The 57671-nt window shown below is 60.4% G+C and carries 26 protein-coding genes, 2 tRNA genes, 3 rRNA genes and 5 pseudogenes (2 of these 36 only partly in view); 26 read left to right on the forward strand and 10 right to left on the reverse strand.

All coding sequences use genetic code 11. The features are described from left to right. The 11 genes and pseudogenes from PCOSP_RS03335 to yfiB all read left to right on the forward strand — a co-directional run. Nucleotides 1-134: ribosomal RNA gene (locus PCOSP_RS03335) — 16S ribosomal RNA — on the forward strand (it extends 1402 nt beyond the left edge of the window). Nucleotides 135-199: 65 nt separating this feature from the next. Next, nucleotides 200-276: transfer RNA gene (locus tag PCOSP_RS03340), tRNA-Ile, on the forward strand. A 26-nt stretch (nucleotides 277-302) separates the two neighbouring features. Then, nucleotides 303-378: transfer RNA gene (locus PCOSP_RS03345), tRNA-Ala, on the forward strand. Nucleotides 379-630: 252 nt separating this feature from the next. Further along, nucleotides 631-3522: ribosomal RNA gene (locus PCOSP_RS03350) — 23S ribosomal RNA — on the forward strand. 159 nt (nucleotides 3523-3681) lie between these two features. Next, nucleotides 3682-3797: ribosomal RNA gene (gene rrf, locus PCOSP_RS03355) — 5S ribosomal RNA — on the forward strand. Together the 16S, 23S and 5S rRNA genes with 2 tRNA genes alongside form the textbook arrangement of a ribosomal RNA operon. 155 nt (nucleotides 3798-3952) lie before the next feature. Further along, a pseudogene (gene recC / locus PCOSP_RS03360) lies at nucleotides 3953-7398 on the forward strand (exodeoxyribonuclease V subunit gamma). A gap of 2 nt (nucleotides 7399-7400) precedes the next feature. After that, nucleotides 7401-11090 (forward strand): exodeoxyribonuclease V subunit beta, encoded by a 3690-nt coding sequence (recB, locus tag PCOSP_RS03365; protein WP_464710307.1) that lies wholly within the window; start codon nucleotides 7401-7403, stop codon nucleotides 11088-11090. Further along, nucleotides 11087-13182 (forward strand): annotated as a pseudogene (gene recD, locus PCOSP_RS03370) (exodeoxyribonuclease V subunit alpha). Before recB ends, recD begins: the two are co-directional and overlap by 4 nt. A 135-nt stretch (nucleotides 13183-13317) precedes the next feature. Beyond that, entirely contained in the window at nucleotides 13318-13893 is a 576-nt protein-coding gene (yfiR, locus tag PCOSP_RS03375; protein ID WP_139648041.1) for a regulatory sequestration protein YfiR, read from the forward strand. Further along, nucleotides 13890-15139, forward strand: a pseudogene (gene dgcN / locus PCOSP_RS03380) (diguanylate cyclase DgcN/YfiN). The gene yfiR and the pseudogene dgcN overlap by 4 nt, the downstream one beginning before the upstream one ends. Nucleotides 15140-15161: 22 nt before the next feature. Further along, nucleotides 15162-15665 (forward strand): outer membrane lipoprotein YfiB, encoded by a 504-nt coding sequence (gene yfiB / locus PCOSP_RS03385; RefSeq protein WP_464710308.1) that lies wholly within the window; start codon nucleotides 15162-15164, stop codon nucleotides 15663-15665. On the opposite strand, the gene PCOSP_RS03390 is transcribed toward yfiB, so the two are convergent. Continuing rightward, entirely contained in the window at nucleotides 15662-16609 is a 948-nt protein-coding gene (locus PCOSP_RS03390) for a LysR family transcriptional regulator (RefSeq protein ID WP_139648045.1), read from the reverse strand. The genes yfiB and PCOSP_RS03390 overlap by 4 nt on opposite strands. 139 nt (nucleotides 16610-16748) lie before the next feature. Between PCOSP_RS03390 and PCOSP_RS03395 the strand changes: the two genes are divergently transcribed. Together PCOSP_RS03395 and mmsB are read left to right on the forward strand one after the other, a co-directional pair. Continuing rightward, entirely contained in the window at nucleotides 16749-18275 is a 1527-nt protein-coding gene (locus PCOSP_RS03395; RefSeq protein ID WP_175386760.1) for a CoA-acylating methylmalonate-semialdehyde dehydrogenase, read from the forward strand. Nucleotides 18276-18285: 10 nt separating this feature from the next. Next, on the forward strand, nucleotides 18286-19173 hold the full coding sequence (gene mmsB / locus PCOSP_RS03400) for a 3-hydroxyisobutyrate dehydrogenase (protein ID WP_258630684.1): 888 nt from the start codon (nucleotides 18286-18288) through the stop codon (nucleotides 19171-19173). A 74-nt stretch (nucleotides 19174-19247) separates the two neighbouring features. Here the strand turns inward: mmsB and PCOSP_RS03405 are convergent, their stop codons facing one another. Together PCOSP_RS03405 and PCOSP_RS03410 are read right to left on the reverse strand one after the other, a co-directional pair. Continuing rightward, the gene (locus tag PCOSP_RS03405) at nucleotides 19248-19592 is read right to left on the reverse strand and encodes a cupin domain-containing protein (protein ID WP_139648051.1); all 345 of its coding nucleotides are present in this window, start codon (nucleotides 19590-19592) and stop codon (nucleotides 19248-19250) included. Nucleotides 19593-19692: 100 nt separating this feature from the next. Continuing rightward, complete coding sequence (locus PCOSP_RS03410) at nucleotides 19693-20577, reverse strand: LysR family transcriptional regulator (protein ID WP_139648053.1); 885 nt, start codon at nucleotides 20575-20577, stop codon at nucleotides 19693-19695. A 228-nt stretch (nucleotides 20578-20805) separates the two neighbouring features. On the opposite strand from PCOSP_RS03410, the pseudogene PCOSP_RS03415 reads away from it, so the two are divergent. Continuing rightward, a pseudogene (locus tag PCOSP_RS03415) lies at nucleotides 20806-21569 on the forward strand (sulfite exporter TauE/SafE family protein). Here PCOSP_RS03415 and PCOSP_RS03420 read toward each other — a convergent pair. Then, the gene (locus PCOSP_RS03420; RefSeq protein WP_139648057.1) at nucleotides 21559-21870 is read right to left on the reverse strand and encodes a putative quinol monooxygenase; all 312 of its coding nucleotides are present in this window, start codon (nucleotides 21868-21870) and stop codon (nucleotides 21559-21561) included. The pseudogene PCOSP_RS03415 and the gene PCOSP_RS03420 sit on opposite strands and share 11 nt — an antisense overlap. Nucleotides 21871-22068: 198 nt before the next feature. Here PCOSP_RS03420 and mdaB point away from each other — a divergent pair, with 198 nt between their 5' ends. From mdaB to PCOSP_RS03435, 3 genes are all read left to right on the forward strand, one after another. Beyond that, complete coding sequence (gene mdaB, locus PCOSP_RS03425; RefSeq protein ID WP_139648059.1) at nucleotides 22069-22659, forward strand: NADPH:quinone oxidoreductase MdaB; 591 nt, start codon at nucleotides 22069-22071, stop codon at nucleotides 22657-22659. 48 nt (nucleotides 22660-22707) lie between these two features. Then, nucleotides 22708-23625, forward strand: coding sequence for a LysR family transcriptional regulator (locus PCOSP_RS03430; RefSeq protein ID WP_139648060.1), 918 nt, complete (start codon nucleotides 22708-22710; stop codon nucleotides 23623-23625). Nucleotides 23626-23721: 96 nt separating this feature from the next. Beyond that, nucleotides 23722-24615 (forward strand): NAD-dependent epimerase/dehydratase family protein, encoded by an 894-nt coding sequence (locus PCOSP_RS03435; protein WP_464710310.1) that lies wholly within the window; start codon nucleotides 23722-23724, stop codon nucleotides 24613-24615. Between the two features lie 647 nt (nucleotides 24616-25262). On the opposite strand, the gene PCOSP_RS03440 is transcribed toward PCOSP_RS03435, so the two are convergent. Beyond that, on the reverse strand, nucleotides 25263-26708 hold the full coding sequence (locus PCOSP_RS03440) for a SulP family inorganic anion transporter (protein WP_464710311.1): 1446 nt from the start codon (nucleotides 26706-26708) through the stop codon (nucleotides 25263-25265). 360 nt (nucleotides 26709-27068) lie between these two features. On the opposite strand from PCOSP_RS03440, the gene PCOSP_RS03445 reads away from it, so the two are divergent. From PCOSP_RS03445 to PCOSP_RS03460, 4 genes are all read left to right on the forward strand, one after another. Beyond that, complete coding sequence (locus PCOSP_RS03445; RefSeq protein WP_464710312.1) at nucleotides 27069-28418, forward strand: GntT/GntP/DsdX family permease; 1350 nt, start codon at nucleotides 27069-27071, stop codon at nucleotides 28416-28418. Between the two features lie 27 nt (nucleotides 28419-28445). Further along, on the forward strand, nucleotides 28446-29306 hold the full coding sequence (locus tag PCOSP_RS03450) for a MurR/RpiR family transcriptional regulator (protein WP_464710313.1): 861 nt from the start codon (nucleotides 28446-28448) through the stop codon (nucleotides 29304-29306). A gap of 1 nt (nucleotide 29307) precedes the next feature. Further along, entirely contained in the window at nucleotides 29308-30756 is a 1449-nt protein-coding gene (locus PCOSP_RS03455) for an N-acyl-D-amino-acid deacylase family protein (RefSeq protein WP_464710314.1), read from the forward strand. A 145-nt stretch (nucleotides 30757-30901) separates the two neighbouring features. Beyond that, complete coding sequence (locus PCOSP_RS03460; RefSeq protein ID WP_139648069.1) at nucleotides 30902-31270, forward strand: glyoxalase superfamily protein; 369 nt, start codon at nucleotides 30902-30904, stop codon at nucleotides 31268-31270. 19 nt (nucleotides 31271-31289) lie between these two features. Here PCOSP_RS03460 and PCOSP_RS03465 read toward each other — a convergent pair whose 3' ends face one another. Genes PCOSP_RS03465 through PCOSP_RS03480 form a run of 4 tightly spaced genes read right to left on the reverse strand, consistent with a single transcriptional unit; the run spans nucleotide 31290 to nucleotide 45681 of the window. Further along, the gene (locus tag PCOSP_RS03465) at nucleotides 31290-34061 is read right to left on the reverse strand and encodes an RHS repeat-associated core domain-containing protein (protein WP_464710315.1); all 2772 of its coding nucleotides are present in this window, start codon (nucleotides 34059-34061) and stop codon (nucleotides 31290-31292) included. Then, complete coding sequence (locus PCOSP_RS03470; protein WP_464710317.1) at nucleotides 34058-38533, reverse strand: SpvB/TcaC N-terminal domain-containing protein; 4476 nt, start codon at nucleotides 38531-38533, stop codon at nucleotides 34058-34060. Before PCOSP_RS03470 ends, PCOSP_RS03465 begins: the two co-directional genes overlap by 4 nt. Continuing rightward, nucleotides 38530-43095 carry a Tc toxin subunit A-related protein gene (locus tag PCOSP_RS03475; protein WP_464710318.1) on the reverse strand — a complete coding sequence of 1522 codons (4566 nt, stop codon included), beginning with the start codon at nucleotides 43093-43095 and terminating at the stop codon, nucleotides 38530-38532. The genes PCOSP_RS03470 and PCOSP_RS03475 overlap by 4 nt, the downstream gene beginning before the upstream one ends. 33 nt (nucleotides 43096-43128) lie before the next feature. Then, nucleotides 43129-45681, reverse strand: coding sequence for a Tc toxin subunit A (locus PCOSP_RS03480; protein ID WP_464710320.1), 2553 nt, complete (start codon nucleotides 45679-45681; stop codon nucleotides 43129-43131). 165 nt (nucleotides 45682-45846) lie between these two features. Between PCOSP_RS03480 and PCOSP_RS03485 the strand changes: the two are divergent. Next, nucleotides 45847-46179 (forward strand): annotated as a pseudogene (locus PCOSP_RS03485) (PIN domain-containing protein); the annotation flags it as partial. A gap of 53 nt (nucleotides 46180-46232) precedes the next feature. Here the strand turns inward: PCOSP_RS03485 and PCOSP_RS03490 are convergent. Beyond that, nucleotides 46233-48152, reverse strand: a complete 1920-nt coding sequence (locus tag PCOSP_RS03490; protein ID WP_464710321.1) for a methyl-accepting chemotaxis protein — start codon at nucleotides 48150-48152, stop codon at nucleotides 46233-46235. Nucleotides 48153-48415: 263 nt separating this feature from the next. On the opposite strand from PCOSP_RS03490, the gene pmrG reads away from it, so the two are divergent. The 4 genes from pmrG to PCOSP_RS03510 form a co-directional block, all read left to right on the forward strand. After that, the gene (gene pmrG, locus PCOSP_RS03495; RefSeq protein WP_464710322.1) at nucleotides 48416-49087 is read left to right on the forward strand and encodes a lipopolysaccharide core heptose(II)-phosphate phosphatase PmrG; all 672 of its coding nucleotides are present in this window, start codon (nucleotides 48416-48418) and stop codon (nucleotides 49085-49087) included. 24 nt (nucleotides 49088-49111) lie between these two features. Next, the gene (locus tag PCOSP_RS03500; RefSeq protein ID WP_464710324.1) at nucleotides 49112-49960 is read left to right on the forward strand and encodes a phosphatase PAP2 family protein; all 849 of its coding nucleotides are present in this window, start codon (nucleotides 49112-49114) and stop codon (nucleotides 49958-49960) included. Between the two features lie 1262 nt (nucleotides 49961-51222). After that, a complete protein-coding gene (locus tag PCOSP_RS03505; protein ID WP_464710325.1) occupies nucleotides 51223-52929 on the forward strand; it encodes a ShlB/FhaC/HecB family hemolysin secretion/activation protein in 1707 nt (568 codons plus the stop codon). Nucleotides 52930-52968: 39 nt separating this feature from the next. After that, on the forward strand, nucleotides 52969-57671 hold the 5' portion of the coding sequence (locus tag PCOSP_RS03510) for a two-partner secretion domain-containing protein (protein WP_464710326.1). Its footprint extends 715 nt past the window's final position; 4703 of the gene's 5418 nt are visible here — the first part of the coding sequence; its start codon is at nucleotides 52969-52971; the stop codon falls past the right edge of the window.

Consider the following 57671-nt stretch of genomic DNA (forward strand, 5'->3'; position numbering starts at 1 on the left):
ACACCATGGGAGTGGGTTGCACCAGAAGTAGCTAGTCTAACCTTCGGGGGACGGTTACCACGGTGTGATTCATGACTGGGGTGAAGTCGTAACAAGGTAGCCGTAGGGGAACCTGCGGCTGGATCACCTCCTTAATCGACGACGGCAGCTGCTCCATGAGCTCCCACACGAATTGCTTGATTCATTGAAGAAGACGATTGGGTCTGTAGCTCAGTTGGTTAGAGCGCACCCCTGATAAGGGTGAGGTCGGCAGTTCGAATCTGCCCAGACCCACCAATTACTGGTGCACCCTGTAGCGATACGGGGCCATAGCTCAGCTGGGAGAGCGCCTGCCTTGCACGCAGGAGGTCAGCGGTTCGATCCCGCTTGGCTCCACCATTTACCGATTGGTGACCCTCGTTTAAAGCTTAGAAATGAGCATTCCATCAAGACGATGATGAATGTTGATTTCTAGTCTTTTGATTAGATCGTTCTTTAAAAATTTGGGTATGTGATAGAAAGATAGACTGAATGGCACTTTCACTGGTGTTGTTCAGGCTAAGGTAAAATTTGTGAGTTGCTCGCATGAGCAAGATCGAATTTTCGGCGAATGTCGTCTTCACAGTATAACCAGATTGCTTGGGGTTATATGGTCAAGTGAAGAAGCGCATACGGTGGATGCCTTGGCAGTCAGAGGCGATGAAAGACGTGGTAGCCTGCGAAAAGCTTCGGGGAGTCGGCAAACAGACTTTGATCCGGAGATGTCTGAATGGGGGAACCCAGCCATCACAAGATGGTTATCTTGCACTGAATACATAGGTGCAAGAGGCGAACCAGGGGAACTGAAACATCTAAGTACCCTGAGGAAAAGAAATCAACCGAGATTCCCTTAGTAGTGGCGAGCGAACGGGGACTAGCCCTTAAGCTTCTTTGATTTTAGCGGAACGCTCTGGAAAGTGCGGCCATAGTGGGTGATAGCCCTGTACGCGAAAGGATCTTAGAAGTGAAATCGAGTAGGACGGAGCACGAGAAACTTTGTCTGAATATGGGGGGACCATCCTCCAAGGCTAAATACTACTGACTGACCGATAGTGAACTAGTACCGTGAGGGAAAGGCGAAAAGAACCCCGGAGAGGGGAGTGAAATAGATCCTGAAACCGTATGCGTACAAGCAGTGGGAGCAGACTTTGTTCTGTGACTGCGTACCTTTTGTATAATGGGTCAGCGACTTATTTTCAGTGGCGAGCTTAACCGAATAGGGGAGGCGTAGCGAAAGCGAGTCTTAATAGGGCGTCTAGTCGCTGGGAATAGACCCGAAACCGGGCGATCTATCCATGGGCAGGTTGAAGGTTAGGTAACACTGACTGGAGGACCGAACCGACTACCGTTGAAAAGTTAGCGGATGACCTGTGGATCGGAGTGAAAGGCTAATCAAGCTCGGAGATAGCTGGTTCTCCTCGAAAGCTATTTAGGTAGCGCCTCATGTATCACTGTAGGGGGTAGAGCACTGTTTCGGCTAGGGGGTCATCCCGACTTACCAAACCGATGCAAACTCCGAATACCTACAAGTGCCGAGCATGGGAGACACACGGCGGGTGCTAACGTCCGTCGTGAAAAGGGAAACAACCCAGACCGTCAGCTAAGGTCCCAAAGTTATGGTTAAGTGGGAAACGATGTGGGAAGGCTTAGACAGCTAGGAGGTTGGCTTAGAAGCAGCCACCCTTTAAAGAAAGCGTAATAGCTCACTAGTCGAGTCGGCCTGCGCGGAAGATGTAACGGGGCTCAAACCATACACCGAAGCTACGGGTATCACGTAAGTGATGCGGTAGAGGAGCGTTCTGTAAGCCTGTGAAGGTGAGTTGAGAAGCTTGCTGGAGGTATCAGAAGTGCGAATGCTGACATGAGTAACGACAATGGGTGTGAAAAACACCCACGCCGAAAGACCAAGGTTTCCTGCGCAACGTTAATCGACGCAGGGTTAGTCGGTCCCTAAGGCGAGGCTGAAAAGCGTAGTCGATGGAAAACAGGTTAATATTCCTGTACTTCTGGTTATTGCGATGGAGGGACGGAGAAGGCTAGGCCAGCTTGGCGTTGGTTGTCCAAGTTTAAGGTGGTAGGCTGAGATCTTAGGTAAATCCGGGATCTTAAGGCCGAGAGCTGATGACGAGTTACCCTTTGGGTGACGAAGTGGTTGATGCCATGCTTCCAAGAAAAGCTTCTAAGCTTCAGATAACCAGGAACCGTACCCCAAACCGACACAGGTGGTTGGGTAGAGAATACCAAGGCGCTTGAGAGAACTCGGGTGAAGGAACTAGGCAAAATGGCACCGTAACTTCGGGAGAAGGTGCGCCGGTGAGGGTGAAGCACTTGCTGCGTAAGCCCACGCCGGTCGAAGATACCAGGCCGCTGCGACTGTTTATTAAAAACACAGCACTCTGCAAACACGAAAGTGGACGTATAGGGTGTGACGCCTGCCCGGTGCCGGAAGGTTAATTGATGGGGTTAGCTAACGCGAAGCTCTTGATCGAAGCCCCGGTAAACGGCGGCCGTAACTATAACGGTCCTAAGGTAGCGAAATTCCTTGTCGGGTAAGTTCCGACCTGCACGAATGGCGTAACGATGGCGGCGCTGTCTCCACCCGAGACTCAGTGAAATTGAAATCGCTGTGAAGATGCAGTGTATCCGCGGCTAGACGGAAAGACCCCGTGAACCTTTACTATAGCTTTGCACTGGACTTTGAATTTGCTTGTGTAGGATAGGTGGGAGGCTTTGAAGCGTGGACGCCAGTCTGCGTGGAGCCATCCTTGAAATACCACCCTGGCAACTTTGAGGTTCTAACTCAGGTCCGTTATCCGGATCGAGGACAGTGTATGGTGGGTAGTTTGACTGGGGCGGTCTCCTCCTAAAGAGTAACGGAGGAGTACGAAGGTGCGCTCAGACCGGTCGGAAATCGGTCGTAGAGTATAAAGGCAAAAGCGCGCTTGACTGCGAGACAGACACGTCGAGCAGGTACGAAAGTAGGTCTTAGTGATCCGGTGGTTCTGTATGGAAGGGCCATCGCTCAACGGATAAAAGGTACTCCGGGGATAACAGGCTGATACCGCCCAAGAGTTCATATCGACGGCGGTGTTTGGCACCTCGATGTCGGCTCATCACATCCTGGGGCTGAAGCCGGTCCCAAGGGTATGGCTGTTCGCCATTTAAAGTGGTACGCGAGCTGGGTTTAGAACGTCGTGAGACAGTTCGGTCCCTATCTGCCGTGGACGTTTGAGATTTGAGAGGGGCTGCTCCTAGTACGAGAGGACCGGAGTGGACGAACCTCTGGTGTTCCGGTTGTCACGCCAGTGGCATTGCCGGGTAGCTATGTTCGGAAAAGATAACCGCTGAAAGCATCTAAGCGGGAAACTTGCCTCAAGATGAGATCTCACTGGAGCCTTGAGCTCCCTGAAGGGCCGTCGAAGACTACGACGTTGATAGGCAGGGTGTGTAAGCGCTGTGAGGCGTTGAGCTAACCTGTACTAATTGCCCGTGAGGCTTGACCATATAACACCCAAGCAATTTGTTGACCTGAAAGGGCACCAGATTGCGGTGTGTGAAGACGAAACGAACCGAAAGTTCGGACTGACTCAGCAGCAACACACAAACTATCGCATACCCATTCGCTGGAACGTGACCGCAAGGCACGCGCTGGCTACCGAATTTCTTGACGACCATAGAGCGTTGGAACCACCTGATCCCATCCCGAACTCAGAAGTGAAACGATGCATCGCCGATGGTAGTGTGGGGTTTCCCCATGTGAGAGTAGGTCATCGTCAAGATTAAATTCCGAAACCCCTATCTGCTGACGCAGGTAGGGGTTTTGTTTTGCCCGCAGGAAAGTTCTTACGACAAGCGCGGACCGTTCCCGGCTGCTACAACCCCCCGACAGTGCTAAGGTTCGGCCCTAGCTTTTTGCATTTTCAAGGATGCCTTTATGCCGGACGCAACGTCCCTCAGCCCAGCCTTCATGGTGATTCATGGCAATCGCCTTGATGAGCTGCGCAGCCTGGTAATCAGCTTGATGCGACGTTATCCGCTGGCTCCGCTTGAGAATGAAATTGCACTGGTGCAGAGCAACGGTATTGCCCAATGGCTCAAGCTGGCACTGGCAGAGGATCCGGAAGACGACGATACCGGCGGCTGCGGCATTGCGGCAGCCATTGATGTACAACTGCCCGGCAGCTTCATGTGGCAGCTCTATCGAACGGTTTTGGGACGCGATGAGATTCCGGCCAAGTCCCTGCTGGATAAAGCCCCCTCACCTGGCGACTGATGCGCCTTTTGCCACAGTTGATCGAGCAGCCTCATTTCGAGCCCCTGCGTCGGTTCCTCACCCACGACACTGATCTGCGCAAGCGCTATCAGTTATCCGAACGTCTTGCCGATCTGTTCGACCAGTATCAGGTGTACCGGGCCGACTGGCTCGAAGACTGGGCAGAGGGCCGGCACCAGACGAGAAATGTCCGAGGCGAAATCAAGGCGCTTGCGCCCGCTAATTGCTGGCAAGCCGAACTGTGGCGAGCCTTGCTGGTGGATGTGGGAGAAGAGGGCATGGCTCAAAGCCGTGCGGGCGTCCATCAACGGTACATTGAACGTATCAACAGCCTGGAAGCCGCTCCGAAAGGACTTCCTGCACGGGTGATAGTGTTTGGTATTTCCTCGCTACCGGCCCAGGCCCTGGAGGCGCTGGCCGGTCTGTCGCGGTTCAGCCAGGTTCTACTGTGTGTCCATAACCCTTGTCGTCATCATTGGGCGGACATCGTGGCCGACAAGGACCTGCTGCGCCATCAGTACAAACGTCAGGCACGCAAGGCCGGTATGCCCGCTATCCTCGATCCGCAGTCCCTGCATCAACATGCTCATCCGTTACTCGCGGCATGGGGCAAGCAGGGGCGCGACTATATCAACCTGCTCGACAGCTATGACGACCCCAATCGCTATCGCTCGGTGTTTCGCGACGGCCGAATCGACCTGTTCAGTGACGGCAATCCCACGACCCTGCTCAGCCAGTTGCAGGATGACATCCTTGAGCTGCGCCCCCTGGCTGAAACCCGGGAACGCTGGCCTGCCGTCGATACGGAGCGAGACGGATCGATCCGTTTCCACGTCGCCCACAGCGCCCAGCGTGAAGTCGAAATTCTGCATGACCAGTTATTGGCCCATTTCAGCGCGGACTCGACGCTACGTCCTCGGGACATCATCGTCATGGTTCCGGACATCGACAGTTATGCTCCGCATATCCGTGCCGTGTTCGGTCAGCTCGACAGGACGGATCCGCGCTTCATTCCCTTCACCCTCACCGACCAGGGACAGCGTGGACGCGATCCATTGCTGATTGCCGTCGAGCATTTGCTGAAGCTGCCCGATAGCCGCTTTCCCGTCAGCGAAATCCTCGACTTGTTGGATGTCCCGGCCCTGCGCAAGCGATTCGGCCTTGATGAGGTCGACTTGCCAACACTGCACCGTTGGATCGAGGGTGCCGGTATTCGTTGGGGCATGAACGCCGAACACCGCGCCGGGCTCGGTCTGCCCGCCGAGCTTGAGCAGAACAGCTGGCGGTTTGGTTTACGGCGGATGCTGTTGGGGTATGCCGTCGGCAGTTCGGACGCCTATGAAGGCATTGAACCCTATGACGAAATCGGTGGCCTTGACGCAGCGTTGATCGGGCCCCTGGCCGCATTACTGGATGCGCTGGACGTCGCCCATCAGTCGCTCACCGAGTCCGCATCTCCACAGGTGTGGGGATCGCGTCTGCGTGACTTGATGCAATTGTTTTTCCAGGCGAGCAGTGAGCATGACGACTATCTGCTGGCCCAGCTCGAAGACCTACGCGAAACCTGGCTGGAAACCTGCGAGTCGGTGGGGCTGCAGGATGAGTTGCCGCTGACGGTGGTACGGGAGGCTTGGCTGGCAGGTCTGGATCAAGGTCGGCTGTCCCAACGCTTTCTCGCCGGCGCGGTCAACTTCTGCACCTTGATGCCGATGCGTGCAATTCCCTTCAATCTGGTGTGCTTGCTGGGAATGAACGACGGCGATTATCCGAGAGCTCAGCCGCCGTTGGACTTCGATCTCATGGGCAGTGACTATCGGCCCGGTGATCGCTCCCGGCGTGAGGACGATCGTTATCTGCTATTGGAGGCGCTGCTGTCGGCCCGGGAAAAACTCTACATCAGCTGGGTAGGACGCAGTATCCGCGATAACAGCGAGCGACCCGCATCGGTATTGATCGGTCAGTTGCGGGATCATCTGTCCAGTGGATGGCGACTGGTCGACGACAGCAAGGACCTTCTCGAGGCGCTGACCCAGGAGCATCCCCTGCAACCGTTCAGCGCTCGTTATTTCCTTCAGGGTAATGAACTGTTCAGCTATGCCAGCGAGTGGCGGATGCTTCACGACAACCACGACCATGGGAGCGGTGTCCAGGTGCTGGATCCCTATGTTCAGGAAGAGCCCCTGAGCCTTGGGCAATTGCAGGACTTCCTGCGCAACCCCGTCCGCCATTTTTTCAGCCAGCGACTCAAGGTGTTCTTCGAAGCCATCGAAGCCCCGCTGGCCGATGACGAGCCCTTCGTGCTCGATGCCCTTCAACGCTACAGTCTGAGCGACAGCTTGCTGGAAGCCGCCTTGGTGCGCCTGGACCAGCCGGATCTTGCCCTGGAGGCCCATGCCAAGCGTCTGCAGAACAGCGGCCTGTTACCGATGGCGGGTTTCGGTGAGTGCATGCAACGCGAACTGATCGAGCCTCTGCCGGATCTGCTCCAGCGTTATCAGCAACTTCTGGCGTTATGGCCCACTCCGTTGACCAGCGCAGTGCCTGTCAGTCTCCAATTGCATGGCGTCAGTGTCGAAGGATGGCTCAGCGGCCTGCACCAGCGTTCCGACGGGGCGGTCCTTGCTATCACTGCCATACCCAACAGCATCGGCTCCGTCAGGACCCGGAAGTGGCACCGCCTGATACGTCCCTGGGTCAACCACCTCGTGGCGTGCGCCAGCGGACTGTCGATGACCACCGCATTGGTGGCCAGTGATGACAGCTTGCTGTTGGCACCTTTTGAAGAACCTGTGGCGCGAAGACTGCTCGGTGACCTGTTGCAGGCTTGGCAGTCGGGCATGCGCCAGCCGCTTCCGATTGCGGTGAAAACCGCCTTCGCCTGGCTTGGCCAGACGGATCCGGATAAAGCCGAGGCGGCGGCCCGAAAAGCCTACGAAGGCGATGGGCTGACCTCTGAAGGCGAGCGACGGGAGAGTCCGGCCCTGGCCCGGCAGTTTGCCGACTTCGATGCCCTGACGGCAGACGAGACATTTCCTGACTGGTGCGATGCGCTTTATCGGCCGCTGTTCGAGGCTCCATGGCGTTCCGCAATCGGCGAGGAGGCGTAATCATGAGTCGGCAGACACCTCTGGCTTTGGCGTTTCCCCTGCGCGGCAGCCAATTGATCGAAGCCAGTGCGGGCACTGGCAAGACCTTCACCATTTCAGCGCTGTACCTGCGACTGGTATTGGGCCATGGCGGCTCGGCGACCGGGTTCGGTCGTGAACTGCTTCCTCCACAAATCCTGGTCGTGACTTTTACGGACGCCGCCACCAAAGAGTTGCGCGAACGTATCCGCACGCGCCTGGCCGAAGCCGCGCGTTTCTTTCGGGATGAGATTCCGCCCCCCGATTCACTGATTGCCCAGTTGCGTGACGAGTTCGACGAAACGCAGTGGCCCGGTTGCGCCAATCGGCTGGACATCGCCGCGCAATGGATGGATGAAGCAGCGGTTTCGACCATTCATAGCTGGTGCCAGCGGATGTTGCGTGAACACGCCTTCGACAGCGGGAGCCTGTTCACCCAAACCCTGGAAACCGATCACAGCGAATTACTCGGCGAAGTGCTGCGCGATTATTGGCGGCTGTTCTGCTACTCGATGCAAGGTGAAGCGCTGAACTGGGTGCGCACCCATTGGGGAGGGCCTGCTGCCCTGCTGCCGCGGGTAAGGGGGCTGTTTTCCAGCGAGCGTGACAACGGTGAGGGGCTTGAGCCTGCCGAGCTCATCCTGGCATCGCTTCAGGAGCGCAGCGCCGCCTTGCTCGACCTCAAGGCGCCCTGGCGGCAATGGGCGGCGGAGCTGCTGGAGATCTGCCAGCAAGGCGTAGCCAACAAGAGCGTCGACGGGCGCAAGATGCAGGCTCGCTATTTCGAACCGTGGTTTCAGAAAATCTTCGCCTGGGTGGATGACGAGAGCCTCGAACTCCTGGATATCGGTACCGGGTTTACGCGGCTGACCCCCGAAGGCATGGCAGAGGCCTGGAAAGGCGAAGTGCCCAGACATCCCGGGCTGGAGGCCATGGCCAGTCTCAAGGCCAGCCTGGAGGCGTTGCCCACCCCGGATGCAGCGGTGTTGCAGCATGCCGCCCAGTGGGTGGGGGCGCGCTTTGAGGCAGAGAAGCGCCGACGCGCGGAGATGGGCTTCGACGACATGCTGCTGAGGCTGGACGCAGCCCTGCTGGCCGAGGGTGGAGAGCGTCTGGCGAGCCTGATACGCGAGCAGTTTCCGGTCGCGTTGATCGATGAGTTCCAGGATACCGATCCGGTTCAATACCGGATCTTCGAAAGCATCTACCGCATTGAAGACAATAACCCTGAGACGGGGCTGTTCCTGATCGGTGACCCGAAACAGGCCATCTATGCCTTTCGTGGCGCCGATATCCATACCTACCTGCGTGCCCGTGAGGCGACCGCAGGCAGGCTCCATACCCTGGGCACCAACTTCCGTTCCAGCCACGCCATGGTGGGCGCGGTAAACCATATTTTCCAGAACGCCGAATCCCGTCCGAACGGACGCGGTGCGTTCCTGTTTCGCGAAGCACCGGACCGGAACCCGGTGCCGTTCCTGCCCGTTGATGCCCAGGGCCGCAAGGAGTCCTTGCAGGTCGCGGGGCAGCCCCTTGCAGCGATGAACCTCTGGCACTTGCCGTCGGACAAGCCGCTCTCTGGTGCGGTCTATCGGCAGCAAATGGCGGCTGCCTGCGCCAGTGAGATCACGGCGCTTCTCAATGGCGGCCAGGCGGGGCACGACGGCTTCATCGAGGATGGAAAGGCACTGCGCGGGCTGTTGCCAGCGGATATCGCGATCCTGGTGCGGGACGGTAAAGAGGCGCAGGCGGTGCGGGATGAGTTGTCTGCCCGGGGCGTACGCAGTGTCTATCTGTCCGATAAGGATTCGGTGTTTGCCTCGCAGGAAGCGCGCGACCTGCTGATCTGGCTCAGGGCCTGTGCCGAGCCGGATGTCGAGCGGCCATTGCGGGCTGCGCTGGCGAGCATCACGTTGAACCTGCCGCTCACGGAGCTGGAGCGACTCAACCGGGATGAGCTGGCCTGGGAAGCGCGGGTCATGCAGTTCCGTGGCTACCGTACGGTCTGGCGCACCCAGGGGGTGCTGCCCATGTTGCGGCGCCTGCTGCATGATTTCGAACTGCCCCAGGCCTTGATGGCGCGCAATGAGGGTGAGCGGGTGCTGACCAACCTGCTGCACCTCAGCGAGCTTCTGCAACAGGCAGCCGGTGAGCTGGACGGTGAACAGGCTCTGATCCGGCATCTGTCGGAGCACCTGGCCTTGTCCGGTCAGGCCGGAGAGGAGCAGATCCTGCGCCTGGAAAGCGATGAGCAGTTGGTCAAGGTGGTGACGATCCACAAGTCCAAGGGGCTGGAGTATCCGTTGGTGTTCCTGCCGTTCATCTGCTCGACGAAGCCAGTAGATGGCAGCCGGTTGCCCTTGCATTACCACGATGAGGCCGGCAGGGCACAAATCAGCCTGAAGCCATCAGCCGAACTGATAGCCAAAGCTGACGACGAACGTCTGGCCGAGGACCTGCGCCTGCTCTACGTGGCGCTTACCCGCGCCCAACATGCCTGCTGGTTGGGGGTTGCCGATCTCAAGCGGGGGAATAACAGCAGCTCGATCCTGCATCTGTCTGCGCTGGGGTATCTATTGGGTGGCGGTGCGCCGCTGTCCGATTCGGTGCAATTGCGGCGCTGGTTGGAAGACCTGCAACAAGGCAGTGCTGCGGTGAGTTGCCAGGAGATGCCCCAGGCCACCGACGAACGCTACCGTCCCCCGCGCAACGAAGCCGTGCTGCTCGCCCCCTTGAGGCCGGTACGCAAAGCCAGTGAAAACTGGTGGATTGCCTCGTATAGCGCCTTGCGCATCGGCGAGACCCTGAGTGCGGGTAGCGACACGGCGCCGGAAGATCCCCAGGCCCAGAAACTGTTCGACGATGAGCGGCTTGATCCGGATGCGCCCAGGGAAGTTGTCGCCATCGGGGGGGACATTCATCGCTTCCCCCGCGGCCCCAATCCCGGCACTTTCCTCCACGGCCTCCTTGAGTGGGTCGCCGGCGAAGGGTTTGCCGTCGCGCCAACGGCCATCGAGGACGCCATTGCCCGACGTTGCAATCGTCGAGGCTGGAAAGGCTGGATCACGACGCTCAGCGATTGGCTGCAGCACTTGATGGCAACGCCTATGCGGATCGGCAATGATCAGCCGCCGGTGGTGCTTGAGCGTTTGACCCGGTTCCAGGTCGAGATGGAGTTCTGGTTCGCCAGCCATAAGGTCGATGTGCTCAAGCTTGATGAGCTGGTTTGCCGATTCACCCATGGCGGTGTGGCCCGCGTCGCCGCGGAACCTGTGCTGCTCAACGGCATGTTCAAGGGATTCATCGACCTCACGTTCGAGCATGAAGGGCGATATTACGTGGCGGACTACAAATCCAATTGGCTGGGGAGCGATGACGCGGCTTATACCCCTCAAGCCATGGAGCAATCGATCCTCGACAATCGCTACGATCTGCAATATGTGCTGTACCTGTTGGCGCTGCATCGTCAGCTCAAGGCGCGCCTGCCCGACTATGACTACGACCGACATGTCGGCGGTGCGCTGTACCTGTTTCTCCGTGGCACCCGTGCGGCCAGTCAAGGGGTCTATTTCACCAAGCCGGCGCGAGCACTGATCGAACAACTGGATCGCCTTTTCCAAGGGGCGCCCGAGCCCAAGACTGAGCCAGCATGGGTGCAGGGAGAATTGCTATGAGTCGGACGTTTGTCGATCTGCTGCCCAAATCGTCGGACGACGAAAGCCTGGTCGAACTGGCGCCTTTGGACCGTGCAAATGATCTGCTGCTGTTGTTGACGCGCTGGGTCGAGCGCGGTTGGTTGCGCGCCCTGGACAAAGCCTTTGTTGCATTCCTTCATGAGCTGGCGCCCGACGACGATCCATTGGTGTTGCTCGCCGCGGCGCTTGCCAGTCATCAGCTGGGCCATGGACATGTCTGCCTGGACCTGTTCGAAACGCTCAAGGAGCCGGATTTTGCCTTGTCGCTTCCCCCGAGGGTGATCCGCAAACGGGTGCGATGCTGTTGCCATCGCAAATACTGCGGACCCTGGAGGGAGCTCATTGGTGCAAGACCCTGGCGTCCAGCCGTCTGGTGGCCTTGGCTGCCGATGAGCGCGAGCAGGCGCTGCAATGCCCGTTGGTGCTGTCCGGTAAACGTCTTTATCTGCGGCGATACTGGACCTATGAGCGGCAGATCGATGAGGCGTTGCGTCAACGGCTGGCCGAACAGGAAGCCGCCCCCGTCGATCTGGGCGAGCGCCTGAACGGGCTGTTCGGGCCGGCCGCTGCCGCAGGTCCGATCGACTGGCAGAAACTGGCCTGTGCCCTGGCGACCCGGGGCGCCTTCAGCATCGTGACCGGCGGTCCTGGCACCGGCAAGACCACCACCGTCGTGCGTTTGCTGGCGCTGCTTCAGGCTCCCGCCGTCGAGGCCGGAAAGCCGCTGCGGATTCGCCTGGCAGCACCTACCGGCAAGGCGGCGGCGCGCCTGACCGAATCCATCAGCCAACAGGTCCGGACCCTGGACGTCCCCGATGCCGTGCGCGAGCGGATTCCTTGTGACGTCACCACTGTCCATCGTTTGTTGGGCAGCCGGCCGGGAACCCGGCATTTTCGGCACCATGGGGGGAATCGGTTGCCACTGGACGTACTGGTGATCGATGAGGCGTCCATGATCGATCTGGAGATGATGGCCAATCTACTGGATGCGTTGCCGCCCCATGCGCGGTTGGTGCTGCTCGGGGACAAGGATCAGTTGGCCTCGGTGGAGGCCGGAGCGGTGCTGGCGGATTTGTGTCGGGATGCCGAGGAGGGCTGGTACGACGCCAGAACCCGGGCCTGGCTTGAATCGGTCAGCGGCGAAGACCTGGCGGCCAGTGACCTGCAGCAAGACATCGATGGCACTCATCCGTTGGCACAGCAGGTCGTCATGCTCCGGCACTCCCGCCGTTTCGGCGAGGGCAGCGGTATCGGCCAACTGGCTCGATGGGTCAACCAACAGCAGCCCGAAAAGGCGCGTCAGTTGCTGGTGGGCAAGCAACATGCCGATCTGTTTTCCCTGGCCTTGAAAGGTGAGCATGACGGAGCGCTGGAGCACTTGCTGCTTGAAGGCCAGGCAGAAGGTCCCCAGGGTTATCGGCATTACCTGAGCCTGCTGCGGCAACGACGTCCGGCAGCTACCCGTCCACTGGCGGATGCCTGCTGGGTCGATTGGGCTCGGGAGGTCCTTTCTGCATTCGACGCTTTCCAACTGCTCTGTGCCGTGCGTAGAGGCCCGTGGGGTGTGGAAGGGTTGAACCAGAGAGTGACTACTGCGCTGCTCAAGGCCCGTCTTATCGACAGCGATCATCAGTGGTACGAGGGCCGTCCGGTCTTGATGACCCGCAACGACTATGGTCTGGGGTTGATGAACGGCGACATCGGGATTGCCCTCAAATTGCCCGAGCATGATGGACCGGACGCGGGCAAGCAGGTCCTGCGTGTGGCGTTCCCTCGCAACGACGGACAGGGCGGTGTGCGCTTCGTCCTGCCCAGCCGCTTGAATGATGTGGAAACGGTGTATGCCATGACCGTGCATAAATCCCAGGGCTCGGAATTCACCCATACGGCGCTGATTCTTCCGGATGCGTTGAACCCCGTATTGACCAAGGAGCTGGTGTACACAGCCATTACCCGGGCCAAGCAGTGGTTCAGCCTGATCGAGCCACGGCCAGGGATATTCGAGGAAGCGGTTCGGCGTAGGGTCAAGCGCCTGAGCGGGCTGATGCTGGATCTGGAGTCTCGGAGCTGAATGAACAGACGTTCATGACAATGGATTTAATGACGTCGATTTTTTGTCGGAAATCGCCGTAAAGGCGTTGTCTCGCTGGCTTTTTGGCACTGTGCTATCGTTCCGACATTTACTGGATCGATCAAGAGATTTTCCATGGGTGGGGCTGTTCGGCAAGCACTGCGCGCCAAGGACTGGAGGCATTATCTGCTCGCCAGTTTTTTGTGTTTGCTGTCGCCTGTCCTGGTGGCTGAAAACCAAGAGCCCGTGACTCACGCGCAAGTGCGGGCCGAGGCGGTGACCCAGGTCGTATTGGGCATTCTCAGCTACGCCCGTTGGCCTGTGGAGCCAACCCAACTGCAGCTCTGCATTGTCGGGCCGACCCAATACACCGACGATCTGGTCAAAGGCACAATCCAAGCCACTGGTCGAACGGTGAACGTGCAGCGCTTGCTGGCAGATCACCCCGGCATCGCCGATGAATGCAACGCGGTCTATGTCGGCAGGCTGACCGCCGATGAGCACGCTCAACTGTTCGCTTCCTTGTCCGGCAAACCGGTATTGAGCATCAGCGAAGGCGGTGACCAGTGCACCGTGGGCAGCCTGTTCTGTCTGCGGGTGGGTGATGAACAAGTGGCGTTCGAGGTCAACCTCGATTCGGTCGCGCGCAGTGGCGTACGCATCCACCCGAGTGTCTTGCAACTTTCACGTCGCAGGTCAGCGGCGCCATGAACCTGCCAGCCTCGCGTATCCGTCCCACCCTGGGCTCGGTCATCGGTCGCGGCCATCTGATCGTTGCGCTGGTGGCGGTGGCCATGGCCAGTGTCTCCCTGACGTTGCTGGGGGTACTGGCGTTACGGGTTTACGCTGATCACAACCTGCACCTGATTGCTCGGTCGATCAACTACACCGTGGAGGCGGCCGTTGTATTCGATGACTCGGTGGCAGCCACCGAGGCGCTGGCATTGATTGCCACCACCGAAGAGGTCGCCGATGCCCGGGTATTCAATGAGCATGGCCGTCTGTTGGCGCATTGGCAGCGACCGGAAACCGGTCTGCTGTCGGAACTGGAGATGCACATCGCCAAGGCATTCCTGGAAAAACCCATCAGCATGCCGATCCTTCATCAAGGGCAGGCCGTTGGCAGTGTCCACCTGGCGGGGCATGGCGGCAGCCTGTTGCGCTTTTTGCTCAGCGGTCTGGCGGGGATCATCGTGTGCACGGCGGTGAGTGCCTGGGTGGCGTTGTACTTGGCCCGGCGCCAGTTGCAGGCGATCACCGGCCCCCTGCGCAGCCTGGCGGATGTGGCCCACGCGGCACGCAGCGAGCGAGCCCTGGATCGACGGGTGCCGCCGGCTGCCATTGCTGAACTGGATAATCTGGGTAACGACTTCAACGCGTTGCTCGCCGAACTTGAATCCTGGCAGACCCACCTGCAGAGCGAGAACGAAACCCTGGCCCATCAGGCCAGCCACGACAGCCTGACCGGACTGCCGAACCGGGCGTTTTTCGAAGGCCGGCTGATTCGTGCCTTGCGCAATGCCAGCAAGCTCGATGAGCAGGTGGCGGTGTTGTACCTGGACAGTGATCGGTTCAAGGGCATCAATGACAATTTCGGTCACGCTGCCGGTGATGCCGTGCTGACGGCGGTGGCGACCCGGGTCCGTGCCCAGCTTCGTGAGGATGACCTGGTGGCGCGCCTTGGGGGGACGAGTTCGCGGTGCTGCTTGCACCGTTGCACAAGCTCGAGGACGCCGAACGGATCGCTGAGAAGATCATCGCCAGCATGGATGTACCGATTCAATTGCCCGGTAACGCTTCGGTGCTGACCTCGCTCAGCGTCGGCATTGCGGTTTATCCCGATCATGGCGCCACTCCAGGCGCCTTGCTGCATGCCGCCGACGCAGCGATGTACCAGGCCAAGCGCCTTGCCCGAGGCGGCCAACATTCGATGGGGACGGAGCACCCCGTTGCCTAACTTCAAAACCAGGAGCTGACGCGTGCGTTCATACCCTCAATCTGTCCTGCAAATATTCATTTCATTTGTGTTCATGGCCGTCCTGGCCCTGAGCGGTTGCCAGACGGCACCGCCAAAAGGCCTTACACCTGCGCAGATTGCCGTGCTCAAGCAGCAAGGGTTCAAACTGACCGACGAGGGTTGGGCGTTCGGTCTGTCGGGCAAGGTACTGTTTGGCAGCGACGTGGAAAGCCTGAATGAAGCCAGCACAGAAATCGTCGAGCGAATCGGCAAGGCGCTGCTGGAGGCTGGAATCGAACGGGTACGCGTCGATGGTCATACCGATGCATCGGGTTCCCAGGCCTATAACGATCAACTGTCGATACGTCGGGCCAATAGCGTGAGCAAGGTGCTGATTGGCGTTGGCATGCGCGAAGAAAACATTCAGTCCCGCGGCCTGGGCAGCAGCAAACCGGTCGCATCCAACGACACAGTCGAAGGCCGGACGGAGAACCGTCGTGTGGCCATTGTGGTCATTGCCGATTAATCGGCAAATACCATTTCCCGGGTCTCGCCCATCAGCAGGGCCCGATTCTGTTCGGTCACCTCTCTGATGTAATCCCACAACAACGTAATCCGCTTGAGCTTGCGCAGATCCTCCCGGCAGTACATCCAGAACTGCCGGGTGATAGTGATGTCCTCCGGCAATACCGGCAGCAACCGTGGATCCTGGGCGGCGAGGAAGCACGGCAGAATCGCCAGCGAACGTCCTTGCTGCGCCGCCACGAACTGCGCAATCACGCTGGTACTGCGCAGATGGGCGCTGGCGTCGGGTAGCACGTTTGCCAGGTAGAGCAGCTCTGAACTGAACGCCAGGTCATCCACGTAGCTGATGAACGAGTGCTTGCTCAGGTCGGACGGACGGTGGATGGGCGGATGGCTGTCCAGATAGGGCTGGGTGGCATAGAGCTGCAACCGGTAGTCACACAGTTTGCAGCATACGTAGGGGCCATGTTCGGGGCGTTCCAGAGCGATGACAATGTCGGCCTCGCGCTTGGAGAGGCTGATGAAGTGCGGCAGCGGCAGAATGTCCACCGAGATGGCGGGATAGGCGTCGACGAAGTGGCTCAGTTGCGGGGTGATGAAGTAGCTGCCAAAGCCTTCCGTGCAGCCCATGCGCACATGACCGGACAGCGCGACGCCCGAGCCGGACACCTGTTCGCAGGCCATGTGCAGGGTGCTTTCAATCGATTCGGCGTAGCTCAGCAGGCGTTGCCCTTCGGCGGTCAGCACGAAGCCGTTGGTCCGGGATTTTTCGAACAGCAGCGTTCCCAATGAAGCTTCCAGCGAGCTGATGCGTCGCGACACCGTGGTGTAGTCGACGCCGAGGCGCTTGGCTGCCGTGCTGGCTTTGCGGGTGCGGGCCACTTCGAGGAAAAACTTGAGGTCGTCCCAGTTCAGCGAACCGAGGGAGGTGATGTTTTTTTGCATGATGGACCGGTTTTTATGTGCGTTCTTATTAGAAGTTTGCACATCTATACTCCAAAAATCGTCTCATCACCAAGGTGTCTTTTGCGCCTTGGTCTCTGCTGAATCAACGCTCTCTATAAGAACAATCCCGGAGGCCAGCATGAACGTTTCCCTCACGCCCAGTGACACCACCCTGCAGACCGTCAAGCTGTTGATCGACGGCGAGTGGGTTGAATCCCGTTCCAGCGAATGGCACGACATCGTCAACCCGGCCACCCAGCAAGTGTTGGCGAAGGTCCCGTTTGCCACCGCATCGGAAGTCGATTCTGCCATTGCCGCTGCCCAGCGTGCCTTCCAGACCTGGAAGCTGACGCCCATCGGTGCGCGCATGCGCATCATGCTCAAGCTCCAGGCGTTGATTCGCGAACATTCCAAACGCATTGCCGCCGTGCTCAGCGCGGAGCAGGGCAAGACCCTCGCGGACGCCGAAGGCGATATTTTCCGTGGCCTGGAAGTGGTCGAGCACGCCTGCTCCATCGGCACCCTGCAGATGGGCGAGTTTGCCGAGAACGTCGCCGGTGGCGTAGACACCTACACGCTGCGCCAGCCGATCGGTGTCTGCGCGGGCATCACGCCGTTCAACTTCCCGGCGATGATTCCGCTGTGGATGTTCCCGATGGCCATCGCCTGCGGCAACACCTTTGTCCTCAAGCCATCGGAACAGGATCCGCTGTCGACCATGTTGCTGGTCGAACTGGCGGTCGAAGCCGGTGTGCCGGCGGGTGTGCTCAACGTGGTGCATGGCGGCAAGGACGTGGTGGATGCGCTTTGCACTCACAAGGACATCAAAGCCGTTTCGTTTGTCGGCTCGACGGCGGTCGGCACCCATGTGTATGACCTGGCGGGACGTCATGGCAAGCGCGTGCAGTCGATGATGGGGGCGAAGAACCACGCGGTGGTGCTGCCGGATGCCAATCGCGAACAAACCCTCAATGCCCTGGTGGGGGCCGGTTTCGGCGCGGCGGGCCAGCGTTGCATGGCGACCTCCGTGGTGGTGATGGTGGGCGCGGCCAGGCAATGGCTGCCGGACCTGAAAACGCTGGCGCAGAAACTCAAGGTCAACGCCGGGAGTGAGCCGGGCACCGACATCGGCCCGGTGATTTCCAAGCGGGCCAAGGCGCGGATCCTCGAATTGATCGAGAGCGGCGTGCAGCAGGGCGCGAAGCTGGAACTCGATGGCCGGGGCGTCAGCGTGCCGGGCTTCGAACAGGGCAACTTCGTCGGGCCAACGCTGTTTTCCGGCGTGACCACCGACATGCGTATCTACACCGAAGAGATTTTCGGGCCGGTGCTGGTGGTGCTGGAAGTCGACACCCTCGACGAGGCGATTGCCCTGGTCAACGCCAACCCGTTTGGCAATGGCACAGGCCTGTTCACCCAAAGCGGCGCGGCGGCGCGCAAGTTCCAGAGTGAAATCGACGTCGGTCAGGTAGGGATCAATATCCCGATTCCGGTGCCGGTGCCGTTTTTCAGCTTCACCGGCTCCCGCGGTTCGAAACTCGGTGACCTTGGTCCGTACGGCAAACAGGTGGTGCAGTTCTACACTCAGACCAAGACCGTTACCGCGCGCTGGTTCGATGATGACAGCGTCAATGACGGCGTGAACACCACCATCAACCTGCGCTAAGGAGTCGGACATGAACATCGCATTTATCGGCCTGGGCAACATGGGCGCGCCCATGGCGCGCAACCTGCTCAAGGCCGGCCATTCGCTGAACCTGTTCGACCTGAACCAGACCGTGCTGGCCGAACTCGCGGCATTGGGCGGCACGGTCAGTGCCTCGCCTCGCGATGCGGCCCAAGGCGCGGCGCTGGTGATTACCATGCTGCCGGCCGCCGCTCATGTGCGCAGCGTCTGGTTGGGTGAAGACGGCGTGCTGGCCGGCATTGCCGCCGGTACGCCAGCGGTTGATTGCAGCACGATCGATCCGCAGACCGCTCGCGACGTCGCCGCTGCTGCCGCCAAGCAAGGCGTGGCGATGGCCGATGCGCCGGTCTCGGGTGGCACCGGTGGTGCGGCGGCTGGCACGTTGACCTTCATGGTCGGGGCCACCGCCGAGTTGTTCGCCACCTTGCAACCGGTGTTGGCGCAGATGGGCCGTAACATCGTCCATTGCGGCGAAGTCGGCACCGGCCAGATCGCCAAGATTTGTAACAACCTGCTGTTGGGCATCTCGATGGTGGGCGTCAGCGAGGCCATGGCCCTGGGCGATGCCTTGGGAATCGACACCCAGGTGCTGGCCGGCATCATCAACAGTTCCACGGGGCGTTGCTGGAGTTCGGATACCTACAACCCATGGCCGGGCGTGATCGAAACGGCACCCGCCTCCCGTGGCTACACCGGTGGTTTCGGTGCCGACCTGATGCTCAAGGATCTGGGCCTGGCCACCGAAGCCGCGAGGCAGGTTCATCAGCCGGTGGTGCTGGGTGCAGTGGCGCAGCAGCTATATCAAGCGATGAGCCAGAGAGGCGAGGGCGGCAAGGATTTTTCGGCCATCGTTAACAGCTATCGCAAGCCTCAATAAACGCGAGGCGGAACGTGGCGAGGGGCGTGAGTGCAGTGTCCTCGCCACACGTGCCGCAGATATATCGAACCGCGTCAGGCAAAGACGAAGTATTTGCGCACGGTTTCAACCACTTCCCAGGTGCCTTTCATCCCAGGCTCGATGACAAAGATGTCACCGGCCCGCAGATGGATGGGTTCCATGCCTTCCGGGGTGATGATGCAGTAGCCTTCCTGGAAGTGGCAGTATTCCCACTTTACGTATTCCACGTACCATTTGCCCGGCGTGCAGATCCAGGTGCCCATGATTTTGCTGCCATCTTCGCTGGTGTAGGCGTTGAGGTTGACGGTATGCGGGTCGCCTGCGAGCTTCTCCCATTTGCAGGCATCGAGTACGGGCAGCGGATGGGTATCGCGCAGGACGGTGATAGGTGCGGTCATGTGGACTCCGGGCAATGGACGTAAGCTGAAGAGGCACCCTATAGGCGTCTGCGTTCCTCCAGTTGTCTGTACTCGACATCGGGCTACCCAGAAACGCAAATCAATGCTCGGACAGATGCACGGCGAGAGCCTTGGCATAGGCCGGCAACGCCTCGAAATTACGAGCCGCCAACAACAGGGCCCGTTGTGCCCAGGCCTCGTGCAGCGGCACGCACCGATACGATGGCCCGGCAGATCGACGGTCGATGGCGGCCCTCGGCACGATGGCGATACCTGCGCCATGGGCCACCATGCGAATCATCCCATCGAAACTGTCGGCGCGAATGCGGATCCGCATGCGCAGCCCGGTGTGCAGGGCCTGCTCCTCGAGGTACACCGCCAGGGCGTTGGAGGCGTTCAGGCCCACGTAATCATGATGGAGGGTTTCGCTGAAGCTCACCGCGCGACCGTCGGCCAATGGATGTTCGGACGGTAGGATCAATACCAGTGGATCGTTGCGAAAAGGCCGGGTCTGAAGGTCATCGGTGTCGACTGCGTCGGATACCACACCCAGGTCTGCCGCACCCTGGCGCAAGGCATGGGTGATGCGTGAGCTGGGCAGTTCCTGCAGGTCGATGTCGAGATTGGGATGGTCCTTGAGGAAAGTGGCCAGCAACTCGGGCAGGTATTCGCTCATGGCGCTGGTGTTGCACAGCAGCCGTACCCGGCCCTTGACCCCCTTGGCGTACTCCGCCAAATCCTGCTGCAAGTGCTCCGCGTGTTGCAGCAACACCCGGGCATGCTGCGCCAGGGCCTTGCCGGCCGGCGTGGGCGTCACGCCACGCCGCCCGCGTTCGAGCAATTCGGTGCCCAGGGACGCTTCCATGGCACGGACCCGCGCACTCGCCGCCGCCAGGGACAGGTGACTGCGGGTTGCACCGGCGGTGATGTTGCCGGTATCGAGGATGTTCAGGTAGAGGCGCAGGTCGGTGAGGTCGAAGTGCATGGGGGGATCCTGTGCCGGGTTTTTTGGTATCTGATGGATTGCCATCGCAAGCAGGCTCGCTCCCACAGTGATCGGTGTGAGCACAAGATTTGTGTTCACCCTGTGGGAGCGAGCCTGCTCGCGAAGGGGCCAGTAGCACCACCAAAGTCTTCAGCCTCTTGTTGAGCAAGAGGCAGGCTCAGTATATGGCAGATTTCAAAACAATCCGCTTGGGCCCAGGATAGCCCCATGGACACCTTCATCGCTTTCTATCAGAACCTCGGGCCGGCGCTATCGCTGTTGGTCATCGCCACGTTCCTGCTGGCCGGTACGATCAAGGGGGTGATCGGCCTCGGCCTGCCGACCATTTCCATGGGGTTACTCGGGCTGGCTATGGCTCCGGTGCAGGCTGCCGCATTGCTCATCATCCCGGCCACTTTGACCAACCTCTGGCAACTGGCCTTCGGCGGTCACTTGCGTACCTTGATCCGGCGCTTGTGGCCGCTGTTGCTGGCGATTTTCCTCGGCACCGGCCTTGGAACCTTGTGGATTGGCATGGCGGGCGGTCCCTGGGTGGTGCGGGCCTTGGGCGGCGCGTTATTGGTATACGCCCTGAGTGGACTGGCGCTGCCGACGCTCCGGGTCGGCGGCCACGTTGAACCCTGGCTCGCCCCGCTCTGCGGGCTGCTGACCGGTGTCATCACGTCCGCCACGGGTGTATTTGTCATTCCGGCGGTGCCTTATCTGCAAGCACTGGGCTTGAGCAAGGACGAGTTGGTGCAGGCCCTGGGTCTGTCCTTCACCGTATCGACATTGGCCCTGGCGGCCGGCCTGTTGTGGCGCGGCGCCTTGGGCGGGGGGAACTGAGCGCGTCGATGCTGGCGTTGGCACCGGCGCTGCTGGGGATGTGGCTGGGGCAGTGGTTGCGCCAACGGATCAGCGCCATGTTATTTCGGCGGGTGTTTTTCATTGGCCTTGGCGGCCTTGGCACTCATTTGCTGATCAGCGGCTAGACGAGGCACTCAGCATCTCGACGCGGCGGATCTCGAAGTCGCGCTCCAGGTAATCCATGCGGTGTTCAAAGAACTGCTTCATGTGTGGCAGATTCGAATGCACGTCCAGGTGGGCCTGGGATTGCCAGATTTCATAGAAGATAAACAGCGTCGGATCCTGTTGGTCCCGCAGCATGTGATATTCGATGCAGCCCGGTTCGGCGCGACTCGGTTCGACGTAGGCGCGAAACAGGGCTTCGAAGGCTTCGGCTTTTTCCGGGCGGGTTTTGGCGTGGAGGATGAAACCATGCAGTTCGCTCATCGCGTGTCTCCTGAGTGAAAGTGAGTTGAATCCTACGGCAACAATCGGCTGTTGATTCGTGCATGTAGGTCAAAACAGTTTTGCCTCGGTTGCGCTTACTCCGCGTGACGCTCATCGGTAGTCTGCCCCCCATCTTTTCCAACCCTTTCCATTCGGCAGCCCTGCGTGGCGCTCGCCATGGACCCGATGAGGCTCCCCATGAAAAAAGTCCTGCTGCTCAACGGTGGTAAACAATTCGCTCACTCCGACGGCCGCTACAACGCGACCCTCCACGACACGGCCCTGAGTGTGTTGGACCGTGGTGGCCTGGACGTGAAAAGCACGTTCATTGACGGTGGCTACGACATCAAGGAAGAGGTCGCCAAGTTTCTCTGGGCCGATGTCGTCATCTATCAGATGCCGGGCTGGTGGATGGGCGCGCCATGGACCGTGAAGAAGTACATCGACGAAGTGTTCACCGAAGGTCATGGCAGTCTCTACGCCAGCGACGGCCGCACCCGCTCCGACGCCTCGCAGAAGTACGGCAGCGGTGGCCTGGTGCATGGCAAGCAATACATGTTGTCGCTGACCTGGAACGCCCCGCAGCAGGCCTTCGATGATCCGACCGACTTCTTCGAAGGCAAGGGTGTGGACGCGGTGTATTTCCCGTTCCACAAGGCCAACCAGTTCCTGGGCATGACCGGCTTGCCGACCTTCCTGTGCGTCGACGTGATGAAGCGTCCGAACATAGAGGCTGATGTGGCGCGGTATGAACAGCATTTGATCGAGGTATTCGGCCTTTCGCGGTAATCCGGCTACTCTCGCCACATTGACTGTGCATCCGATGAGAGGACATTTGTGAAAGCCAGATCCGACGAGTTGCAGATCTTCGTCTGCGTGATCGAGTGCGGGTCGATTTCCGCCGCCGCCGAGCAGGTCGGGCAGACGCCGTCGGCGGTCAGTCGCACGTTGTCCCGACTGGAAGCCAAGCTCGACACCACGCTGATCAACCGCACCACTCGACGCATGGACCTGACCGAGGAGGGCCGGTATTTCTTCGAACAGGCCAAAAGCATTCTCGACCAACTGGAAGCGTTGGAGGAACGCTTGTCCTCCCGCCAGCAGAAGCCTTCAGGACGGTTGCGGATCAACGCTGCGTCGCCGTTCATGCTGCATGCCATCGTGCCGCACATCGATGAGTTCCGCAGGCTCTACCCGGACATCCAGCTCGAGCTCAACACCAATGACCTGATCATTGATTTGCTGGAGCAGAGCACCGACGTCGCCATCCGCATCGGCGCCCTCACCGATTCGACGTTGCATGCCCGTCCCCTGGGTTGCAGTCCGTTGCACATCCTGGCCAGCCCTGCCTATCTGGAGCGGCACGGCACGCCTTCAACCGTCGCTGAACTGACGGAGCATGCATTGCTGGGGTTTGCCCAGAACGATGGCCTCAACCAATGGCCTCTGCGCCATCTTCACGGCGACCGTTGGCCCATCCAGGCGGCCATCAGCGCGTCCAGTGGCGAAACGGTGCGCCACCTGGCGCTGCAAGGGCAGGGCATCGCCTGTCTGTCGGATTTCATGACCCGCGACGACATCCGTGCCGGTCGATTGAAGGTGCTGCTGGCCGAGACCAATAGCGGGTACCGCCAGCCCATTAACGCCGTCTACTACCGCAACTCTCAGTTGGCGTTGCGCATTCAGTGCTTTCTGGACTTCATCCAGGACAAACTCGCCGAATACGCCTCGCGGGATTTTGAGACTGATTCGTGACTTCAAGGCAAGAGTGATTTGGGCAATGTGGACTGTTTCGCCAAGGATCGGTCCTCGATACTCGTTCCATCACTGATCCTGCCAAGGAGTTTTTCCATGAACGTATTCGTCACTGGTGCTGCCGGTTTTATTGGCGGCTCCATTGCCACCGGTCTGGTTCGGGCCGGGTATCAAGTCATCGGCCTGGTACGCAGCGCCGAGCAGGCGAGAGAGCTCACTGCCCTGGGTATCCAGCCGGTGATCGGTACCCTGGAAGACAGCGCGTTGCTGACCGCACAGGCCCGCGCCGCCGATGCGGTGATCAACGCCGCCAGCAGCGACCATCGCGGCGCGGTCGAAGCGCTGCTCGAGGGTCTGAGGGGCTCGAGCAAGGTCCTGCTGCACACCAGCGGTTCGAGCATTGTCGGCGATGCTTCGGGTGGTCTTGCCAGCGCTGACATCTACCAGGAGAACAACCTGCCGGAGCCTACCGTCGACAAGGCTGATCGTGTCGCGATCGACAACCTCGTCCTTGACGCGGCGAAGGACGGCGTGAACTCGGCGGTGATCTGCAACACCTTGATCTACGGCCACAGCCTGGGTGTCAAACGCGACAGCGTGCAACTGCCGCGCCTGCTCAAGCAGGCTCGTAAAAGCGGGGTGGTGCGGCATGTCGGACCGGGGCGGAATATCTGGTCCAACGTGCACATCGAGGACGTGGTCGAGTTGTACCGGCTCGCCCTGACCCGCAACCTGCCTGGCACGTTCTACTTCGTCGAAAGCGGCGAGGCCTCGTTCCTCGACATGACCACGGCCATGGCCCGGGCGCTGAACCTTGGCGAACCCCAGGACTGGCCGCTGGCCGATGCCGAGGCCGAGTGGGGCTATGAAATGGCCAACTACGGCCTGGGCTCCAACAGCCGCGTGCGAGGACTGCATGCCCGCGAACTGCTGGGCTGGGCACCGAAGCGGACGTCGGTGGTGGAGTGGATTCTCAACGAAATGGTGTAAGACGCAGCACTTCCCCCTGTGGGAGCGGGCTTGCTCGCGAAGGCGTCAGACCGGTCAATCATGAGTTGGCTGATGCACCGCCATCGCGAGCAGGCTCGCTCCCACAGTTGTTCCGCGACGACCATAAAATCCCGATCCAACCCGGTTCCCCTGTGGGAGCGAGCCCGCTCGCGATGGCGTCAGATCGGTCAATCCTGGGTTGGCTGATGCATCGCCATCGCGAGCAGGCTCGCTCCCACAGTTGTTCAGCGACGACCACAAAATCCCGATCCAGCCCGGTCCCCCTGTGGGAGCGGGCTTGCTCGGGAAGGCGTCAGACCGGCCAATCCTGAGTTGGCTGATGCACCGCTATCGCGAGCAGGCTCGCTCCCACAGTTGTTCAGCGACGACCACAAAATCCCGATCCAACCCGGTTCCCCTGTGGGAGCGAGCCCGCTCGCGATGGCGTCAGATCGGTCAATCCTGGGTTGGCTGATGCATCGCCATCGCGAGCAGGCTCGCTCCCACAGTTGTTCAGCGACGACCATAAATCCCGATCCAACCCGGTTCCCCTGTGGGAGCGAGCCCGCTCGCGATGGCGTCAGGCCGGTCAATCTTGAGTCGGCTGATAGACCGCTTTCGCGAGCAAGCCCGCTCCCACAGTTGCATCAGTCGTGGTGCACGCCGGCACGCTTGAGCATCTGCTTGCAGCGCTCTGAGAGGTGGAACACCCGCAGGTGTTTGCCGGCCTTGCTGTAGCGTTCACGCAGGGTCTTCAGCGCGGCGATGGCCGAGTAGTCGACGAAGCGCAGGTGACGGCAGTCCAGGGTCACGTGGGTTGGATCGTTCGTCGGGTCGAATTGGTTGAGGAACGGCGTGGTCGAGGCGAAGAACAGCGTGCCGTGCAGGCGATAGAGTTTGCTGCCGTCAGCCTCCAGATGGGTATCGGCGTAGAGTTCCCGGGCCTGTACCCAGGCGAAGTTGAGCGCTGCGACGATGATCCCGCACAGTACCGCCACGGCCAGGTCGGTGAACACGGTGATGAGGGTCACGGCCATGATGACCAGCACATCATTCACCGGCACCTTGTTGATCACCCGCAGCGAGGCCCAGGCAAAGGTCTGCTGCGCCACGACGAACATCACGCCCACCAGGGCAGCAAGCGGGATGCGCTCGATCAGTGGCGACAGGAACAAGACAAACAGCAGTACCATCACCCCGGCCACCGCCCCGGACAACCGGCCGCGTCCCCCCGAGCTGAGGTTGATCACCGTCTGGCCGATCATGGCGCAACCGCCCATGCCGCCGAACAGGCCGGAGGCGATATTGGCCGCGCCGAGCGCCACGCACTCGCGGTCCGGATAACCGCGGCTTTCGGTGATTTCGTCGGTCAGGTTCAGGGTCAACAGGGTTTCCAGCAAACCGACCATTGCCATGATCACCGCATAGGGCAGCACGATCTGCAGGGTTTCCAGGTTCCAGGGAATGCCCGGCAAGGCAAAGTCGGGTAGGCCACCGGCAATGTGTGCCATGTCGCCCAGCGTGCGGGTGGGCAGGCCGAGCAGGTAGACCGCCAGGCCGACCCCGAGAATCGCCACCAGGGCTGGCGGCACGCTACGGGTCAGGCGTGGCAGTAAGTAGACAATGGCCATGGTCAGCGCCACCAGGCCCGCCATCCAGTACAACGGTGCGCCACTGAGCCAGGCCTCACCGTTCTTGAAATGCTCCAGTTGGGCCAGTGCAATGACAATCGCCAGGCCGTTGACGAAGCCGAGCATCACCGGGTGCGGCACCATGCGCACCAGCTTGCCCAGCCGCAACAGCCCGAATGCCATCATGATCAGCCCACCCAGCAACACCGTGGCCAGCAGGTACTGCACGCCGTGTTGCACTACCAGTGCGACGATCACCACCGCCATCGACCCCGCTGCGCCTGACACCATGCCCGGCCGTCCGCCAAACAGCGCGGTCAGGGTGCAGATGATGAAAGCGCCGTACAGCCCCATCAGTGGGTTGAGATGGGCCACCAGGGCGAAGGCGATACATTCGGGGAGCAAGGCGAAAGACGTGGTGAGGCCGGCGAGGACGTCGGCGCGAAGGCGTGCTGGTTTCATGGTTTACCTGACTGGGCGCCGGTTGGGAGTCGGCTGCCGGGGGACGTGGTGCAAAAAGCAGAAGGATGGTACGCAATTGCCGGACGTAGGAACAGTGGACCTGTGGGAGCAAAGCTTGCTCGCGATCCAGACAAGTCAGTCGCAACGGCATTGGCGGGTCTGGCGCTGTCGCGAGCAAGCTTTGCTCCCACAGGCATGAAAGTTTCGCGATGGATTTTCATGACGATTGCTTCGCGATGTCCGTCAGCGACAGGTCTTATCCAGGCACGAAAGTTATTTTCAAAGCATTTGAAGATTGTTCCTTGAAATGATTTATGAGTTTCACAACTCATAGACGTGACCCTGTTCAAGGAGTACCGCATGGCACCTGCTTTCGGTTATTGGCTACTGGTCTACGCGGCCATCGCCATCATTGCGCTGATTGTCCTGATCGCCCGCTACCGGCTCAACCCGTTCATTGTGATCACGCTGGTCTCCATCGGTCTCGCGCTGTTGGCGGGGATGCCGCCGTCGGGTGTGGTGGGGGCGTATGAGGCCGGTGTGGGCAAGACGCTGGGGCACATCGCGCTGGTGGTGGCCCTGGGTACGATGCTCGGCAAGATGATGGCCGAGTCCGGCGGTGCGGAGCGGATGGCGCAGACCCTGATCGAACGTTTCGGCGAGCGAAACGCCCATTGGGCGATGGTGTGCATCGCCTTCCTAGTCGGGCTGCCGTTGTTCTTCGAAGTCGGTTTTGTGCTGCTGGTGCCCATCGCGTTCACCGTCGCCCGGCGCGTGGGTGTGTCGATCCTGATGGTGGGGCTGCCGATGGTCGCCGGGCTCTCGGTGGTCCATGCCCTGGTGCCGCCGCATCCGGCGGCGATGCTGGCGGTGCAGGCGTTCCAGGCCTCGGTGGGACAGACCCTGCTGTACGCGATCCTGATCGGCATCCCCACCGCCATCATCGCGGGCCCGCTGTATGCGAAATTCATCGTCCCGCGCATCCAGCTACCGGCAGAGAACCCGTTGGAGCGACAGTTTCTCGACCGCGGACCTCGCGCCAGGCTGCCGGGTTTCGGCATCACCCTGGGGACCATCCTGTTGCCGGTGATCCTGATGCTGATCGGTGGCTGGGCCAACCTGATCTCTACGCCGGGCAGCGGTTTCAACCAGTTCCTGCTGTTCATCGGCAACTCGGTGATTGCGCTGTTGCTGGCGACTGTCCTCAGCTTCTGGACCCTCGGCCTGGCTCAGGGCTTTAACCGGGAGTCGATACTCAAGTTCACCAATGAGTGCCTGGCACCCACTGCCAGCATCACCTTGTTGGTGGGCGCCGGTGGTGGCTTGAACCGCATCCTGGTGGACGCCGGAGTCACGCAACAGATCGTCGGGCTGGCCCAGGAATTCCAATTGTCGCCACTGGTCATGGGCTGGCTGTTCGCCGCGTTGATGCGGGTCGCCACCGGTTCAGCCACGGTGGCGATGACGACTGCCTCGGGCATCGTCGCGCCTGTGGCGATCGGCCTGGGCTATCCCCATCCCGAGTTGCTGGTGCTGGCAACCGGGGCCGGGTCGGTTATCTTTTCCCACGTCAACGACGGCGGTTTCTGGCTGATCAAGGAATATTTCAACATGACCGTTGCCCAAACCTTCAAGACCTGGACCGTGCTGGAAACGCTGATCTCCCTGGTCGCCTTCGGCCTGACCCTTGGGCTCGCGCGTTTGCTCTGAGCACAACGCAATCACACAGGAGCCGTCATGGACATCCTCTACCAGATCCGCGTCCGTCAGGATTCCTTCAGCGCCGGCGAAGGACGAATCGCCAGGCTGATGCTCGACGACGTAGGATTTGCCGCCTCCGCCAGCCTGGACGACCTGGCTCGGCGCGCCGAAGTCAGCAGCGCCACGCTGTCGCGGTTCGCCCGCACCGTTGGTTGTCGCGACCTGCGGGACCTGAGGCTGCAACTGGCCCAGGCCAGCGGAGTCGGCAGCCGTTTTCTCGACCCTGCGGGCGCGCCCGAGCAATCGGCGTTTTATGGGCAGATTGTCGGCGATATCGAATCCACATTGCGTCAGCATCTGTCGGCATTCGAGGAGACGCAGTTTGCCGATGCCGTGCGGATGCTCGGCAAGGCGCGGATGATCCATGCGTTCGGGCTCGGTGGCTGGTCGGCGTTGTGCAGCGAAGAGTTGCAGGTGCGGCTGGTGCGTTTCGGCTATCCGATCGCCGTGTGCCGCGACCCGGTGATGATGCGCATCACCGCCACCTCGTTGAGCGAGGCGCATGTGGTCATTGCTTGCTCACTCACCGGCATCACTCCGGAACTGCTCGGTGCCGTTGAATTGGCTCGGAGTTACGGCGCGGCGATCCTGGCGATCACCCGGGCCGGCTCCCCACTGGCCCAACTGGCCGATGTCGTGCTGCCTCTGCAAGGCGCCGAAACCTCGTTCATCTACAAGCCCACGGCGGCGCGCTACGGCATGCTGCTGGCTATCGATGTGCTCGCCACTGAGCTTGCGTTGGCCAACCCCGAAGACAATCAAGAGCGCCTGCGACGAGTCAAACTCGCCCTGGATGACTACCGTGGCGGCGACGATGACCTGCCGCTGGGAGACTGACATGCTGTACGACACCCTTATCCGTAATGCGCAGGTCATCGATGGCCGTGACACGCCCGGCTATACAGCCGATGTCGCGATTCGTGCCGGGCGCATCGAGCGCATCGGCGACCTGGGCGCTGCCCGGGCCACCGCGGAAGTCGACGCCGCTGGCCGTGTGGTGGCCCCAGGGTTCATCGACGTGCACACCCACGACGACACCATGGTCATCCGCCAACCGCAGATGTTGCCCAAGCTCAGCCAGGGTGTGACCACGGTGATCGTCGGCAACTGCGGCATCAGTGCTTCACCGGTGCGTCTGCGGGGCGATCCGCCGGACCCGATGAACTTGCTGGGCACCGCCCAGGCATTCGTTTACCCGCGCTTCAGCGATTATCGTGGCGCGGTAGAAGCCGCCGCTCCGGCGATCAACGTCGCCGCCCTGGTGGGCCACACGGCATTGCGCAGTAACCACATGGACGATTTGTTGCGCACGGCCAGCGTGGGAGAAATCGCCGCCATGCGTCAGCAACTGCGCGAAAGCCTGGAGGACGGTGCGTTGGGGTTGTCCACAGGACTCGCCTACGCCAACGCGTTTTCAGCGTCTACCGAGGAAGTCATGCAACTGACTGAAGAGCTGAATGCATACGGCGCGGTCTACACCACTCACCTGCGCAGCGAATTCGAACCGGTGCTCGAGGCCATTGACGAGGCTTTCCAGATCGGACGCCACGCACAGAGCCCGGTGATTATCTCCCACCTCAAATGTGCCGGCGTCGGGAACTGGGGGCGTAGTCCGCAGGTGCTTGCCGCGCTGGAGAACGCCGCAAGGAACCACCCGGTCGGCTGTGACTGCTACCCCTATGCGGCAAGCTCTTCGACACTGGATCTCAAGCAGGTGACCGATGCCCATCCCATCACCATCACCTGGTCGACGCCTTACCCAGCGATGGGCGGTCGCGACCTGGTCGACATTGCCAGCGAATGGGGGGTGTCGTTGTTGGAGGCGGCGCGCCGCTTGCAACCGGCTGGTGCGGTGTACTACGGCATGGACGAAGCTGATGTCAGGCGAATCCTCGCGCATCCGCTGTCCATGATCGGTTCCGACGGTTTGCCCGAAGACCCGTTTCCCCATCCACGCTTGTGGGGCGCTTTCCCACGGGTACTGGGACATTTCAGTCGTGACATCGGACTTTTTCCGTTGCACACCGCCGTGCACAAAATGACCGGTCTCTCCGCGGCACGCTTCGGCTTGAAAGAGCGCGGTGAAATTCGTGAAGGGCATTGGGCGGACCTGGTGCTGTTCAACCCGCACACCATTCGTGATGTCGCAGACTTCATAGAGCCGCAACGTGCTGCCGAAGGCATTGATGGGGTGTGGATCAACGGCGTTCTGAGCTACAGCGATGGGCAGGCGAACGGACGCAGGGAGGGGCGGTTCCTGGCGAGAGAGGGACAGACGGGCTCATGAGTTCCCTGGCCACAGGTTCACTTCTGTTCTTCACGTGACAGCAGTGTCGGTGGGTGGTGGCACTGCGACATTAAAGAAGCCGGCGCCAAGGCCGAAGCAGTGGGTTCAACCTGTCTAAACGGGTCCTTCAGCCAGGGAGCAACCCATGAGCTTCGGTAAAACTACCCCCGTCCTGCGGATCTTCGATGAAGCCAAGGCGTTGGCGTTCTACGTCGACTTCCTGGGCTTTACCGTCGACTGGCAACACCGCTTTGGCGACGACTTTCCACTTTACCTGCAAGTTTCCCGCGGCGACTGCGTGCTGCATTTGTCCGAGCACCATGGCGATTGCACGCCGGGCTCGGCGCTGCGAGTCGAGACGGATGAGCTGGAAATGTTTCAGGCACAGCTGGTCGCCAAGCCATACGCCTTCGCGCGTCCACAGATCCAGGCCATGCCCTGGGGCAGCCAGGACATGGCGGTGGTCGATCCGTTTGGGAATCGGTTGGTGTTCACCGATGCGATCTGTGTCTGAGTATTGAATAGCCCACGCGCTAAGGTCGAGTGAGCGCGAGGATATGGGCGTTGTACGCCTGATAATTCCTGGGGTGGCGCCCCGTCTCGATATTGACGCTTTCCGGGATAATGCCGCTGCAGTTGAAACAGGCAATGAAAGCTTCCGGTTCGGTCACGCCGGTCAATTTTTCGGTAAACAGGTACGTATCCGAAAGCACTCTTTCAGCTTGGCCCGGGTAGAGCGCGACGACGGTGTTCAACACCCGGACTTCGCCATGAGCTCCCGGTCCCCCGGTGCGCACAGGAATGATTGCGTTGGATTCCTCGATATGCGTCGCAATGAGATGCTGGGTGTGTTGCTGGAGGTCGGAAATGGTGTCGATGGTTCGACTCAGCGTTGGCTCGCGCTTGAGCATCTCAGGATCCAGTTCGAGTTTATGAACCGGGTCATTTTTCGTCGCGCTGTATCGTTCGGCCAGGTCTGCCAGGTATTCGCTGGTATTCCCGATCTTGTAGCTGCCGAAATTCAGGTAGAAGTGCTCGCTTTTCGCGCTGCCATCGTAGCTGCTGTCTACGCCACGGTATCCCGTCGGACCGGATTTGGGGCCGGGCAGATTGTAGGACTCATAGAGGCTCCTGTGCTTACCTTCCGTGCGATCCTTGACCACGCCAAATGAGTGGACAACCAAGTCCTTGCGCTTTGTCTTGCTGAAGCTGGGGGTGGGGCTGAGGGCGAGTCCGGGAGCGGAGTCATCTCGGTCAGCCCTGGCAGCTCTCCTTGCCAGTGGATCCTGCATCATCGTCACGGAACGGGCATGACCATCGCGCTTCACCGATTCGACCACGTCATCCTTCAGCCATCCCTGATGATCGACAAACCTGAGCGGATTGTTCCCCACCATGCAATACAGGTTCAACCCATCCACCGCCCCCGCCGGGTCGGGGCTGATCCAGCGTTGCAACCACGGCGCGTAGTACCGTTGCCCGTAGTAGTACAGCCCGCTGGCATCGCGCTCCTTTCCGGAGTAGCGAATGGTCCGGTAGTCGGCTTCCACGGCCGAACGGGACGCCAGCCAAGCGGTACCACCATAGGGCAGGTAGCTTTCCTGGCTGATCAGGTGGCCCTGGTCGTCGAGTTCCAGTGAACTGGAGCCCAGGTGGTCGCCAAGGTTGTAGCGCATCTGGTTGGCGGCGATACCGGACGGTCGACCTTCGGTCCAGTGCAGATAGCGCACGTTGAAGCGACCGGCTTGCAGGGTGATGACTTCCAGGCGTTCGTTATGGCGGCTGTGGATTTCCAGCCCTGGCAGATAACGGGCTTCACGGGTGTGGGTGATTGCCGCGGTGTGGGTTGTCCGGACCTTGCGCACCCGTTGGCCGGTGTTGTCGTAGTGATAGCGTTCAACGTCATTGGGCGCGTTATCGCGCTGGACCAGCACCACGCTGTCGAGTTGGTTGCGGGTGTTCCAGGCCAGTGCCTGACCCGGTGACAGCGCCTGCTGGTTGCCATGGGCATCGACGTCCACCCTGACATCGGCCGCCGAGTGGCCCGTGTTCCACGACAGAAGGCGATTGCTCGTGGCGCTGACGTTCAATGTCCGGGTGTAGTTGTTGCGGTCGCGAACATGGCGCAGTTCGGTCAGGTTGCCGCCGGCATCGTATTCGTAGTGCTCGGTGTAGTTGAACAACTGATTGGCGTCGATCGGTAGATCGAGGGTCGTAGGCGCCAGGCCCGCAGTTTCACGCCCGGTCGCGCTGGTCAATTGATAAAGGCTGTCGTAGGTGAATGCGCTGTTGGCTTCGACCCGCTGGTTACTGCCGAACCGCGCCGGTTGGGCCTTGTCCTCGATATGCGTCACGTTACCCACCGGGTCGTAGGTGTAGCGCAGATCCTGCAAGATCCTGGCGGACAGCGACACGCGAAGGGCGGTCAGGCGCCCATTGGCAGGGTCGAATACGGCGCGACTCATGACGCCGTTGCCGGCTGTCTGGGTTTCGAGCTGGCCGAACGCGTTGTAGGTGAGGTGGCTGACGATGGTTTGTTCGATGGCGGCGTCTCTGGTCTTCAGGCTCACGGAGCGGAGTTGGCCTGCGAGGTCGAACGCGTACCGCCGTTGGTGCTGGGCAGCATCGGACTGCTGGATGATCTGCGCGAGTGCGTCGTAGCGCCAGCTCGTGGTATGGCCGTCGCCTTTTTCCAGCAGCAGGTCACGGTCCTTTTCCTCCGTTGGCCAGTCGGCTGGTCCAGCGTCGGCCCGCATATGCCTTGTCTGGCGCAGAGGTGTGGCGCAGAGCGCATAGCCATGGGTCAGCAGGGTGCCCGCGCTGTCATCGTGACGAACCACGGCACCGCACAGGTTGTGCGCGGCAGACGTCGGCGAACTGTCCCCGTAGCGCAGGCATTCGACCCTGCGCGGATTCTGTCCTGGCGTTTGCTCGCGCAGGACGGTCGGCCGCAATTGGCTGTCGAAGGTCGTCCGCCGATGATTTCCCCGTTGATCCCAACTGTGCAGTAACTGCCCGGCATCGCCCGGCAGGCTCAAGCGCCACCCGGCGTCGACGCTGTCCACCAGTAGGGTCTTGCCGGACAGGCTGTGGACGGTTCGCAGGTTGGGCGCGGGGGCGCTGATGAACAGCCGGGCGTCCCATTGCTCCACCCGTCGTCCGGCCTCGTCGTTGCGGTATCGGGTAATGCGCGCCTGGCTTTGCTCGTCCGCGTTGCGTCGGTAATAAGCCACCTGTCGCACGGGCAGGCCACGGTTGTCGATGACGTTGATCGTGGGTGTCCTGTGGTGAAGACGGGCGCTCATGCTTCACTCCCGGTGGTCGACATGACCTCCTGCAGCGTGTCGTTCTCGTCTTCATCCACGGTGTACCAGGGATGGCGTGTGTGACGGCGCATGTAGCAGAGGCCATTTTGCCTGGCGAGAAGCCTGTGGGCGGGGCGTCCGAGAGGGTCGTAGAACTGCTGGTCGAAATGCCCGGACTGGCGCAGGGACACATCGTTGATGTGGCAGTGCCGATCGGCAAAATAGGGACGATAGATGCGGATTGCCAGTCCCTTGCTGTTGTATTCCACCCGCTCGCTGACACGCCAGCGGACCGTGGCGATCTGCTCTTTTGGTCTTCCATCCGTCAGTGCCAGGTTACCCTTGGCGTCGACAACATAAGCCATGCCTGACTCGACGCGATGCTTGCTTTGCAACGTTCGACCAAAGCCATCGAAACTGGTGATGGCGATGCGGATTTGTTGCTGCTCATCGTCGGGATAACGATCGGCGACCAGGGTCGCGACCTGCACGGGCTCATGTGTCGAAGCCTCGAGTTCGTCTTTCAGCTTCAGCTCATCGGCCGACAATGCTTGGAGAGCCGGCAGCCTGGTTCGGGCCGAGGCGCAGATATGTCCGCTGGGAAGCAGGTCACCCTTGGCCACGCAACGGGTCAGCCAGTCGGTGTCTGCCAATGCTGCCTTCGATACGTTACCCATCCAGCTGAAGGGCGCGTAATAGAGGGCCGTCGCGGCACCCTGCACAGCGTTCTTTGCCTGGCTGACCACTTCTGCCAGACGCTTGAACGAAGGCTGTTTGAACTGCGCGAGCGGTTTGAAGCCCACGCGGGTGTTGTGTTCGTCACCATAAAAGGACGTGGCCAGTACCTGGCCGAAAGCATCAAACAGGCCTTCCTGTACGTTACCGTTGGGATCGACGATGCGCAGGGGCTGGAGCGAGCGATAGTCGTAAGTGGCCTGGGTGGTACAGCCATCGGGAAGTTTGAAGGCGGTGACGAAACAGGCGTACTTGTCATAGCCGATTTCGGAGACTCCGTGGCTTTGGCTCGGCTGTACGGCGTTGACTTTGTAGAAGCCTTCCAGCGGAGCGTAGGTCGCGAAGCCGCTTTTGACTGACCAGAGCTTTCTCGCTGGTTGCGGCGCGGGAAGAAAATCGGTCATTGGGTGATAACCCATTTGTTCCAGCTCTTTTTCTTTGGGGCGGTTGTCCTCTGGCAGTAACCGAAAGACGTCCAACGCTGTTTCATCCAGCTCGGCGCGTTCCAGATGATCGGCCAGGGCCTGCAGATCCGCGACGCCATCGGGCAGGGTTGCCCCGCTCGACGCGTCTTTGTAGCGCTGCACGGAGAGGCCGGTCAGCACGGCTTGGGTTTTCCAGGCGGTCTGCTTTACCCGTTCGTTGAGTGTTTCAAAAGACAGGTCCTGTGGCGACAGCCCCCCGTCTTCAGGTGCCTTGGGGCATTGCCATGCCTGGGTGCGCTGGCGATAAGGCAGGCCCAATCGCCATTGCTGAGGGGCTTGCAGATGGATGAACTCGGCGTGGGTTTCGCTTAGGTGGTAGAGCTGCTGTGCCGGATCATGAGCGTCGCGCCACCACTGCTGCTGGTCGGCGTCGCTGAACGGCGGTGTATCGCTGGCGGTTTTTCGGCGGGCGTAATGGATGTCCACGCTGTGGGTCAGCGCACCGCACAGATCGTGTTGCAGGTTCAAGGTGTGCTGGCATTGCGGGTCATCGGTAATGCCCTCGTACTGGTAGGTGATGGTCTCCAGCAGCAGCGGCAGCATTCGGGCATGGCGCCGAGCGCTGTCGGGTGCTTTCAGTAGACGGAGCCCATAGCGGTTTTCCTGGACCGAGTACAAACAGGTGGTTTTCAGGTGTCTATCGATGCCGAAGACCTCGCTTCGCAGCAAGCGACCCGACAAGGCGCGGGCCATTTCCAGATCGGTCGTTGCGTCTGGCGAGGCGATGATCCGGTCGCTCTGCGACTCAGGCGGGTATTGGCAAAGCAGTGTCTTGCCCAGCACCACGGCTTCTTTGTCTGCGCGGCTATAGCCGTTGCGTGGCGGATCCGTTTTTCGCCCGGTGTGAAACCAGTTTTTTTTCAGGCAGGTTGCCGTGAAACTCTTTGCGTCGGTATCGCCTGGGCTTGTTTCAGTGTCGGTTTGCAACAGCAGACCGAAACCCCGAAATTCCCGCTCGATGCCGTCGTAATAACCCAGGCGATAGGAGAACTCCTGGGTCAGTTGATTGCCGGTCGTTTCATCCCGTTGGGTTTGACGGCATACCAGGTGCAGGGCCAAGGGCAGGCGACAGGTGAGGGGCTTGCCGGCTGCTGCTCTCTCCAATTTTTCATCCAGCCATTCCTGCGCCGAGCTGCGGTAGTCGATGCGATGGTCGGCTCCCATGTTGTTGTTGGTGCCGGTGAGCAGATACGGTTTAGCGCTGACGAAGTCATAGTGCCAATGTTGCGACCTCATGTACGGCGAGCTCAGGATCAGGCTGGAACAGCCGAGCCCGTGCAGGTCAGCGACGCTCACTTGGCACAACGGATCGTAGCGCAGCTCTTCCGGCCAGGGCAGCGCAACGGCGGGAGCGAAGCCCTGGCCGCAGCGGTTCATGAAGATCAGTGCCTGATCCGCTTGCAGGTAGATCAGGTCGACGGCACCGGAACCATCCAGGTCCGCCAGGCGAATACGCGAGACGTCGAAGCTTTCGTAGGCAAGCCCGGGGAAGTCCAGTGTCCTGCCCTGGCCGAAATGCCCGCGGCCGAGGTTTGGCCAGCACTTCACTTCGTCATGACGAATGCGCACCAGATGCTGCTGGCCGCTGCCCAGTACATCGCTGAAAGCCACCAGCTCGCCGGGAGAGCCGGTAAATACGGGCAGGGCGTCTTCATGCTCCTCTCGGGGGACCTCGAATGGCGGCGAAAAACCGTACGTTCGTTGGTTGGCGTACAGGCGAACGCTGCGCGGGCCGATCAATGCCAGATCGCCGAGTCCGTCGCCCATCAGATCGGCCAACTGTCCTTGAGGACTGAAAAACTCCGGGGCAAATGCATCGAACGTGGCGAAGTCCGACCAACTTCGATCGGCATCGAGGGAGAAGAAGCCGCTCACTTGCGGCCGGGCGACGAGCCAGTCCAGACGACCGTCCCCCGTGAGATCGCTCAATGCCTGGTGCACCGATGTTGCCGTATCGGCTACCGGGATGTTGGGGAGCGTTCGCCACGGCGCGTAGGCCACTTCGTTGCCTTTGGCCCTGGCGCGCACGGGTTCGCGGTAATGCCAGCCTTTTTCGTTTCGATGGAGCACGCCCGGCAGGCCTTCACCGTACAAATCCACCAGTTGATAGGTGTGGCTGTCGTTGAGCCCCGGCATGTCCGGGAAACGCCGCCAGGCGAGGGGCTCAGGCGCGAGCTTGAAAGTGCTGTAGCTGAACTCGACGGGAGGGCGGCGTTCGACCGCTTCACCTTCGCCGAACGCCTGGTCGTGGGCGGCGCTCAAATGCTGGTAGCCCAACGGCGTCTGACGATAATCAAGCAGCAGGCGCCGCACCAGGACGGGGCCCGCACCCAGTTCGTCGGGGAAACGGTGAAACATCAGGACCTGGCGGCACAGTCGTTCGGTGCGTAACTCAAAACCGTAGGCGAAGTTGGAAAATGGGTCGCTACGGACGTGCCACTGCCGGCCTTCATACAGCGGTTTTTCGGTGTAGGCAGTCGTCCGCTCGCCGTAGTCGAACACCAGTTCGAAGTGCCATTGCACAGCCGCGAGCCGATCCGCTGTCCATGAGTAGAGATGCGCGTCGGCCTTGAAGTTGCCATAGCTGACCTGGCTCAAATAGCGCTGTGCGGTGGTGTCTGATTTATATCGGTAAAGAATGTGTTCGCCGTGGGCGTTCAGGCTCTCCTCCAGCAGCCATTCGCCGACACGGCTCGTATCCTGGGGATCGGCCCGACGCGATGCCGGGTCTTTTCCAAACAGGTGAAGGCTGCCGTCGGCACCGTGCACCAGCCAGAAGCCTGCTTCATCACCTTGCGAGGACCAATGTTCAATGCGGTCGAAGCGGCTTTCGGTTCTGGGAAAGTGTCGGGTGACGGTGTAGGCCGAGCCCAGGTCCAGATCGTTGTAATGGTCGACGCGTGTCGAGACGGTGACGTCTTGCGAATCACGCTCGGGTAGCCATATCACTCCGGTGGGGCCGACGATTTCGTCATCTTCGGTAAAGGCCGGTACACCTTTGCTGGTACGTCGCGCCACGCTGGGTAATGACAGCCCCCAGCCGATGCCGAACACACCGTTGCCGAGCGAGCTGGCATAGTTCAGGGACAAGGGCGGCGCAAAGCCGCGCCCCGGTGAAATGGGCAAGGCAATTTCATAGGAGGCCGTACCGTGGGCGCCGATGGGGTTCCATCCTTTGCCGATGCTTTGAATGGCGCCACCGCCCTTGGGCAGTGACGGCGCGGTGACCGGCAACGGGGATTGTTCACTCATTGCACACCTCCGCCGACCCGGGCCGTATAGCTCACGTGCACGATGATGTCGGTCAGCGATTCAAGCAGGTCTTTTTGCGCCTCGGGGTTCGGGAAGGTCAGCTGCCATTTGGAAATGGCGCCGGTGTATTCGAAGGGCAGGTAGCGTTCATCGTTGAAGCTCAGGGTAAACAGACCGTTGTCGTCGATGCCTGTCGAAAGGGCTATCTGCTGGTTGGCGCGGCGGCTTTCCATGGCCTTGCCTCGATCACCTGGCGACAGGAACACCGTGCTGGCGGTCTGGGTCAGCGTGGCCCGAATGTTTTCATAAGGGCCGACGACGGCCGGCAAGGTCACGCTGATGGTCTTGATGCGCCGCAGGTAGTGTTGCTGGCCCTTGTAATCGTCTTCGAATAACTGATGGGTCAGCTCGAACTCACATCCTCCTTTCTTCAGCTCGGTATGCATCTGCGACCATTCTTTATTAAGGCTGGTGGTGGTTTTACCCTTCAACTGTCGCAGCGATATCGTTTTGTGGATCTCCAGCTCCCTCTCGTGACGTTGCAGGTACCCGGCGTGCATGTTCAGCAGGTTCAGCTTCAGCAACTCGCCCGCGCCGAGCCCTCGATAGGTCGTATGCCATGCCCCCGGTTGAATGAAGCGGCTGTTGAAGTCGGCGGTCTCATACTGCCAACAGGCTTCGGCGGCCAGGCACAGGCTCAGTGTCGCGTCGTAGGCCTGGCGATAGAGCACGGCCAATTGACTATTCAGCCATTGGTACAGTTGCGCTTTGGTGAAGCGCTTGACGAGGAAGTCGTAGTTGGCCTTGGCCTGGCCCAGGGTCGCTTCCGCCAGGCGCAATTGCAGGCGGGTGGCGGTTTCCTGTTCGGCGAAATGCGCCAGTTGTGCGTCGATCTGGGCCAGTTCGAGTTGTGATTGATCGTAGGCGTGATGCCATTCATCCCGACGGCGATCGAATATGGCCTGACGGTCGAGTTGGGCCGCTACCGTACGGCTGATAATCGCGGCGCTATGGGCGGCGGCAGAGGCTGCGAGCGCCGGGCCTTCCCAACGGCTGCCGCCAATGCAGAGTCCAGCCATGTTCGGCGCCATCATCAGCCCCGCCGCCGCGATTTGGCAGGCCATTGCACCGGCTTCCAAGGTGCCGCTGGCCACGTAGAAGTAACTGGCCTTTGTTTCGGTGTCACTCAGGTCATCGTCCAGCAGTTTTTTGTAATGGGTACTGCGGTTTTGAACAATGGCCTGGCTGGCCAGCAGCGCCTGGCGGTTTTGACGGTCGATGTTCAAGGCCTGGCGTTGCAAGTCCAGAGAGATTTTTGCCAGATCCCAGGCTTGCTGTTGTTGCAACTCCTGCAACTGGGTCTGTTCCTTGCGCTCGATCAGCGACAGCAGCAGGGTGCCGAACTGGCTGAGGCTCTCCACGGCGTACTGGGCGTGGTTGTGCATGACGGTGAAGCGATAGTGGGGAATGGCGACGCTCGGCAGGCCTGTCGAGGAGCTGTCCGAGAGGCTCAGGGCATTGGTGCCGAGGAGGGCGCGAGGGTCCAGCGGCGCCGCGATGACCGGCGGATGCAGCGGCTTGCCGGCGATGTCGAGGTTATGCCGCAGGTTATGCAGGCGACTTTCGGCCATGTCCCAGCACCTGAGCAACTGCGGATTGAATGGCAGATGCAGGTACGGGCTATCGATAGCCGGCAGGGTCGAGCGCGAGCTGCTTTCGTGAAGGACCAGTGCGCGGTCGTCGGTCAAGCGGGTCACCGAGTATTCAAAGGTGCGCAGGCCGTCATCGGGGGTATCGACCAACTTCTGCAGGCTGACCGCCGTCCAAGGGGCCGCCAGTCGAGCGACCGGGCGTGGGCCCAGCAGGTCGAGCACCCGCACGTACCAGAGCTTGGCTTCGCTGAGACCGTCAGGCGTCATTGCGCGGAACGCGGCATCGCCTCGGTTGATGAGGATGTCCAGGTACAGGAAGTACAGCGCCTTGCAGAAGTGCACGGGATGACTGAGGGCAATCTGGTGCGGATCATGGGGTGCCTGATTGGCGTATGACGGCATGCTGTTATCGATCAGCGGCACGCTCCTCCAGCATTCGTCGTTGTTGCGACCCGGATCGAAGGTGTAGCGCAGCCAGCGCTCGGCTTCCTCGTACTGATGTTCGACATTCAAGCGATGGGCGACCAGCCATGGCACATGGAGGAACAGTTCGGTGAAGTAACGGCCATAGGCACCGTGAAAATCCATCGCGTTGGCCGAGTCGCCGGGGATCGAGGGTTCCGGCAGGTGCTGGGTCGTCCAGTCGAACAGTTCATCCAGGCTGTTCTCGGTGCGACGGATCAGCTCGGCGGCGAATACGGTGTTCAATCTGATTGGCGAGCGAGGTTGGTTGGAGGCGTCGCTGTTTTTGATCGCGGACTGGGTGAAATCGATGAATTGGGTGGTTCCCAAGCCGGGTGTCGTGACGTGGGTAATGGTTGGAGGTTGCCTGCGCTTCTCAGGGCGTTTCAGCCTGAAAGCCTTGAGAACGGAATAGATCTTCGTTGCCGGTTCGACGGGATGGACGAATGCCACACCCAAAAAGACGGTGGCGTCGTCGTTGCCGAGATCAGGGCAGGGCCACGTGAACTCAAAGGACTCCGCCAGATGCTCCGAGGGAATGGACTCTGCCATGACGACCAGGTCTTTATAGGTCAGCGGCCGGCTTCCTGAAACGGCTGGTTGCCGAAAGACGACATATTGCTTGTCTAACGGTTCGTCACGGAAAACGGTGATCCTATCCACTTCAAGCGACTCGGAGCCCTCAGCTTTCAGGACTATTTTTTCTGTTCCCGAGTTCTCGGAGCTGTCATTCGTTTGCCGACTCACCTTGATCAGTTGCCTAACGGCTTCTGTGGAAATGAATTTCTCTTCAAGATTGGTATCCGGGGATAGCCTGATACCGGGCGAGTGTTCAATGTCTCTAAGCGTATCGGCTGTGTCTGTGAAGAAAACGTTGACGCTTTTGTCGAAATTGAACGGGGCCCTTTGGAAACGAAGGAATGACCCTCCATGAAGCTTCATGTAAGGCGTTTGCGGTAGGCTTTGGGCAGGAAATACCAAAAAGCTGAGAGCGTGAGGAGATTTACTGGGGGCGTTAGAGACTCTTAGACGCATTGAGTTGCGCGATATATAACCATTGCCTGCGGATCCCAGGCCGGTAAGGTTGATGGTTGCAGTCATGCGCAGCGTGAATGTGGGCCCGTTCTTGACGTCGGTGATGCGGATCCCATCGCGATAGGCGCCTTCGAAATTCGACATGGTAGGCGCCATGTCGCTGGGCAGGTCGGTTTCTATTAGTTCGACGTCTGTGGAGGGCGCTGATTGAATACGCTGTGCGGCAACGCCCAGGAGGGCGCTCCCGATAGTAAAGGTGTCTGAGCTGCCCGGCGCAGGGGTGAGGTTCTTATCGATGCAAGTCATCTTGATGAAAGCCAGGTGGTTGCCGGTCTTGATGGCCGACTCTGTCTTGGGCTCATACACACACAAGGCGAAAAACACTGCGTCGCGCTGACACACGGCCACCGTGCTGATCAATGCCTTGATCGCGCCGACATCCTTTCTGCCAAGCGTCTTGTCCTCGCAATAACCTTGCAACCCCACCCGCGGCGTGCTCCAGCTGCCATCCTGTTTCTTGAAGCAGTAACTCAAACGCAATAACGGGTGACTCTGGTCCGGTGGATGGGTATCGGCATCCGAAGGCGAACTGCTCGAGGCAGAGGGATCCTGATGGATGCATTCGGCCCAGATCACGAACAGGCGATTGTTGAACCAGACCGGTCGCACCGAGTGTTCGGCCGCATGCTCGGGAATGGGCACGTCGGCTTTTTCCCAGTCCGACCAGGCGTATGGATCTGGCTGGTCCAGTTTGGGCGCGGTGGCCGGCGGTTGTGGCGGCGCGCCATCGAGTGGGCGCTGGGCCATGTCCAGCGAACGCCAGAAGTAACTGTTTTCGGTTCGGGACTTGGCAATGAAATAGTAGGTGCTGTTGGCGAAGTCTTCGCCGTCGATGTAGCCATTGAGGATATTCAGGTTGGCGACTTCTTCGAAGCGCGCCAGGTAAGCCATGATCGCCGATTGAACGGCATCGGGTTGGATCTGGTTCTGGCTGAGGGTGTTTTCCAGTTGCCGGAAGTTGTCGCTTTTTTGGGTTCGCAGGGCCGGATCGAGATACGTCGCAGGAAAGTGGAGCAGTTTTTGATGAGCCGCCCAGGTGGGGTATTGATGCATCTCGTCGCGCCACGTTTGCCGAAGCTCGGCGGTGATACTGGTGGGGTCGTAGCCGGGCTCCAGGTGCATCAGGATGCGGTTGATGTACTGCTGCAGGCTGGCAATGGCGCAGGCCACGGGTGTGGTAGGCACGTCCTGGCTGACCAGTACGTCGAGCAGCCAATATTCGTAGAGGTCCCGGGCGGTCTTGATCTTGTAGGGTTTCATCCTGTCCCGGTCAGGCGCGACCTTGTTCAGGTAAAGCGCCAGCAGCGCATCGCGCAGGCTTTCATCGAGCTGCTTCTTAATGGCAACGGTCATGTTCAATCCTTGAATGTTGAAGCGGGGCGCCGGTCAATGGCAGGCCGCGATCAGTGCTGCGCCAACGGCTTTCCAGTCCGATACGGGACTTTGGGTTTTCAGTGAGGTTGCCTGGAGCAACAGGTCTGCCGACAGTCCTGTGCTGACGCAGCACGCCTGGCAGCGCATGATCCAATCCACCGCTTCCATTGATTTCGCCTGTGCTGGCTCCAACTGCGCCGTCAGACGACTCACGTCCTCGGTGCTCCAGTTCAGGAGGTTGGCCAGCAGGTTATTGATCTCTTTTTCCGAGTGCCGCCCGTCCTGATTGGCAACTTGCAGGTAGTGCAGCAGGTTCTCTTCCGACTGCGCCTGATGACGGGCGCAATGACTGAAGCGCTCGAGCAGATACAGCGTATGGGGTGTGAGGGTTTTGGAGGTGTTCGAGGCAAGCCATGTCGGGTTCTCCATCAAGGCTTTCAGCGTGCTGCTGCCCAAGTGCAGACGCTGGCAAGCCTCGGCGGTGCGCAGTACTGTTGCCAGCACAGGGGGCATGATGCCCGGGGCAGCCTTGGTCGCGGCGACGACCGCCAGCGCATCGGTGCCAGCCAGCTGCATGACGCAAGGGACGTATTCGGCGCCAAGGTCGGTAACGTCATGCAGCAGGGTTTCAATCAGATGCTGTGGGTCGTGGTTGGCGTCCGCTTGCAGTTTCGCCAGGCGTGTTTCCAGATTCTGATTGAGTGGCAAGCTCGTTTCCGGTTCATCGAACAGGCGACACCACTGCAGTACATCAAGCTCGTTTTGCCTGAGCCAGCCGACGGCCCAATCCAGTGCCATCAACACGTCGAGAATGTCCGCCCCTGCGGATTCCGAGGTTTGCAATCGTCCGGTTACCAGTGCCTTGCAGAAGTCGTCCCCTCCCAATAACCGGGCCAGCTCGGTGCATTCGAGAGGCGACAGGCCCAGCGTCCGGGCGATACGGGCCTGGCGGTAGAGAGAAGAGACTGTGGGCAAGTCGTGTTTCGGCGAGCCCAGGTATTTCTCGCTCTGTCCCACAAGCAACAGCAGCGAATCCTGGGTCATGGGAAGTCCGAGACCTGCGCTCAGGTAGCTGAGGGTCTGCCGGTCCGTGGCGGTCATTGGGCTCAGGGGGAGCTCCCACACGGGGCTTTCAAGCAGTCGGGTGCGATTGAACACTTGATCGAACAACGGCATGCGGTCGCCGCAAGCATCAACCGGCATGTCGTGCAGCAAAGAGGCAAACTCTTCAGGAGCAATGCCATGGCGTTGATTCAGGTAGCGATAGACGCCAAGTGTGCGCAACGTGTTGGCGTTGAGTGCGTCAGTCCCTTCGGAGCGCTGGGCATTGACGATCAGCGTATCCAGTTCGGCAACGGGGATACCGGTCCAGCGATGCAGGCGGATCATTCGCTGGATACGGTCGAAACGCTCATGGGAGTGGTGGGTGAAGACCCGCATCTCCCCTTGGGTTGCAATACTCAGGACGGAAGTCTGTTCCGGCCCATTGATGTAGCTGGCGCCATAGCCGGTCTGCCTGGCGTCTGGGCTATTGATTGAGGACCGAGGGCTGTAGCTGCCTTGCGCCAGCAGCTGTTCCACCTGCTCCGTCGTCAGCCCGGTGCGCTCCTTGAAAAACCCCAGCTGGCCCAGGTTCGTTATGTTTCGGGTACCGTAGCTCTTCTTCAGTGGATCTGACTTGGAGATCGACGCAATTGGCGCGAGCAGCAGGTTCTGTTGTTCCGGACTGAGTCCGGACAGCAGTATTTGCGCGTCGAGGTGGGACGTCGTTAGGCTGCCGTAGGTTGAGTTGCCTGGTGAAAACGGCAATTGCAGGCTGATCCGATAGTTCAGCTCGCCCAGTGCGGGTTTGCCTGCCCCCAACCCGAGCAGACACTGGTGATGGTGCAGGTTGTAGGGCAGCGAAAAGGGATAGCGCTCGCTGGCCAGCGCCTGCTGGACTGTCCTGCCCTTGCCTTCATCTGTCAGGTACGTCTCGATGTTGCTGCGCAGGGTGTCATTGATGAGGTCGAGCATCGGACGCGTAGCGAAGGCACTCTGTTGATCGAGGGTCAGCTTCTTGAGGTCTGGGCGTCGCTCCTCCAGAGTGATCCTGGCGGATTGCGCCGGCACCGCCGGTAGCTGCTCCAGTTGCCTGGCAAACAGATACAGAGCCCGCAGATACGCCACGGGCGAATCGATTGCGCCGATATCGCCTTCGTTGCAGAACTGATCCCAATTTTCTTCAAAGAGTGCCTGATAACCGGCGGACGCTGACGTCGAGTCCGAACCCAGGCTGCGTCGGACACGTCGCTGGGCATCCTTCCCGGACGAGACGCGATGTTCCTGGTACAGGCGGCTGATTTGCCTGGCATAGCTGGCAGCGTTCTCATAGACCTGTCCGGCATCCACGTCGCAATACTTGACGAATACAAGGGCGAATGGCGCCTTGCCCATGCGCACGATGTCGAAGACCGACTTCAAGCCCATGCGCTGCATGGCGGTTCTGAAGCTGGCTTTTACGGTGTCCTCGCCGTTGGGAAAGGCGACGAGTCTGTGCAACAGCGAGTCGTTGCTTGCGTCCATGTGTGGTCCATCTCCTGTTCGCACTGAAGGTGCTTATCCAGGGGAAAACCGTACAGGAGCGTGCAGAAAAAGAGGGTAGGACTGAAAGGGAAGATATGTACGAAATGTCGATGCGTTGTGCGGGTTGGTTGACCGCAGGGACGGTCGAGAGGTTACTGCTGGTTGGCGATGGATCTGGTCATTTGCGCTATTACGGTAGCGGAGATTCTTCATGGCATCGCCCGGCTACCCTTTGGCAAACGCAGGCAAAAGCTTGAATCCCATGCAATGGCAATGTTCGAAGAGGATTTTGCCGGCAGGATTCTGCCCTTTGATGCCCATGCAGCGCTTGAGTATGCAACCCTCGTTGCGTCATGTGAGGCCAGGGGAAGGGCTGCCGGTATGGCCGATGCGCAAATTGCCGCTATTTGTCGGACTCATGGGGCGCTGGTTGCAACTCGAAATACCAGAGATTTCGAATTCGCAGGAATTGAAACTATCAACCCCTGGAACGCTTGAGTCATGCCTCACAAGAACGCCCGTCTCCCACCGGAAACGGGCGTTTTTCATGGTCAAACCCGGAAGTGGCTGACCATCATCTGCAACTGATTGCCCAGTCGCGCCAGTTCAACGCTGGAGGCAGCGGTTTCTTCGCTGGCGGCGGCGGTCTGTTCGGATACGTCGCGCACGTTGATGATGCTGCGGCTGATTTCCTCGGCCACGGCGCTTTGCTGCTCGGCCGCGGCAGCGATCTGCTGGTTCATCGCCTGGATGTTCGACACCGTGCGGGTGATATTCTCCAGTGACGCCCCGGCCTTGCGGGTCAGGGCCACGCTGCTGTCGGTGAGGCTGCGGCTGTTGTTCATCACGGCCGCCACTTGCTGGGTGCCGTTCTGCAGGCCGGCCACCAGGCCTTCGATTTCCTCGGTGGATTTCTGCGTGCGTTGGGCCAGGCCACGGACTTCGTCGGCGACGACCGCAAAACCGCGACCGGCTTCACCCGCGCGCGCCGCTTCGATCGCTGCGTTGAGGGCCAGCAGGTTGGTCTGTTCGGCCACGGCCTTGATCACATCCATGACGCTGCCGATCTTGTCACTTTCCTGTTGCAACACGGTCATGGCGTCGGTGGAGCGTACCACTTCGCTGGCGAGGCGTTCGATCTGGGCGATGGCTTCGCTGACCACCTGATCGCCGGCGCGGGCTTCGCCGTCCGCCGCGGCCGCGGCATGGGAAGCTTCCTCGGCGTTGCGGGCCACTTCCTGCACGGTGGCAGTCATTTCGTGCATGGCGGTCGCGACCTGATCGGTCTCGACTTTCTGGTTGTTGACCCCGGCGCTGGTCTGCTCGGTGACGGCGGACAACTCTTCGGCGGCGCTGGCGATCTGGGTCACGCCATCGCGGATGCCACTGATGAGATCGCGCAACGTCACGCCCATGCGAGCGATGCCCTGCTGCAGCACGCCCAGTTCATCGCGGCGGGTGACGATGATGTTATGGGACAGATCGCCGCTGGCAATGCGTTCGACCACGGCCAAGGTTTCGCTCAGCGGCCGGGTAATCTGTCGCGTGATGATCACAGCGGCAATGATGCCCACCAGCAAGGCGAGCAACGTACTGATCAGTTGCAGCGTGCGGGCCTGGGCGCTTTCGGCGTCGCGGCGGTCGAGCTGGATCTGATACAGCTGGTCGCTCAGGTTGACGATGGTCGCGCCCTGCTCGGTCATCTCCTTGCGCGCCTGCACGGCGTCGGCAGTGGCTGACTTGAAGGCCTGCAAGGCACTGCGGTATTGGCTCAGGGCGTTTTCCAGCTGGCGCAGCTCATCTTGGCGGGTGCTAGCGAAATGCAGGTTCAGCGGTTTGAGCGAAGCGATGGCGGCGTCCAGTTGGCCGACGGCTTTCTGCTCCGTATCGGCGTTGCTGTTGGCGGTGTAGCCACGAACTTCATAGCGAGCCAGCATGAATGCCTGCTTCGCCTGGGTGATCGCCTGGAACTGTTCGAAGCGTTCATCGCCCGGGGCCATTTGCGCTACATCGGTACCGATCACTTCGATCAGTTTATAGGCGGTTTCGGCGTTGGCACCCATGGCGTCCCGGGCGGTGTTGCCGGTGCGGTAGGCGCTGCGCATTTTGTTCAGGGACGCCTGATAGGCGCCGATGGTCGCGCTCTGCTCCTTGAGCAGCTTGACGTTTTCCGGGCTCTTGAAGCTGCTCAGCAGCGCGTTCTGTTGCGCCACGAAGCCATCGAGGGTGGTTTGCACATTCTGTGCGGCCGTCTCGTCGCCGTTGGTCAGCATGTATTGCAAGCGAGTGACCCGAAGTTTGGTCAGCCCGGCGTTGAGCTGGGTGATGTCACTCATCCAGTTACTGCGGTCGATCAGCCCGCCCAGGCTGTTCCAACCGGTCATGGCCAGGATGCAGGTCAGGAGCAGCACCAGGCCGAAGCCCAGGCCCAGTTTCATATTGACGCTAATGTTGCCAAACCAGCTATTCATCAAATTCCTCCAGGAACGTTGTGCTGCTTGATCGTCGGTTGGCTGGAAGTTTGTTGTTGTTAAGCCAGCAAAATAGGGAGCAGGCCTGTATCGGCCACCGGCTTGATATCTGAAAGATTTTTCCCCGGTACCCAGCTATTCACCGAATTTTCAGGCGCGTGTACCAAGCTTTTTTTCACATCCATTTCACTAGCTGCCTACGCCACCGTCTCTACTGTCACGCCATTGAATGACTGGGGTGGATGCCGTCGGGGCGGCTTGATGTGGAACTGAGACTGAGTTTTTTCGGCTTGACGCGCTCGATCGAGACCAGCCGGTTCGCCCGCTACCGAAACGCCATCGTCGTCCTGGCCTCGGCATTGCTGGTGATTCCATTGGCTCTCTGGTTGCTGAGCCCGGCGGCGTTGCCGGACCTGGCCCATGGCAATGTCGCCGGCGCCCGGACCTTGGCCGAAGGCTGGGCCAAGGGGGAGGTGATTGTGCTGGTGCGCCATGTCGAGCGCTGCGATCACTCCAAGGCTGAGTGTCTGAACGATCCCGCTGGCATCACTGACCGGGCCCGTGCCGTCGCGGTAAGTCTTGGTGCCCAGTTCGAGCACCTGGGCCTGGACAACACCGACATCTACAACAGTCCGGCCACCCGCACGGCCCAGACGGCGGGGTACATGTTCAACAAGGTGAGCGCTGGCGACGATTGGCTGATCAATTGCCGGCGTGACCTGTTGCGCAATGCCTTGGCCCACAAGGTAGCCGGGCACAACCTGATCCTGGTGACCCATAGCGAATGCATGCAGGCATTGGAAACCTCGCTCAAGCTACCGACCTCGACGTTTGGCTATGGTGCGTCGCTGTTTGTTTCCACTGCTGAGCCACAGGCGCCTCGGTTAATCGGTTTTATCGAAGCGTCTGACTGGCGTTCGGTGACATTTAAGTAACTTTTCCCACGGTTAGGATCGCCCATGCTGACGTCTGCTCGCTCCCGTTTCTACGGGCTCAATCTCGGAATTCCCCTGGTTTGCGCTGCCGTGGTGTTCTTGCTGTTCGACATGACCCGCATCGACATTGCTTTCAGCGATCTGTTCTATGACCCCGTGCACCAGCTGTTCCCCCTGGAACACGTAAAGCTGTTCGAAAAAATTACCCACAAATGGGCCAGGATCATTCCGAACTGGACCGGCGAGGCGGCCATCATCGCTGCGCTGTTGTCGTTTCTCTGGCCGATCTTCAAGCCGGAGAAGCGCCCTGGACTGCTGCGTTTCCTGGAGAAAACCCGGCTGGCCGCGCCGCTACGTTTTGCCTACAAGCACCGTCGTGATTTCCTCTATGTGGTCTTTGCATTTTCCCTCAGTACCGGGGTAATCCATTACCTCAAGGGACATACCAGCGTGTATTGCCCGGTAGAAACCACCCAATACGCGGGCAAGATCGAGCACAAGGAGTGGTACCAGAACTTCGACCTGCTGAAGGTCGCCGGCGACGGTCGCTGCTGGCCCGGCGGTCATGCTTCCGGTGGCTTTACCATGCTGGCGCTGTACTTCGTCGCACGCCGCTACCGCTGGCGATACTCGAAAGCGCTGATGTATGGCGCCCTGGGCTTGGGGTTTGTCTATGGCACAACGCGAGTCCTGCAGGGATGGCACTACATGTCCCATACATTTTGGGCAGGGATCTTCGTCTGGTTGAGTTGTTTGCTGATGGCGTTGGCTTTCTATGGGCGTGTGGCCTTGGAACAGCCGGTAGCGACCAAAGCTTCATTGCAGGATACGGAAGGCTTGCCTGGGCTGGGTGAACCACAGTCCTACGCCTGAATCGCGGGCAAAAAAAAGCCCGCGGGAGAGCGGGCTAAAACCTTAGTTTCTTGAATGAGCGAGGGGACTTTACCGAATCAAATGTGTGCGTAGGGTGAAGAAAAGTTCATGCGATTTCTCGCCATGACCTTTCCCTGGTACAGACCTGCCGAAATTCCCTGTGGGAGCGAGCCTGCTCGCGATGACGGTGTGTCAGTCACATCTCTGTTGAATGTACCGGCGCCATCGCGAGCAAGCTCAGCTCCCACAGCAATCTGTTGTGAATGAAAATCCGTGTGACGCCCTGGATCCCTTGTGGGAGCGAGCCTGCTCGCGATGACGGTGTGTCAGTCACATCTCTGTTGAATGTGCCGGCGCCATCGCGAGCAAGCTCAGCTCCCACAGCAATCTGTTGTGAATGAAAATCCGTGTGACGCCCTGGATCCCTTGTGGGAGCGAGCCTGCTCGCGATGACGGTGTGTCAGTCACATCTCTGTTGAATGTACCGGTGCCATCGCGAGCAAGCTTGGCTCCCACAGCGATCTGTTGTGAATGAAAATCCGTGTGTCGCCCTGGATCCCTTGTGGGAGCGAGCTTGCTCGCGATGACGGTGTGTCAGTCAACATCCCTGTTGAATGTACCGGCGCCATCGCGAGCAAGCTCAGCTCCCACAGCGATCTGTGTGAGCGAAAATCCGTGTGTCGCCCTGGATCCCTTGTGGGAGCCGAGCTTGCTCGCGATGACGGTGTGTCAGTCAACATCTCTATTGAATGTACCGGCGCCATCGCGAGCAAGCTCAGCTCCCACAGCGATCTGTTGTGAATGAAAATCCATGTGTCGCCCCTGGATCCCTTGTGGGAGCGAGCCTGCTCGCGATGACGGTGTGTCAGTCAACATCTCTATTGAATGTACCGGCGCTATCGCGAGCAAGCTTGGTTCCCACAGGTTCGGTGGTGCCTGATCTCGCTCTGGAACAGGCCGACGACTCCGTGGTGAGGGAGCTTGCTCCCGCTGGGCTGCCGGCAGCCATGCTTTGCGGGGCTCCGCTACAGTCGAGGTTTACGACGCGTCTTGTGAGACACGTCTCTTTTTTTTAACAGAAAATTCCCTCCCCCTTGAACCGAAAGCGATATGCACAGTCTGGTATGCGCGTGGTTTTGCGTATCAGCAGCGTGAGCGGTTTTCGAGGCCCTGGATCGACTGGCACCTTCGAAAACAGCACTGGAGACCTGTCTTCGGTCAGCTCGCGAGCGTGCTGTCATTTCCGTATCGAGGGATCGAACATGTTCTCACCCGCCCTTTGGGCGAGGTTGTGCCTGGCTTTGCTGTGCCTGTCTCCGCTCACTCTGGCTAACGCCGCCCCCACCCCCGGTGAAACCGACCTGATCCGCGAGCGCCAGAACCGTTTGCTCGAAGAGCAGCGCCGCCGTCTGGAAGAGCTCAAGGACTTGCCCGGCCAGGAGGCGAAACCGACCCAGCCGACCGCGCCGGCCGATACCCGTTGCTTCCCCATCAAGACCATCGAACTCAAGGGCGCCGACAGCCTTTCGGCCCGTGAACGCGAGCGGCTGCTCAAGCCCTACATCGGCCAATGCCTGGGCGTGCCCCAGCTCAATGAACTGCTCAAGGTCATCACCGACCACTACATCGAAAAGGGCCTGGTCACCAGCCGTGCCTACTTGCCGCAGCAGGATCTGTCCAGCGGTCACCTGCAAGTGCTGGTGGTCGAGGGCCGGCTCGAAGGCTTGAAAGGCGCCGAGAACAGCCAACTGTCGGAGCGCGAATTGGCCATGGCGTTTCCCGGCAAGACCGGCGAGCTGGTCAATCTGCGGGAAATCGAGCAGATGGTGGACCAGCTCAATCGCCTGCCGTCGAACCAGGCGCAGATGGAACTGACCCCCGGCCAGAACGTCGGCGGCAGTGAAGTGCTGGTCAAGAATGCTCCGCAGAAGCCCTGGCGCGCCGGGCTGTCCCGCAGCAACGACGGCCAGCGCAGCACCGGCGAGCAGCAGTGGGGCACCCGCTTCGAGTGGGACAGTCCATTGGGCCTGGCTGACCAGTTGATGCTGCGCGGCGGTCATGACGCGATGAGCGATCACCAGCACACCTCGCGAAACGCCATGCTCTATTACAACCTGCCGTTTGGTTGGTGGAACGTCAGCTACACCTACAGCCAGAGCGAGTACCGCTCACAGATCGCGGCCAACGGTTTCAACTTCAAGCAGAGCGGCGACAGCCAGAACCATCAGTTGCGGGTCGAGCGTGTCATCCATCGCGATGCCATGAGCAAGACCTCCCTCAACACCGGGTTGGCGTATCTGCGCAGCAATAACTTCATCGAAGACAGCAAGCTCAGCGATAGCAGCAATCGCATCAGTGAGGCGCAGTTCGGTATCAACCACGGCCGTCGGGTCGGCAGTGCCTTCGTCAACCTCGACCTGGGCATGCAGCAAGGCATCGGCGCCTTCGATGCCCAGGGCGACCATGACCCGAAGCCCGGACTGCCGAATGCGCGCTACCGCAAATACACCGCCACCGTCAGCTACCTGCAACCCTTCCAGCTATGGGGCGAGTCCTTCAGTTTCAGCAGCCTGATGACCGGCCAGCGCAGCGAGGATGCGCTGTTCGCGCCGCAACGCATAAGCCTGGGCGGGGAGTCTTCGATACGGGGTTACAAGGACCAATCGTTGGCCGGCGACAGCGGTGGCTATTGGCGCAACGACCTGCGCTGGAGCCGCCCGGTGACCCTGGAATGGCTGCGTCCGGTGTTTGCCGAATACGGCACCAGCCTCGGCTATGACCAGGGCGTAATACGCGGCAATCACTACAACAAGGAACCGAGCGGGCGCATGTCGAGCAACTCGGTGGAGCTGTTCGCCCGCGGCGAGCACCTGAGCGCCAGCGTCACCTTCGCCCACTCCCTGGAACGTCCGGCTGCCCTGACCGAGCGCGAAGCGCCGATCTATTTCCGCGTGGAAGCTCTTTATTAAATTCTGCCCTTTTAAATGCTGTAGCAACGAGACCTGATCATGGACGACCGCCAATACGCCTTGCTGGCCCGCCAACCTTCTGCCGCCCTGAAAACCCGAGAACTGTTCTGGGGCATGCCCAAGCGCGGCCTGGCGTTCCTGTTGGCCAACGTCATGTTCTGGCAACCGATGTGGGCCCAGGCCGACGGCATCGTCGTCAGTGCACCGGGCACCAGCCTCGGCCAGGCAGGCAACGGCGTGCCCATCGTCAACATCGCCAAGCCCAACGGCAGCGGTCTGTCCCACAACCAGTTCAAGGACTACAACGTCGGCAGCAACGGCGTGATCCTCAATAACGCCACCAACCCGGCTCAATCCACGCAACTGGGCGGGATCATCCTCGGCAACCCTAATCTGAAGGGGACGGCGGCCCGGGTCATTCTCAACGAAGTCAACGGTGGCAGCCCCAGCCAGTTGCGCGGCTACACCGAAGTGGCGGGGCAGTCGGCCCACGTCATCGTCGCCAACCCCTATGGCATCACCTGTAATGGTTGCGGTTTCATCAACACTCCGCAGGCGACCCTGACCACCGGCAAACCAGTCATTGAAAACGGCCAACTCCGGAGCTACCAGGTCGACCAGGGCAGCGTCACCGTCGAAGGCGCGGGCCTCAACGCCAACAACGTCGACCGCTTCGAAATCATCACCCGCAGCGCCAGGATCAATGCCGAGATCCAGGCCAGGAACCTGACCATCGTCGCCGGTCGCAACGACGTTGACGCCGCGACCCTCAACGCCACCGCCCGCGCCGACGACGGCAGCGCCAAGCCGCAACTGGCGATCGACTCCTCGGCCCTGGGCGGCATGTACGCCGGGGCGATTAAACTGGTGGGCACCGAGGCCGGTGTCGGCGTGAAGCTGGACGGCAAGCTGATCGCCAGCGGCGGGGATATCCAGCTCGACGCCAACGGCCATCTGAGCCTGGCCCAGACCGCAGCAGCCGGCGCCGTCAACGTCAACGCCGCCAGCCTCGACGCCCAGGGACCGGTCTACGCCGGCACCGCGTTGACCGTGAAAACCCAGGGCGACCTGACGAGCCAGAACAACCTGGTGGCCCGCGACAGCATTCGCCTGGACAGCGGCGGCACCCTGCGTAACAACGGGATCATCGAAGCTGGGGTCAACGCCGATAACACGCGCAATACCAGCGGCGACGTCACCCTCACCGCCAAACAACTGAACAACAGCGGCAAAACAGTCGCTGCCAGTCGCGACCTGACGGTGACCACGACCGATACGTTGAACAACCAGGGCGGTACGCTCAGCGGCCAGCGCAAGACCACCGTCACGGCCAAGGTCGTGGATAACCGCGCCAAAGGCCGCATCCTGGGCAATACCGAGGTGAACGTTAAGGCCGATCAAGTGCTCAACGGCAGCGGCGGCCTGATCAATAGCCAGGACGTCTTGCAAGTGACGGCGGGCCAGTTGGATAACAACGCCGGTGAACTGTCGAGCCTGAACACCGCGACGCTGGTGCTCGGTAGCCTGGACAACCTCACCGGCCTGGTGATGACCGGCAAGCAGCTGGATATCACCGCGACCGGCGCGGTCAACAACCAGGGCGGCGAACTGTCGACCCAAGGCCTGATGACCCTCACGGCGGGGAGCCTGAGCAATCGCGACAAGGGCACCGTCGCCGCCAACGGCAACCTGGTCGTGACCGCCACGAAAGGGGCAATCGACAACGGCAACAATGGCCTGATTGCCAGCCGCAACGCCGAGCTGAAGGTGACCGCCGCCAGCCTCGACAACGCCAAGGGCACCCTGCAGGGCAAAGGATTGGTGAAGGTCGACATTGCGGGCGATATCGATAACCAGGCCGGCTCGATCATCGCCCAGGACGCGAACCTGAATGTCTTCGCCACCAACCTGGACAACCGCGGCGGTGTGCTGTCCAGCGTCAAGGCTGCGCTGGAGGCGCAGGTCAGCGGCGTGCTGAAAAACGGCCATGACCTGAATGGCCAGGGCGGCACGATCCAGGCGAAAGGCCTGACCCTCGAAGCCCTCGCCGGGCTGTTCAACGACGGCGGACGCATCGCGGCGCAGGCTGGGGATGCCGTGCTCGATACCGGCAGCGCCCGTTTCGACAACAGCAACGGCGGCCTCTATGCCAGCGGCAAGGTGAAGGTCGACGCCCTGAACCTGGACAACAGCCACGGCCAGATCAGTGCCAGGCAGATCGATCTCAACCTCAACGGTATTCTGGACAATACCCAAGGCATCATCGAGGGCGACAACAGCCTGGATGTCCTCGCCGCCAGCCTCGTCAATCACAACGGCCAGCTGCGCACTTTGGGCCGCAACAGCACCACCGTGTTCTCCATCGGCGGCCTGTTCGACAACAGCAACGGCACCCTGGAAACCGTCAGCAACGACGTCGGCTTCACCCTCGGCAGCCTGAACAACCAGAGCGGCAAGCTGCGCCACATCGGTGCCGGCGCATTCGGCCTGAACCTCACGCAATTGGGCGCAGTCGGCGGCAGCCTGGTGACCTACGGCACCCTCGTGCTCGATGCCGACAGCTGGACCAACAGCACCTCGATCCAGGCCGAACACCTGACCGTCAACGTCAATCACCTGACCCAGACCGCCACCGGCCAGTTGCTCAGCGCCAACAGTTTCAATGGCTCCGGGATCGACTGGCGCAACGACGGCCTGATCGGCAGCGATGGCCTGATCGATGTCCAGCTCACCGGCCAATACGTGGGCAACGGCCGCTTGAGTAGCGTGGGCACCTTGGGCCTCAAGGCCGCACTGATCGATCTTGAGAAAAACGCCAGTGTCGCCGGCGGCGGGGAAACCACCGTGCATGCCGATGGCTTGTTCAATAACCGTGGCCGCGTGACCTCGGCGGCGGGCATGAATGTCACGGCGCAGGGCATCAATAACCAGGGCACCCTGGGCAGCGCCGGGTTGCTGAGCGTTGGCACCGGTGCACTGCACAACGAAAACGGCCTGATCTTCAGCGGTGCCGACATGGCCCTGAAGGTCGACAGCCTGACCAACCTCAACGCCGACATCTACAGCCTGGGCAACCTGAGCATCGACCGTGACGGCCTGGGCACGAAGGCCTCCAGCATCGTCAACAGCTCGGGTTCGCTGCAAAGCGACGGCAACATGAACCTGGCCGCCAGCACGATTGAAAACGTGCGAACCCTATTGACCACCAACGACGCCGGCATCTACACCGCGTCGATCAGGGAAGTCGCCTGCATCGAAGGCGTCAACGCCGGGGATTGCAGCGGCGGCAAGGAAAACCACGTCTGGCAGATCATCCAGCGTGACAAGTTCGAGGTCACCGCCGCCAGCGCGGCCTCCAGCATCACCTCCGGCGGCAACCTGAATATCCGGGCCGGTGACCTGACCAATAGCAGCAGTACCATCGGCGCAGGCGGCGCCCTCACCGCCAACCTCGTCAGCCTGAACAACATCGGCATCGAAACCCACGACACCGAAACCTCGCGCACCTTCGTGTCCGAGCGCACGCGCAGTCCTGGCGGCTGGCGTACCCTCGCCGATAATTTCACCAACAAGTACTGGTTCCAGAGCCCCGGCTACAACCCTGCCAACCTCGGCGGCCTGGAAGCTGACATGAGCCGTTTCATCGGCACGACCGAGCGCGAACTACTGCAATTCGGCAGCAGCCGGGCCCTGTCCCACGATACCCAGACCTACGCCGCCATCATCCAGTCCGGCGGTGCAATCGATATCCGCACCCAGAGTAACGCCAACAACAGTGTCATCCGGGGTGGCTACAACTACGTCGGCGCCGGACCGCGCACCGACACCGGCGCCGACGGGAGATTTTCAACCCGCATCACCGTCAACCAACAGCTCTCCCCCGACCTCGCCCAACAGCAAGTCAACCCGGTAACCCTGCCCGGCTTCGACCTGCCCACCGGCCAGAACGGCCTGTTTCGCCTGAACGAAGGCACCGGCACTCCGACCCAAGGCAGCGGCCTGAACCAAGTGCGCGGCCTGCCGGACCGCTCGTTCCAGGCCAACACGCAAAAGTACCTGATCGAAACCAACCCGGCGCTGACCGACATGCGCCGGTTCATGAGCTCGGATTACCTGCTGTCCAACCTGGGTTACGACCCCGACGATGCGGCCAAGCGCCTGGGCGACGGCTTCTACGAACAACGCCTGATCCAGCAAGCCGTCATCGCCCGCACCGGCCAGCGTTTCCTCGACGGCCAGACCTCCGATGAAGGCATGTTCAAGTACCTGATGAACAACGCCATCGCCAGCAAGGACGTCCTCAACCTGTCCTTGGGCGTAAGCCTGACCGGCGAACAGGTCGCGGCGCTGACCCACGACATCGTCTGGATGGAAAACCAGACGGTGAACGGCCAACAGGTGCTGGTGCCGGTGCTTTACCTGGCGAACGCCAACCATCGGCTGGCGCCGAATGGAGCGCTGATCCAGGGCAGCGACGTCACGCTGATTGCCGGTAAGAACCTGAACAACGCCGGGACGTTGCGGGCGTCCAATAATCTGGTTGCCACGGCTAACGACAGCCTGGTGAACAGTGGGTTGCTGGAGGCGGGGAATCGGCTGGATGCGTTGGCGAGTAATGATCTGACTAACCGGGCGGGTGGGGTTATTTCTGGCCGGGATGTGAATGTTGTTGCCCTGACTGGCGATGTGATCAACGAGCGCACCGTCACCACTCACGAAAGCAGCAGCGGCTATCGCACCGA

This window comes from Pseudomonas sp. MAFF 730105 (assembly GCF_055380705.1).

Coding starts and splice junctions, on each gene's coding strand:
- recB (WP_464710307.1), top strand. CDS start 7,401: ATGAGTCGGCAGACACCTCTGGCTTTGGCGTTTCCCCTGCGCGGCAGC.
- yfiR (WP_139648041.1), top strand. CDS start 13,318: ATGGGTGGGGCTGTTCGGCAAGCACTGCGCGCCAAGGACTGGAGGCAT.
- PCOSP_RS03390 (WP_139648045.1), bottom strand. CDS start 16,609: ATGCAAAAAAACATCACCTCCCTCGGTTCGCTGAACTGGGACGACCTC.
- PCOSP_RS03395 (WP_175386760.1), top strand. CDS start 16,749: ATGAACGTTTCCCTCACGCCCAGTGACACCACCCTGCAGACCGTCAAG.
- mmsB (WP_258630684.1), top strand. CDS start 18,286: ATGAACATCGCATTTATCGGCCTGGGCAACATGGGCGCGCCCATGGCG.
- PCOSP_RS03405 (WP_139648051.1), bottom strand. CDS start 19,592: ATGACCGCACCTATCACCGTCCTGCGCGATACCCATCCGCTGCCCGTA.
- PCOSP_RS03410 (WP_139648053.1), bottom strand. CDS start 20,577: ATGCACTTCGACCTCACCGACCTGCGCCTCTACCTGAACATCCTCGAT.
- PCOSP_RS03420 (WP_139648057.1), bottom strand. CDS start 21,870: ATGAGCGAACTGCATGGTTTCATCCTCCACGCCAAAACCCGCCCGGAA.
- mdaB (WP_139648059.1), top strand. CDS start 22,069: ATGAAAAAAGTCCTGCTGCTCAACGGTGGTAAACAATTCGCTCACTCC.
- PCOSP_RS03435 (WP_464710310.1), top strand. CDS start 23,722: ATGAACGTATTCGTCACTGGTGCTGCCGGTTTTATTGGCGGCTCCATT.
- PCOSP_RS03440 (WP_464710311.1), bottom strand. CDS start 26,708: ATGAAACCAGCACGCCTTCGCGCCGACGTCCTCGCCGGCCTCACCACG.
- PCOSP_RS03445 (WP_464710312.1), top strand. CDS start 27,069: ATGGCACCTGCTTTCGGTTATTGGCTACTGGTCTACGCGGCCATCGCC.
- PCOSP_RS03450 (WP_464710313.1), top strand. CDS start 28,446: ATGGACATCCTCTACCAGATCCGCGTCCGTCAGGATTCCTTCAGCGCC.
- PCOSP_RS03455 (WP_464710314.1), top strand. CDS start 29,308: ATGCTGTACGACACCCTTATCCGTAATGCGCAGGTCATCGATGGCCGT.
- PCOSP_RS03460 (WP_139648069.1), top strand. CDS start 30,902: ATGAGCTTCGGTAAAACTACCCCCGTCCTGCGGATCTTCGATGAAGCC.
- PCOSP_RS03465 (WP_464710315.1), bottom strand. CDS start 34,061: ATGAGCGCCCGTCTTCACCACAGGACACCCACGATCAACGTCATCGAC.
- PCOSP_RS03470 (WP_464710317.1), bottom strand. CDS start 38,533: ATGAGTGAACAATCCCCGTTGCCGGTCACCGCGCCGTCACTGCCCAAG.
- PCOSP_RS03475 (WP_464710318.1), bottom strand. CDS start 43,095: ATGACCGTTGCCATTAAGAAGCAGCTCGATGAAAGCCTGCGCGATGCG.
- PCOSP_RS03480 (WP_464710320.1), bottom strand. CDS start 45,681: ATGGACGCAAGCAACGACTCGCTGTTGCACAGACTCGTCGCCTTTCCC.
- PCOSP_RS03490 (WP_464710321.1), bottom strand. CDS start 48,152: ATGAATAGCTGGTTTGGCAACATTAGCGTCAATATGAAACTGGGCCTG.
- PCOSP_RS03500 (WP_464710324.1), top strand. CDS start 49,112: ATGCTGACGTCTGCTCGCTCCCGTTTCTACGGGCTCAATCTCGGAATT.
- PCOSP_RS03505 (WP_464710325.1), top strand. CDS start 51,223: ATGTTCTCACCCGCCCTTTGGGCGAGGTTGTGCCTGGCTTTGCTGTGC.